This window comes from Sporacetigenium sp. TC11, assembly GCF_058146105.1.
In genome coordinates, this window is sequence record NZ_JBYVNY010000011.1 from 57,672 (window position 1) to 104,518 (window position 46,847).

Sequence of the window (46,847 nt, forward strand, 5' to 3'; positions counted from 1 at the left end):
TTTTCTTCTATCATACTTACCATATCTTCAAAATTAAAATTTCCACATATAGATATTACCGAGTTATTTGGAACATAATAAGTGTTGTAATAACCTAACATATCTTCCCTAGATAAGTTATTAATTGATTCTCTAGTGCCTAATATATTCATTCCTAGTCCGTCACCTTGATATATTTTTTCCATTAACATATCATAAACTAAATCATCTGGAGAATCTTCATACATCTTTAGTTCTTCTAATATAACACTTCTTTCTTTTTTTATATCAATATCTAAAAAAGATGGATTTAATATCATATCACTTAATATATCAACACCAATTCCTATATGCTCATCTAATAATTTTACATAGTAACAAGTACATTCTTTACTTGTAAATGCGTTTATTTGTCCCCCTAAGCCGTCTATTTGTCTTGCTATTTCTTTGGCTGTCCTATTTTTTGTTCCTTTAAATAGCATATGCTCTATAAAATGGGAAACACCATTTACCTTTGGATCTTCTATTCTTGATCCTGCATTTACCCATATCCCAAATGTAACTGAATTTATATGAGGTATTTCCTCGCCTACTATTGTAAGACCATTATCTAATTTATGTATCTTGTACATTTAGACCTCCTGTTAATTGTTATTATGTATAAATTATAATTGACAATGTAAAATTATTCAACATTAAAGACATCACTAAGTTTACCTGGGTTGTATCCTCTATCTTTTATTATACCTATGATATCATCTATACATTCAGTTGTAGCATGTGTTGGGTGCATAAGTATTATACTTCCATCTTTCATTTCTTTTGACTTTATTCTCTCAATTATTACTTCTGGTTGTTCTCTGTATTTCCAATCTATAGTATCTATATCCCACATTATAGGAATGTATCCTAAATCAACTGCTGCCTTTACTGTATCTTTCCCATATGATCCAGATGGAGGTTGAAAAAACTTAGTATCTTCTTTTATTATACCCTCTATTATACCTTTAGATGTTTTTATTTGCTCATAATTTCCATTATAGTCAAGGTTTGCATAATCTAAATGTTTATGTCCATGATTTCCTATTTCATGACCTGCTTGTTTAATTTTTAGTAGCATTTCCGGATTTTTCTCAGCCCATTTACCAGTTACATTAAAAGTTATTTTTATCTTTTCCTTTTCTAAAGTATTTAGTATGCTATCTACATATTCATCTCCCCAACCTAGGTCCACGTTGCAAATAATTGCAACGTGTTCACTATTAGCTTTATTGCCTGAATAATAAGGCATCTCTTCATTTCCAAAGAAGTTTAAAGCTGGTTTAGATGATGATGTCATAAAAAATACCAATCCGACAATTGCTAGTGCTAAGATCATTACTGTTGTTATTATACCTTTTAACTTTTTCTTACTTAGTACCATCATTATCATATGCTACTCCCCCTTATGTATAAATTTATCCTCTTGTTTTCATATCTATTAAAATAATCTCTATTTTATTCCAAAAAAACAAAAATTCGCTACGCTCATGTCGCCAACGACCTTGAAAAAGTGGTCCGTTGCTCAAGTATATCAGTAGGAAATTATAATTTCCTGGAAATAAAAAAAGAGCTTATATTATAAGCTCTTACATTAAATAAATTATTGTTCTTGTTTTGGAGTTTCTACAGTTACTTCTTTTTTCTCTGGCTTTGGTAAAAGTACCTTTCTAGATAAGTTTACTCTTCCTTGAGCATCTATTTCAGTAACCTTAACTTCTAATTCATCTCCAATTTTTAATACATCTTCAACTTTATTTACTCTTTCGTGTGCTATATGAGATATATGAAGCAATCCATCTTTTCCAGGAAGTATTTCAACGAAGGCTCCAAAGTTTGCTACTCTAGTTACCTTACCCATATAAGTTTTTCCTACTTCTGGTTCTGTAACTATTCCTAGTATTATTTCCCTAGCTCTTTCAGTCATAGCTTGATCAGTTCCAGCTATAAATACATCACCATTTTGTTCTATATCTATTTTAACTCCTGTTTCATCTATTATCTTAGTTATAATTTTTCCACCAGGCCCTATAACATCTCTTATTTTATCAGAGTTTATCTTCATAGTTATTATCTTAGGTGCATATTTAGATAACTCTTTCTTTGGAGAATCTATAGTCTTTTTCATCTCATTTAATATATGAAGTCTTCCTTCTTTAGCTTGTTGTAGCGCCGTTTGAAGTATCCCTTTATCTATTCCACCTATTTTAATATCCATTTGTATAGCAGTTATACCATTTGGAGTACCAGCAACTTTAAAGTCCATATCTCCTAAATGATCTTCCATACCTTGTATATCTGAAAGTACAGCAATCTTATCTTCTTCTTTTATAAGACCCATAGCTATACCTGCAACCATATCTTTTATAGGTACACCAGCATCAAGTAAAGATAATGTAGATCCACAAACACTAGCTTGGGATGTAGATCCATTAGAACTTAAAACCTCAGATACTAATCTTATAGCATATGGGAAACTATCTTTTGATGGTAAAACTGGTATTAATGCTCTTTCAGCAAGGGCACCATGACCTATTTCTCTTCTTCCTGGTCCTCTTGATGGTCTAGCTTCACCTACACTGTATGCAGGGAAATTGTAGTGATGCATATATCTTTTTTCTTCTTCAGTATCAAGACCGTCTAATATTTGAACATCTCCAAGAGCTCCTAATGTAGCTATAGTCATAACTTGAGTTTGTCCTCTTGTAAATATTGCAGAACCGTGAGTTCTTGGAAGAATTGAAACTTCACTCCAAATATTTCTTATTTCTTCAGGTTTTCTGTTGTCAGGTCTTATACTATCATTTACTATAAGACTTCTAACTTGTTCCTTGATTATACTGTGTAGTACTTCTTCTATATCAGATAATAATTCAGGGTATTCATCTTCGAAATGCTCAATAGTTTCCCCTTTAACTTTATCCATATTTTCCATTCTCTCTAGCTTTTCTACTGTTTGTATAGCTACTCTCATTTTATCTGTTGCAAATTCACGAACAAGCTTTTCTATTTCTTCATCAGGTTTATATAAAACAACATCTTGTTTTTCTTTTCCTACTTCAGATACTATATTTTCTATAAATTCAACGATTTTCTTTATTTCTTCATGCGCAAACATGATAGCATCTAGCATTTGTTCTTCTGAAATTTCATTTGATCCAGCTTCAACCATCATTATAGCATCTTTTGTACCAGATACAACTAAGTGCATGTCGCTTTTTTCTCTTTGATCAGATGTTGGGTTAACTACAAATTCTCCGTCTACTAATCCAACTATAACTGAACCTGTAGGCCCATCAAAAGGTATATCAGATATAGATAAAGCTACAGATGAACCTATCATAGCCATTACGTCTGTAGTTGAGTCTTGATCTACAGATAAAACTGTAGCGACTACCTGAACATCATTTCTAAATCCTTTTGGAAATAGTGGTCTTATAGGTCTATCTATAAGTCTTGATGTTAGTATTGCTTTTTCAGATGGTCTTCCTTCTCTTTTTATGAATCCACCTGGTATTTTACCTACAGAATATAATTTTTCTTCGTAATCAACACTTAAAGGAAAAAAGTCTATTCCAGCTCTTGGCTTGCTAGATGTTACAGCATTAACCATTACTACACTATCACCGTATCTAATTATACAGTTTCCGTTAGACAGCTCGCATATTTTCCCTATTTCAACAGAAAACTTTCTTCCTGCTAAGTCCATTTCGTAAATTTTATGTTCAAACATGTATATATGTACCTCCTCTTTTGCAAAACAAACTATTATTACAAAAATACTATAAAATGGAAATAAAGTAAATACGTTTAATAAATGTTGTAATTATTATTTCCTTATTATTTATAAATTAGTATTATGTAGTGTAAATATTTTTGTAATTTATAACTATATAAAAAAAGCAGGTATTACCCTGCTTTATTGTAAAAATATCTTTATAGATTATTTTCTTAAACCTAATTTTGCTATTAACTCTCTGTATCTTTCTATATCTTTGTTTTTTAAGTAAGCTAATAAGTTTCTTCTTCTACCAACCATCTTTAAAAGACCTCTTCTTGAGTGATGATCTTTTTTGTGAGTTTTTAAATGACCGTTTAAGTCATTTATTCTAGCTGTAAGTACAGCTACTTGTACTTCTGGAGAACCAGTATCCCCTTCAGTTCTTGCATATTGAGTTATTACTTCTGTTTTGTTTATCATTATTGTCTACCTCCAATTTTTTTTAAATCGCCATTTACTAAGCAGTCGTTGGAGACTCGAATGCTGAGTAAAGGCTAAACACATTACTTATTCTATCATAATAGCAATTTCTTGTAAACTTCTTTTTGAATATACATAATCTACATCTTTTCTAAGCTGATTTTTCAACTCATCTAGTGAATTAAATTTCTCTTCATCTCTTATTCTTTCAATGAAGTATATACACATAGTTTGATTATATATATTTTCGTCAAAATCTAATATAAATGTTTCAACTGAAAAACCCTTATTTTCTACAGTTGGATTGTGTCCAACATTTGTAGCACCATCAAAATACCTATTTCCAATCTTTATCTTCGTGCGATATATGCCTACCTTTGGAAGCATAATATCCTTTGATATATTAGTATTTGCAGTAGGGAATCCTATAGTCCTACCTAATTGTCTGCATGGAACAACTTCTCCACATACACTATAGGTTCTTCCTAGAAACTTTTCTATTTTGTATACTTCTCCATTTTGAATTAAATTTCTTATATAAGTGCTACTAACTCTTATATTGTCTACTTCTATTGGAGGAACAACAATTACATCGAAGTTATATTTTTTACTTAGATTCTTTAAAACTTGTACATTCCCCTGTTTATTTTTTGCAAAAGTAAAGTCATGTCCTATTACTATTTTTTTTACTTTTAACTTATCTACAAGAATATTTTTAATATAGTCTTCTGCAGATACCCCTAATATATCCATATTAAAGGTTATATTTAAAACTATATCAATCCCTAAACTTTCAATAAGTTTTACTTTATCTTCATTTGTTGTTATTTGCTTTATACTATTAGGATTAAAATAATTTACAGGGTGATTAGAAAATGTAAAAGCTATACTTCTTGTATTAATATTTTTAGCTTCTTCTACAGCTTTTTTTATAAGGTATTGATGTCCAAAATGAACTCCATCAAAATTCCCTATAGTTACTACACTATCATTTATATCTTTTAATTGGTCTAATGAATTCACCACAGTCATAGCAAACATCCCCATTTTGTCAATTAGAAATTATATAAACAGTTTATTACTTTTTAAGCATTTTTTATTATCTATATCAATAAGTTTACCTACTCCTAAAAATTCATTTTCGGAATAAACCCTTACTAATTCTTCATCTTTTATACAAGAATCTAAAAAACCTTTTGGATAAACTATTGCTCCGTTTATATATGATTTTACTGCCATAGGTTTTATATTTATATACCCAAAATTTTGGAGTACAAAATCTATATCATATAAATATTTATCTAGAGTTCCTTTATTAAAATATTCTTCTAGTTCCTCTAGTGTTATAGAATTTTCTAAGTCGAATTTGCCAGATGAGGTCCTCATTAAGAAAGACATATGGCCTCCACAACCTATAATTTCACCTATGTCGTAACACATACTTCTAATGTATGTTCCTTTAGAGCACTTTACATAAAATCTTATTTTATTATTGTTTATACTAAGTACTTTCAGTTCTTTTATATGAACCTCTCTAGACTTTATTTCTATCTCATCAGATTTACCTTCTCTTGCAATTTCATACATCTTTTTTCCGTTTACTTTAAGTGCTGAATATACAGGTGGCTTTTGCATTATAACCCCTAATTGTAACTCAAAAGCCTTATATATATCCTCTTTGGTTACACTTGAAGTATCTTTTTGAGAAATTACTACTCCAGATGAATCGTAAGTATCTGTAATTATACCTAGAGTAAGTTCTCCTATATAACTTTTATCTTTATTTAAAATAAAATCAGAAACCTTAGTTGCCTTACCAATACATATAGGTAATACACCTGCTGCATCTGGATCAAGGGTACCTGTATGACCTACCTTTTTTGTATTTAAAATTTTTCTTACTTTGCTTACTACATCATGAGAAGTCATTCCTGTAGGTTTTAGTATATTTACTATCTTATTCATATTTTCCATCCTTAAATATGATTTAACACTTCTTTTATTACCATATTTTTGGCATTTTCTAGATTATCTTTAATAGTACATCCAGCAGCCCTTATATGGCCTCCGCCGTTAAATTTCTGAGCTATTTTACTTACATTTACATAATTTTTTGATCTAAAACTTACCTTTACTTCATTGAAACCTTTTTGTTTGAATAATAATCCAACTTCTACATCTTCAATGTCTCTAGTATAAGTAGTTATTCCATCTACATCATTGAATTCTATATTATTACTATCTAACATATCTAGACTTAATGTTATGCAAGATACTTTTCCCTCTATTATTTGTAAAGTATTTAATGCTTCACCTAATAGTTTATAGTAGCTTACTGGATTATTTTGATATATATTTTGTATTACTTCATCTCTATTTGCTCCTAATTTAGATAAATTATAAGCCATTAAAAAACTACTTGGGTTTGTATTTGAATAAGAAAAGTTCCCTGTATCTGTGACAAGTCCTGTATAAAGGCAAGTAGCTATTTTTTCATCTAGGATGTCTGTATTACAGACTTTAGCCATTTCATTAAGTAAATTATAAACTAATTCACATGTAGATGATGCAACTATATCTATATAATTTAAATCACCATAAGCATCATTACTTGCATGGTGATCTATGCATATCAAATTTGTGCTATTTTTAACTATATGATCTTTACAACATAGCCTACTTCTATCTCCACAATCTAGAGCTATAAGAACATAGTCTTTGTTGAACATATCATCTGAGTTATATATTTTTATGCCATCAGTTAAGAATCTTAAATTTAAAGGTATAGTATCATCAAGTACATATACAACATTCTTCCCTAGCTTTTTTAAAGAATAGTACATTCCTAAAGATGACCCTATATTATCACCATCAGGACTACAATGGGAAGTAATGACAAAGTCATTGCTCCCCTTTATAGACTCTATTATCTGATCTATATTATTCATTACTATCATCCTCTGATTCTAATTCAAAATCATCTTCATATACTTCTTCATCTTCATTTGAATGCTTTTCATTTACTTTTCTTATTAAAGTAGACATATACACGCCTTTTTCTATAGAATCATCTATTTTGAAGATTATCTCTGGTGTATATCTTAAATTTACTGCTTTTCCTACTTCTCTTCTAACATATCCGCTAGCGCTTTTTAATCCTTCTAAAGTAGCTTCTCTATCTCCACCTAGAACGCTAACGTATATATATGCATACTTTAAATCTGTTGTTACATCTACATCAGTAACACTAACCATAGAATTTATTCTATAATCTTTTATTCCAGCTATAAGTATGCTACTTACTACTTTTCTTATTTCTTCGCCTATTCTCTTTGTTCTATTGTATGATGCCATAATATCGACCTCTTTTTGTTTAGATTTATAAAATCATTATTAATCTCTTGGTTTTTCTTTTACTATATATGCTTCTAGTATATCGCCTTCTTTTAAATCATTATAGTTAGCTAAAGTTAAACCACATTCATAGCCTTTAGCAACTTCCTTTGCATCATCTTTAAATCTCTTAAGTGATGATAATTCACCTTCATGGATTATAAGACCATCTCTAACAAGTCTAATTTTAGCATTTCTTTGCATTTTTCCAGTTGTAACATAGCATCCTGCTATAGTTCCAACACCAGATACTTTAAATGTTGCTCTAACTTCTGCTTTTCCTAAATCTTCATCAAAATACTCTGGATCTAACATACCTTTCATTGCAGCTTGTATATCTTCTATAACTTTGTATATTATTGTATATGTTCTTATATCAACTTTACCTTTTTCAGCAAGTGATTCAGCACCACCAACAGGTCTTACGTTAAATCCTATTATAATTGCGTTAGATGCATTTGCAAGCATTACATCTGACTCAGTTATGGCTCCAACACCACCGTGTATAACTCTTACAGCAACTTCATCACCAGATAATTTTTCTAATGATTGTTTTACAGCTTGTACTGAACCTTGAACGTCAGCTTTTACTATTATATTAAGCTCTTTTAGTTGTCCTTCGCCTATTTGGCTGAATAGATCTTCAAGAGAAACATTTGCAGTTCTTAACATATCTTCTCTTACCTTGATTTGTCTTTTTTCAGATATGCTTCTAGCAATTTTTTCAGATGCTACAGCTACGAACTTATCTCCTGCTGAAGGAACTTCTGATAATCCTAATATTTCAACTGCAGTTGATGGACCAGCTTCTTTAACTCTTCTACCTTTATCATTTATCATAGCTCTTACTTTACCAGATGCAAAACCTGCTACCATTGGATCTCCAATTCTTAATGTACCGTTTTGAACAAGTACAGTAGCAACAGGACCTCTTCCCTTATCAAGTTCAGCTTCTATAACTGTACCTACAGCTCTTTTGTTTGGATTCGCTCTTAGTTCTTCCATTTCTGCTACTATTAATATCATTTCAAGTAATGTATCTATATTAGTTCTTGCTTTAGCCGAAACAGGAACTGATATAACATCTCCGCCCCAGTCTTCTACAAGTAATCCTTGATCAGCAAGTTCTTGTTTTACTTTATCTTCATTTGCATTTGGTTTGTCTATTTTATTTATAGCAACTATCATTGGTACATTTGCTGCTTTTGCGTGATTTATAGCTTCTATTGTTTGAGGCATTATACCATCATCTGCTGCAACAACAAGTATAGCCATATCAGTAACTTGCGCCCCTCTAGCACGCATAGATGTAAAAGCCTCATGGCCTGGAGTATCTAAGAATACTATTTTATTCCCATTTACCTCTATTTCAGATGCACCTATATGTTGTGTTATTCCTCCAGCTTCTCCAGCTGTTACGTTACTTTCTCTTATAGCATCAAGTAAAGATGTTTTACCGTGGTCAACGTGACCCATAACAGTAACTATAGGAGCTCTTAACTTTAAGTCTTCTTCTTTGTCAGACTGTATATCCATTAAATCTTCAATTTCAGCTTCACTATCATCTTCTATTTCTTCAAGTTTTACACCATATCCAAACTCTGAAGCTATAATTTTTGCTGTATCAAAATCTACTTCTTGATTTATAGTGAACATTTTTCCCATTTTCATAAGCTTCATAATAAGCTCAGAAGCAGTTTTATCCATTTTTTCAGCTAAAGTTTGAACTGTTACACTAGATTCTATTGCTATCTTTGGAAGATTATCATCTTCTTCTGTTATAGATGCTTCATCACTTATTTCACCAGATTTTTTCTCATCGGCTAAAAGTTCTATTAAAAGATCTGCTTCTTCTTCTTCTAAAGTACTCATATGATTTGCAACTTCTATATCTAATTCCTTTAATTTCTCTATTAATTCTTTACTAGTCATTCCTATTTCTTCCGCTAATTGGTACACTCTTGTTTTTGACACAAGAATCACCCCCTATATTAATTTTTTAGTTACTTTCTATCATTTCTTTGATCTTATTTGCAAAATTTTTATCTTTTATTCCTATGACAGCACGTGGTGACTTTCCTATTGAATGTCCTAGTTCTACTTTAGTTGAAAATTCAATGTACTCTACGTCTCTATATGTTGATTTATCTATAAATGTTTTTTTAGTGTTGTTTGATGCATCGTTTGCTATTATAACAAGCATTACTTTATTTTTCTTTAATTCAAGTAATGTAGAATCATCACCTGAAACTATTTTTCCTGCTCTTTGTGCTAATCCTAAAAAAGTATATAACTTATCATTATTGTTGCTCATATTTTCTTAACTCCTCAAGTAAGTTCTCGTAAACTTCTTGTGATACATCAGTTTTAAATGCTCTATTTAAACCTTTACTTTTTATTGCCTTTTGTAGACATTCTATATCTTTACATATATATGCGCCTCTACCGTTGGCTTTTCCTGCTGGATCTAAGAATATTTTGCCTTCTTTGTCTTTAACTATTCTTATGAGTTGTTTTTTCGCATCTCTATCCTGGCAAGCTATACACTTACGTTGAGGTATTTTCTTTGGCTGTTTCAAAGACATCTCCCTCCTTATTATTTTGTAACTTGACTTTCACTTTTTATGTCTATTTTCCAGTTAGTTAACTTAGCTGCAAGTCTAGCATTTTGACCTTCTTTACCTATAGCAAGTGATAATTGGAAATCAGGTACAACAACTTTTGCACTTTTATTATCTTCATCTACGTCAACATTTATAACCTTAGATGGGCTAAGTGATGCAGATATATATTCAGCTGGATTATCGCTATATTTTATTATATCTATCTTTTCATCTCCAAGTTCATCTACTATATTCTTAACTCTTGAACCTTTTTGACCAACACATGCTCCTATTGGATCTACATTAGGGTCAACAGATTTAACTGCCATCTTAGTTCTAGATCCTGCTTCTCTTGCTATACTCTTCACTTGAACTATTCCATCGTATATTTCTGGAACTTCAAGTTCAAATAATCTTTTTACTAACCCTGGATGACTTCTAGAAACTCCTATTTGAGGTCCTTTATTAGTCTTTTTAACTTCTAATATATATACTTTTATCATTTGTCCGGCTTTATAGTGTTCCCCTGGAATTTGTTCAGCTTGAGTCATTATAGCTTCTATTCTTCCTAAGTTAACATATACTATACCTTTATTTACTCTAGCAACTTCTCCTGTAACTATTTCATTTTCTTTATCTATAAATTCATTATAAACTATTTCTCTTTCAGCTTCTCTTATTCTTTGAACAACTACTTGTTTAGCTGTTTGTGCTGCTATTCTTCCAAAGTCTCTTGGAGTAACTTCAGATTCTATAATATCTCCTAGTTCATAATTTGGACTTATTTGTCTAGCCTCATCTATTGATATCTCTAAGAAGTTATCGTACATTTCCGATTCATCCATAACTACTCTTTGAGAGAATACTTTAACGTTACCTTTTTCTCTATCTATTTCTACCCTAACATTTTGAGCAGAACCGAAATTCTTCTTATAAGCTGTAAGTAAAGCTTGTTCTATTGTATCTATTAATATGTCTTTATCTATTCCTCTGTCTTTTTCTAGTTCGTCTAAAGCTTCTATGAATTCATTCATCATCTTAAGCCCCTCCTATTTAGTTTTTAAATTGCTAAAATTTAATTGCAAGTCTTATTATAGCTACTTCTTTTTTATTAAAAGACATTTCACTGCCATTATATATTATCTTTATAATATCCTCGTCAAACAATCCAAGTAATTCTCCTTCAAATTGTTTTTGACCTTCTATAGGCTTATAAAGTTTAACTTCAACATCTCTTCCTATATATCTTTCAAAATCTTTTGCCTTTTTAAGCGGTCTATCAAGACCAGGTGATGAAACTTCTAAATAATAATTATCTTTTATTGGATCTTTTTCATCTAGTAGCGTACTTAAATCCGTGCTTACTGAGTGACAATCGTCTAAAGTTATTCCGCCCTCTTTATCTATATACACCCTTAAAAAGTAATCTCCTCCTTCTTTTACATACTCAACATCAACTAACTCAAAGTTGTGTTTTTCTATAATAGGTAGAGTTAATTCCTCAACAACTTGTTCTATTCCTTTTTTCATAAAAAACGCCTCCTATTCAGTTGTAATCCGAAGTAAAAAATACAAAAACAAAGAGTGAGAATGCATATTCCCACTCTTATTTTTTGCAAATTTTACTGCTTTCTATACCACTATACCATATTTTGTTTGAAAATACAACTTCATACAGTAAATATAGTTATTTTAACTATATTAAAGACAGTTGATTTGACTCAGACATATTCTCTAATGCACCGTGGTTTGATAATGTTTCCACAACAGTTTTTGATACCTTAGTTTTACTTCTTAAATCCTCTTTAGATAAAAATTCTCCTTTTTCTCTTTCTCTAACTATATTTATAGCTGCATTTTCTCCAACTCCTTGTAGTGCAATAAGAGGTGGAAGTAGCTTACCTTCTACAACCTTGAATTTTTTAGCATCAGAGTTATATAAATCAACAGGCATTACTTCTATTTTTCTTGCAAACATTTCAACTACAACTTCTAATACCGTAAGCATATTTTTATCTTTTGCAGTAGCGTCATTCCCTAGTTGTTCTATCTCATTTATCTTTTTCTTTATAGGTCCCATTCCCTTTACTACAAGGTCTGCATCAAAATCCTCAGCCTTTGTAGTAAAATATGTTGCATAAAATGCAGCTGGATAATGAACTTTAAAGTAAGCTATTCTAAAAGACATCATAACGTAGGCAACTGCATGGGCCTTAGGGAACATGTATTTTATCGTTTGGCAAGAGTTAATATACCAATCTGGAACATCATTTTTTTTCATCTCTTCAATATGTTCACCAGTTAATCCTTTACCCTTTCTTACATTTTCCATTATCTTGAAGGACATTTTTGGTGGAAGTCCTTTGAATATAAGGTAGTTCATTATATCATCACGTGTAGATATAACATCTTTAAGTCCAACGATACCTTCTCTAACTAAATCTTGAGCATTATTTAACCAAACATCTGTACCATGTGAAAGTCCCGATATACGGACTAATTCTGCAAATGTCGTAGGTTGTGTATCTATAAGCATCTGTCTAACAAACTTCGTACCAAATTCAGGTATTCCTAAACTTCCTATAGGAGAATTTATTTCATCTGATGTAACTCCTAAAGCTTTCGTTGATGTAAATATAGACATTGTTTCTTTATCATCTAATGCTATTTTAGTAGCATCTATTCCTGTTATATCCTCTAACATTCTTATTATTGAGGGAACGTCGTGGCCTAATATATCAAGTTTTAATATTCTACCACTTATAGAATGGTAGTCAAAGTGAGTAGTTATAACTCCAGAAGATGAATCATTAGCAGGATATTGTATAGGAGTAAAGTCATATATATCTTTGTAATGAGGACAAACCATAACCCCTCCTGGATGTTGTCCTGAAGTTCTTTTTATACCTGTGCATCCACTTGCTAACCTTAAAACTTCAGCAGAAGTAGTTACTATATTATTTTCTTCAACATACTTTTTAGCATAACCATATGCAGTTTTGTCAGCAATAGTACCTATAGTACCAGCTCTAAAAACATAGCCTTCACCAAATAGTTCTTCTGTATATTTATGAGCAACAGATTGATATTCTCCAGCAAAGTTTAAGTCTATATCAGGCTCTTTATCGCCTTCAAATCCTAAGAAAACTTCAAATGGTATATCGTGTCCATCTTTTATAAGTTCTGTTCCACACTGTGGACAATCCTTATCAGGTAAATCTGCTCCTGAGCCCCATTCTCCAACTTCATAAAAATACGAGTATTTACATTCTTCATTAGGACAAACATAGTGTGCAGGAAGAGGATTAACCTCTGTTATATCACTCATTGTAGCTGCAACAGAAGATCCAACAGATCCTCTAGACCCAACTAAGTATCCATCCCTTAAAGATTTTGTAACAAGTTTTTGGGCTATTATATACATTACGGCATATCCGTTACTTATAATAGAATTTAACTCTCTATCTAATCTTTTTTGAACAACATCAGGTAGTGGCTCTCCATATATTCTCTTTGCTTTTTCATAACACATATTTCTTAATTCTTCATCAGATCCTTCTATAATTGGTGCATAAGTTTCATCTGGTATAGGCTTCATGACTTCTACCATATCAGCTATTTTATTTGGATTAGTTATAACTACTTCTCTCGCTAATTCTTCACCTAAATAGCTAAATTCTTTTAACATCTCATCTGTAGTTCTAAAATAAAGTCTTCCTTCTTCGTCTTTAACGTTAAATCCCTGACCGTGTTTTAATATTTTTCTATATATATCATCATGTGGATCTAAATAATGCACATCTCCAGTTGCAACAACTAGCTTTCCATATTTTTTAGCAACTTCTACAAGTTTTTTATTTATATCTTTTAATTCTTCTTCGTCTTTTACTTCACCTTTTTCAATCATAAATCTATTGTTATCTATTGGCATTATTTCAATATAATCATAAAAATCAACTATTTTTTCTAGTTCATCTTGTGATACATTTCTTGTAACTGCCTCAAAAATTTCTCCTGCTTCACATGCAGAACCAACTATAAGTCCTTCTCTATGTTCTTTTAATACGCTTTTTAGTATCCTTGGATTTCTATAAAAATGTTTTATATGGGCATTTGATATTACTTTGTATAAATTTTTAAGTCCCGTATAGTTTTTAGCTATAATAGTTATGTGTTTTGTGTTTATTTTTGTATAATCTATGTCTTCATATATTGTATTTATATCGCTTAAGTTAATTGCGCCTTGCTTTTGAAGCATTTCTAAGAACTTAACAAATATTTTTGCAGTAGCTTCTGCATCATCTACTGCTCTATGATGATTTAATAGGGGTATTCCAAGTTCCTTAGCTATATTGTTTAATCTATGTCTCTTTAATTTTGGAAGCAGTATTCTTGCAAGAGATAAGGTATCCACTGCTTCATTTTTGTAATCAATGCCATTATGAGCACATTTTTCCCTTATAAAACCTGTATCAAAATCTGAATTATGAGCAACTAAAGTAGATTCTCCCACAAATTCCATAAACTTAGGTAAAACTTCTTCTATATTAGGTTTGTCTTTAACTAAATCATTTGTTATACCAGTTAATTCTTGGATTTTATATGGTATATCTATTTCTGGATTTATAAGCTCACTAAATCTATCTATAACCTTAAAATTTTCTATTTTAACTGCACCTATTTCAGTTATTTTATCATTTTTATTGGAAAATCCAGTAGTTTCTATATCAAATACTACAAATGTTTGAGACAACGGCAAGTTATTTGCATTTTTTACTATAGAAGCCTCATCATCTGCAAAATATCCTTCAACTCCATATAATATCTTAATTCCAAATTTTTTACCTGCATCCATTGCTTCTGGAAATGCTTGTACTGTTCCATGGTCTGTTATAGCTACAGCCTTATGTCCCCATTTCGCTGCTCTTTCCACAAGTTTTTTTGCAGAACATATAGCGTCCATCGATGACATTTGAGTATGTGCATGGAGTTCTACTCTCTTTTCATCACAATTATCTATCTTTTCTATTTTTATTTCTTTTTTAATACCACTAATTGTCATAGTAAGTTCTTTAGAATAATTATCGTGTAAGATATCACCTTTTATTTTAAGATAACTTCCCTTTGTAACTTGAGAAAGCACATGATCTCTGTTTCTATCGTTTAAAAACAACTTACAGTTTATAGAACTTGTGTAGTCTGTAACCGATGCAATTAGTAATACTTTACCATTTTTTAACTCTTTAGCTTCTACTTCAAATACTTCTCCGACTATACAAACAGTGCCTGAATCAGAATTTAATTTTTCTATTTTTTCAATAGGAAAGTTTAGATCTTTTCCGTATATAATATCATTATTTGAATCATCTTTATTGTCATCCATAATAACTCTTGGTAAAGATTCATCAACGATAATATTAGAATCAACATCAGCAAATTTTGATTCTAATATACTTTGTGTCATAGCATCGCTTTTATCCATTAAAACCTTAATATCAACTTTTTTGTTAACAGCAATTTCAAATGATATATTTAAATCAAGGCCTAGTTCTTCATTTATTATAGTTCTTAATGAATGAATAGCATTTTGGCCCATAAGTCTTTTATAAAACATTTCATCTGGAATTTTTATTTTAAGATTGTTTTCTATGCATAAAAATTCTATATCCTTTGCCACACAAGATATAGAAGGTGATAAATATCTTAATACGAATAAAATATTGCTCCAATATTGCTTGATTATATCCTTAGGTGCGTATTTATCTAAATTTGTATATCTCATTTTTATTTTTATATCTTCAAAATAATTTAATTTTTCCTTAAGTCCTTGTCTTAATTGGTTTAAAGTTTCATACTGAACTATAGTTTTAGAACATAAGTACATGTGCAGCAATCTATCTTCTTTAAAATAAACTATTTTTTGTATATTTATATCCTTAAATTGTTTTTGAAATGTAGTATTGAATAATTCAAGTTTTTCTAGATAATCTTTAATGTTTTCCAAACTTACACCACCTTCCTCGGCATAAGGTATTATATCATACATTGTATACATTATAGAACTTACTATTTTAGGCAAAAAATTTGACATCTAATTTTAACTTAAAGTACAAGTTTCATATACAACCCAATTTTCATATTATATATAAATTTTCTTTCAAAGGGGTGTATATAATGAGAGTGGCAATAAAACATATCGCTTCAATTCCTACATTTTCAGAAATTATATTTATAATATTAACTTATTTTTTATTATCAAATACCATAATTCCAAACTTGATGAAACACTTTATAGAATTTAATTCTCCAATTCAAAAAGTATTTTACATAAATGCAGTATCTGATATTATTTGTATATCAATTTTCTTTATAATATTAAAAAATCATATAAGAAGTTTATTAAAAGAGTTTATATTATTCACTGAGGTTTATAAATACGCATTAATTGGATTTTTGGGAACAATATTTTTGAGAATGGCTTCAGGATTAATAATTTTTTATATAGTAGGCCCAGATAGTATTCAAAGTTCTCTAAATCAGAAGACATTAGTTATGGTTATATCAGAATATCCTATTTTTATGTTTTTTTGTACAGTGATATTTGCTCCTATTGTAGAAGAGATTGTATTTAGATTTGCTATGTTTAAGCCATTGTCGCAAATAAATAAACCTATGGCATATATAGTATCTTCATTTATATTTGGATTTTTACATATATCAATTAGCTTTATATTTTTGCATAATTTTAATGAAATTTATAACTTACCTTCATATATGGTTTCAGGCCTTATGTTAGCTTATGTATATGATAAGACAAATAAACTAGCATCTTCAATTTTAGCTCATATGTTAACTAATTATATGGGATTTTTATTTATAGTATTTGCATCATATCTATAAAATTCGTTTCACTCATGTCGCCAACAACCTCAAAAACCAGGTCTGTTGCTCAAGTTTATCAGTAGGAAATTATAATTTTCATTAACAAAAAAAATTCGTGACATGAAAGTCGCGAATTCTTTTTATGCTAATAAATCTGGCTTTTCTAATAATTTAGATTGTCCATAATTTATACCTAAATTTTTAAAATTCCTGTTTTCACAGTACTTTATAAATGTGTCTTTATGCCACTTCGGAGCTCTAGGGTCTAATAAAACTTCACCTAAACTACTTAAGTCTATATCGTATTCAAGTGTATCGCTTTCTCCTTGTATATCTTTTATTAATTCATAAAGCTTTTTTATTTCATATAATAAAGCTTCGTCATTTTCTATTTCTTTATTTTCTCTTTGGTATTTTTTTATATGTTTATTAAGTTCTACTGGTATATAAAAAGAAAATCTATATTCTTTTTCATGTTCAAATGCCTTCCTCTTTTTCTTGCCTATATATTTTTCTCCATTTTTTATACTAGAGCTTTCTCTCTCATCATCTTCTTCAAATTCATTTGTATATTCAACATAATAATGGCTTAATAAATCTTCTTTATATCCATTAATCTTCAAAGTCTCCTTAATTCTTTTTTCTATATAAGATCTTTCCATTTTTATTCTAACGCCAAGACCGTCTTCACTATATTCCTTCCATAGTGCATCTGATTCTTGAGATTTGTAAGTCCATGATTGGGCATAAGTTGAATTTAACACTAAGTTTGCGATTTGTTTTATTGGATTTTTCATTGTGTCATTTAATATAGAACCTAATAACACTTCTAACCTTTTTACTCCGTCATATCCTTCATATGTATCTTCCCACAAAGATATTTTTGTTAAATATAGTTGCTCAAATTCTATCATAGAAATAAATTGAGGAAATGACATATATTTATATAAACTTAACTCTTCATCCCTTTTATCCATATATACTCACCTTCATTAAATAAAATAATTTATATTTTCTAATATATTGTTTCCAATTTTAATATATTTATTTTATTGTGACTTATGAATATTAGTACAACTTTCTAATTTACATTGTACGTCATAGTATATATAGACAGTATTTTAGCCAACAAGTAAGGCGGTGTATATATGAGCTATGACAAAGTTGTAATAAGAAAAATGCTCAGAGATTTAGAAGAATTAGGAGAAAAGAAATTTTTTAAAGAAATTATGAAAGAATTTAACATAAACAAAAAGATAAGATTATATTATTCAAAAAAAAGATATGTACCAGTAGCCACCCTTCCAAGATTTAATTTGATAGTAAGTTCTAAGAGGGGATTTATAACATTTTATTACAACTTTTATGCCTTTATGCATATGAGGGGAACAATATTGCCTTTAGTTAAAGATACAATGATTTTCGTTGCTAGATGTGTATTATCCCATGAAATAGGGCATATACTTGATGAAAGCCTCCCTCAAAATAGGAAAGAACATACTAGTTTACTAGCAAAACTTACAGACAAAATAATACATCACAATATAGATATACAAAATGAAACTGAGTTTAAGACTGAACTCCCTATTGAAGTCGATAATATAATTATTCAACTAAAAAGAAATTTAATAGAGCGAGAAACAAAAGCTTGGGATATAGGCAAACAAATAATAGAATTTAAAAATAATCATGAAGAAAAATTATTTTATAAAATGAAAGAGTATGCTCTTGCCACTTATAATTACGGTGACTTAGCTACAATTATTAACGATAATAATCTAGAAACTACTATAAAATTCAAAAAATTACTTCAAGGATTGTAGGGGATTTAGTTTTTACTAAATCCTTTTTAATGTATTTATTTATTTACTCTCATAGCTTTATAACCATCACTTAGGTGACCCCCTAATTTTCCAATCCAATTTGGATATGTTATAGGAATGATACTTATTAAAAATAAAAATACATTATAAATTGATGAGAAAATTAATAATTCACTACCCATTTTATTTAATATTAAGTTGCTTAAAATAAAAGATATAATTCCAATTAATAAAGATGTTATAGGCCCTCCTATACAAATTATCATAATTTGTGCATTTTTTATATTTTTAGCATTATAACAAACAAACCCTGTAAAAGGTTCAAAACTCCTTATATTTATTGATAACTTATTTATTTTTAAGCTTTTATTTGTTCTTTTATTACCTAATACCATTTTTACTTTATCATTACTAAATAAAACAGCAGGGATTGCATGGCCTAGTTCATGAAAAAAAGTTGCAAGTTGTATTATTAAAACTCCTAATGGAATAAATAAAATAAGATCCAATACAATTCCTCCTTACTATTTAGTACTATACTATTATTTATGTATTTATTGTTTAATTTATGATAAAAATCAAAAGCCACACTGGTCTTTTCAGCATGGCTTTTAGTTATTTATTAACTTTTCTATTTTATCTTTGTCAAAACCTATTATTATTTCATTGCCTACAATTATTAATGGTACTGACATATGTCCCATCTTTATCAACGTCTTCATGGCTTGAGGGTTTTTTGATATATTATGCTCGATATAATCTATATTATTTTTGTTTAAGAAGTCCTTTGCCATATTACAATATTTACAAGTATTACTTGTATATATCTCTACTTTATTCATATTTATACCCCTCCTACTCTGTCTTATTTTATCCTTGTTGATATGCTTAATATTAAATATATACCTATATTCTCCTATTCAAAACAAACTTAAAACAAAATCTTTTAATTATATCTATAGTTTAATTAACATATTTTCCCCTTTGACATAAAATTAAAATCTAAATAATATAGAGTTATACAATAAATCAAAGGAGATTGATATGCTATTTTTTGATACTTTCTTTTTAATTGTTTTAGGAGTAGTATTCTCATTCATTTTTACTTTAGGGGTAAGTGCAGTAGCTTTAAACTTAGTATTTAGTAATTTATTTCCTAGGATTAGAAAATCTACATATCTAGGTGATGTAAACTCTGTAAATAAATTAATAGAAGCTTTAAATGAATAAAGTTCTAGATTAATTTCTAGAACTTTATTTTATTGTGAAAATTTTTCAAGCTTTTGTATTACTGCTTCTATATTTCCAAATACACTATTTGCAATTTCTTTTAACATTTTCTTATCGTTATTTACATACCAATTTTTATCTTGTTCATCGTAAGTTAACATTATATCTACTACATTTTCATATTTCTTAATACTAGGATCATTTATCTTTGGTATTACTACATTTGCTATTTCACTTGCATTTTTATCTATTGATTCACCATTTAGCATTATACCCCCAATCTCTAATATTGATTGATTTAATACAGATTCCATATCAGGGGACTTTATTTTTGTGGTAACAGTAGCAATTTTATCTTCTACTTTACTAGATATTATTTCATACTCTAATTTCGATGTCTGCGCTTTTAGTATAGGCTCAAGCCCCTTTGGAATATTTCTTTCGTATTCTTTTATTACTTGTGTTGTATCTTCTTTTATATAGTCTTTTAATGCATCTTCATACTGTCCCGCTTTTATCTGTGATAAAAAAGATTTAACAGTTTGTTCTATTTTAGTATTATTTGCTTGATTGTCACTTTTTTGTTTATTTTCACATCCAACTATACTTAATATTGATATTAGTATTAACGCTAATATGAATCTTTTAAATTTCATATTACACCTCCTAAGTTGTTATATTATTATGTATTATATCCAAATTTCCTTGTAATTAAAAAAGTCCTAGGTTTTTAACCTAGAACTTTTCTATTTCTTCTATTAATCGCTCTACTAATTTGTCGCCTTTTATTTTTTTCACTATTTCACCTTTTTTAAATAAAAGACCTTCTCCCGTTCCACCTGCTATACCTATGTCTGCTTCTCTAGCTTCTCCAGGACCATTTACCGCACATCCCATTATAGCTACTGTAAGATTTTTATCCATTTTACCTATTTTTTGTTCTACTTCATTTACAATATTTATTAAATTTATATTGCATCTTCCACAAGTAGGGCAAGATACTATTTTTATTCTATCATTTAATAAATCTAAGCTTCTAAGTATTTCTTTGCCTACAAATATTTCTTCCCTAGGATCTCCAGTTAAAGATACCCTTATAGTGTCTCCTATTCCCTTCATAAGTAGAGCACCTATTCCTATAGAGGATTTTATTGTTCCTCTTTTTACACTTCCAGATTCAGTTATACCTACATGTAAAGGATAATCAACTTTTTTAGATATCAATTCATAGGCTTCTAGGGTTTTAAATACATCTGAAGATTTTAATGATATAACAGTATTTTCAAAATTTAAATCTTCAAGTATTTTTACATGATTTAGAGCACTTTCAACTATAGCCTGTGGCGTATTACCATACTTTTCAAGTAACTCTTTTTCTAGAGAGCCACCATTTACACCTATTCTTATTTTAAGGTTTCTTTCTCTACACTTTTCAACTACCATTTTAACTCTATCTATATCTCCTATATTACCTGGATTTATTCTTACTCCATCTACACCTTGTTTTATAGATTCAAGAGCCAATCTATAATCAAAATGTATGTCACATATAAGAGGTATTTTTATTTGTTTTTTTATATCTCCAAGTCTTTGTGCAGCTTCCATATCGGGAACAGCAACTCTTACTATATCGCATCCAACTTCTTCTAGCCCTTTTATTTGTGCTACTGTAGAATCTACATCTCTTGTATCAGTTGTAGTCATAGATTGAACCGTTATTGGATTGTCTCCACCTATTTTTATGTCTCCTACAGTAACAACTTTAGTTTTTTTTCTTTCGTACACTAAAATCACCTTCTATTTATTAAAAAGTTTTATTATATCTCTATAAGTAACAAATAACATTAATGCCATAAGAGCTGCAAATCCTAAGAAATTTATCATTCCTTCTCTTTCTTGATTTAGTTTTTTGCCACCTCTTATAGCTTCTACAGCTAAGAATAATAGTCTTCCACCATCTAAAGCAGGTATTGGAAGCAAGTTCATTAAAGCTAAGTTTAAACTTATTAAAGCCGTTAAAGATAATACATCCATGAAACCTGATCTTGTAGCATCTCCAACAACACTTATTATTCCAACTGGACCTGATATACTTTCTGCAGCACCACTTGGAAGATTTCCTGTAACTAATTGTACTAAAAGTGTAATCATTTGACCTAATATATTTATTGTTGTCTTAATTGAATTTACAAATGCTCCACCTATATTTTTTTCAAGTTTAGTGCCTATACCTAATTTAAAATCTCCTTTTTCATTTTTAGGAGTAACTTTAATATTTTCTACATTATCGTTTCTTTCAACTTTTATATCTAAGGTCTTTCCCTTGGATGCATCTATAGTACTTGTTATTTGATTCCAATTTTTGATTTCTTTCCCATTTATTTCTGTTATAGTATCTCCAACTAATATACCAGCTTGCTGAGCAGGACTTCCATTCTCAACTTTAGCTATTGTTGTACTTGGACTTCCTACATATATAAATATAGGGATAAATACTAAAATAGCTAATATTAAATTCATAAATGGACCAGCAAATATTATACTTGCCCTTTGTCCTATACTTTTTTTGTTAAAGCTTTTAGGGTCGCTAGATTCTTCATCTTCTCCTTCCATTCTTATAAATCCTCCAAATGGAAGTACTCTTATAGAGTATTCTGTTTCTCTTTTGATACTAAACAGTTTAGGCCCCATTCCTATAGCAAATTCATGCACTCTAACTCCATGATGTTTAGCAACTATAAAATGTCCAAACTCATGTACCAAAACTATAAAGCCAAATACTAATAATGCTACTATAATAGTCATACATTCACCTTCCTATTTAAGACAATCTTTTATAAATTCTCTACTCCAGTTATCTATATATAGTATCTCATCTAAATTTGGATTAGATATTATCGGATGTTTTTCTAAAGCCTTCTCTATATAATATGGTATGTCATAAAATCCTATTTTATCCTCTAAAAATTCATTTACCAAAACTTCATTTGTTGCATTTAAAACAGTAGTATAAGTACCCCCAGCATTTAATGAATCATAGGCAAGTCTTAAACAAGGGAAAGTATCTAGGTCTGGTTTTTCAAAAGTCAGTGATGATAAAGTTGAAAAATCAAGCCTTTCAAAGTTACTTTTTATTCTATCTTGATAAGACAGTGCATATTGAATTGGTAATCTCATATCAGGATTTCCTAATTGTGCTATTACTGAGCTATCAATAAACTGAACTGCAGAATGTATTATACTTTGTGGATGGACAACAACATCTATTTCATTGACTTTAACGTCAAATAACCACTTAGCTTCTATTACTTCAAGACCTTTATTCATTAAGGTAGATGAATCTATAGTTATTTTTCTACCCATAGTCCAGTTAGGGTGTTTTAGAGCCTGATTTTTAGTTATACCAATAAGCTCATTTTTTTTCTTTCCTCTAAACGGTCCTCCTGAAGCAGTAAGTATAAGCTTTTCTACTTGTTTTGTATTTTCTCCATTTAAACATTGAAATATAGCTGAATGTTCGCTATCTACTGGAAGTATTGACACATTATGTTTCTTGGCTTCACTCATAACTATTTGGCCTGCTGTAACTAAAGTTTCTTTATTTGCAAGGGCTATAGTTATCCCCTTTTTTATTGCTTCCATAGTTGGAATAAGTCCTATCATACCAACTATTGCAGTAAGTAGTACATCTATATCATCAAGTGATGATATAGTCTTAAGTCCATCCATTCCAGATAAAATCTCTATATTTATATCCTTCGGTATCATATTTTTTAATTCCATTGCTTTTTGTTCATTAAAAACAGCAACTACCCTAGGTCTAAATTCTTTTATTTGTTCAAATAATAGATTTGTATTGTTATTAGCACCTAATGCCACTACTTTAAATTTTTCAGGGTTTTCTCTTACAACATCTAGAGTTTGTGTTCCAATTGAACCAGTTGATCCTAATACCGATATTCTTTTCATAAATCTCATCCCTTCTAATAATTCTCACACTCAAATATATTGTATATAATTAAAGCTTCAGTTAAACTGAAGCTACTATTGTATAAATAATTTTAATGCATAATAAACAAAAGGCGCGGTAAATATAACGCTATCAAATCTATCTAATATACCTCCATGGCCAGGTATTAATTTTCCATAGTCTTTTATTCCTATATATCTTTTTATTGAAGAAGCAAATAAATCCCCAACTTGTGCAACTACACTTCCTATACTTCCAATTATTATCATATGTACTAAATTCAAGTCAAATAAATATCCAAATACAACACAAGATATAGTGCTTCCTAGTATTCCACCTATACTTCCTTCTATAGTCTTTTTTGGACTCACTTGAGGTATTAACTTATGTTTGCCAAAGAAATACCCTGAAAAATAGGCACAGGTATCTGTCATAAAAGCTAAAATAAATATAAGCCAAACATATATTTTACCCAATTCAAAATTGTCTACGGTAAGTATTATGTGGTCTAAAAATACAGCTACGTATATAATTCCAAAATAAGTTATAACAAATTCAATTATATTACATCTTTTATATATCATAAATATTGCCCCTATTAAAAATAAGGCAAATGAAAATAATAATGTATATTCTATAGAAAATCTGAATATATTTTTCAAAAAAAGATATATCGTAAAAATATACCCTATAGATTCAATACTTCTCATATCCTTTAGCTTAAAAGCTTTATAAAATTCATTTAATCCTATAATAACTATTATAAATTCTATTACATAAAGAGGCATTCCACCGTATATCAAAAATAATAATAATGGTACTAAAGCTAATGCGGCAAGTGTTCTTACAAGCATAAATAATCTCCTTACTTAAGTCCTCCAAATCTTCTATCTCTGTTTTGATATGTATATATAGCTTTTCTAAGTTCTTCTTTTGTGAAATCAGGCCAATATACATCTGTGAAATAAAATTCAGAATAAGCCATTTCCCATAATAAGAAGTTACTTATTCTTTGTTCTCCACTAGTTCTTATTATTAAATCTGGATCTGGTATGGACTTTGTACTTAAATAATTTGCAATTAATTCTTCCCCTATATCCTCTATACCTATTTTACCATTTTTACAATCTTTTGCTATATCTATTATAGCATTTTTTATATCATTTCTACTTCCATAGTTTAAAGCTAAGTTTAAAGTTAATCCGCTATTATTTTTTGTAAATTCTATAGATTCATTTAGTGCATTTATAGCTTTTTGTGGAAGTTGTGATATGTCTCCTATTGTGTTTATTCTTACATTATTTTGGTGAAGTTCTCTTACTTCTTTAGATAAATATGTAACTAACAAGCCCATAAGCGCTTCAACTTCAACTTTTGGTCTTTTCCAATTTTCAGTTGAAAATGCATATAGTGTTAAATGTTTAACCCCCAATGTAGAACATTCCTTCACTACATCTCTTATAGCTTCAACTCCTGCTTTATGTCCTATTGTTCTTGGTAAAAACCTTTGCTTTGCCCATCTTCCATTTCCATCCATTATTATAGCTATATGATTTGGTATATTACTAAAATCTATGTTATATTTACTGTTGTTATTCATACTTTGGTCCTCCGATAAAATATTTTTCTGACTCCTATTATAAGGAGTCAGAAAAATATGTAACAATAAGTTCTAATTTATCGTCACATTCTTTTACATTGATTACTTTAGGAATTACCAATTTGTCTTTGTCCTTAAAACCTATTGTTTCTTTGACTTCGTATCTTATATTTTTAAAATCAAGTATAGACTTAACTTCATCTATATTAAGACCCAAAAGCTCATAGTAATTCTTCATTATACAGTCAATATATCCTTTTCTTTATTAGCTAACAATTCTTCAATTGTTTTTTCGAACTTCTTGATTGTTTTATCAACTTCATCTTGAGCTTTCTTTAAATCATCTTCAGTTATTTCACCGTCTTTTTGCATTTTCTTTAATTTATCATTAGCATCTCTTCTTTCATTTCTTAAAGCAACTTTAGCTTGCTCTGCCATTTTAGCAGCTTGTTTAACTAAGCCTTTTCTTCTTTCTTCTGTTAATGCAGGTATAGCTATTCTTATTACCTTACCATCATTTGTTGGATTTAATCCTAAATCAGATTCACCTATAGCTCTTTCTATATCTTTAAGAACACCCATGTCCCAAGGTTGTACCATTATTGTTCTTGCATCAGGAGATGATACTGCACCTACTTGATTTAATGGAGTAGGAGTTCCGTAATAATCTATTCTTACTTTATCTAATATTGCAGGGTTTGCTCTCCCTGTTCTAAGCGTAGAAAATTCACCTTTTAAAACCCCTATAGTTTTTTCCATTTTTTGTTCTAAATTCTTATGAACCTCTAATTTCATTGTTTACCCTCCTTTTTAAATTTATCTTACAACTGTTCCTATGTTTTTACCCATAACTGCATCTATTATATTTTCGGTACTTAATTCAAATACTCTTATAGGTATACTATTATCCATACATAAAGATGTAGCAGTTGAATCCATAACCTTTAATTCTTTTTGTAATACTTCTATATAGCTTAACTCGTCAAACTTTTTGGCATCTGGATGAACCTTAGGGTCTTTGTCATATACCGCGTCAACATTTTTAGCAAGTAGTATAACTTCCGCTTCCATTTCTGCAGCTCTAAGTGCAGCAGCTGTGTCAGTTGAGAAATATGGGTTCCCAGTTCCAGCTGCAAATATAACTACTCTTGCTTTTTCTAGATGTCTTACTGCTCTTCTTCTTATATATGGTTCAGCTATTTGTCTCATCTCTATAGCCGTTTGAACTCTAGTTAAAACATCCATATTTTCTAAAGCATCTTGTAGTGCTAATGCATTCATAACTGTAGCTAACATACCCATATAATCTGCAGTAGTTCTATCCATTCCTTCTGATGTTCTTCCTCTCCAGAAGTTTCCTCCACCAACTACTACAGCAACTTCAACACCTATTCCTTGTACTTTTTTTATACCCTCTGCTATTTCGTTGACTACATCGTTGTTTATACCGAATCCCTTATTTCCCGCTAAAGCTTCACCGCTTAACTTTAACAGTACTCTTTTATATACAGGTTTATCCATGAAAAATCCTCCAATCAGACATTTTTAAAAAAGAGAACACAAAGTGTTCTCTTTTTGGTTATTACTTAAGTTGCTTAGCAACTTCTTCTGCAAAGTTTTCTTGTTTCTTTTCTATACCTTCGCCAACTTCAAATCTTTCAACAGATACAACTTTTATTGAAGATCCAACTTTTTTAGCAGTATCTTCAACTAATTGCTTAACTGTAAAATCTGGATTTTTAACAAAAGTTTGTTCTAATAAGCAAACTTCTTTTAATTGTTTTTCTAATCTACCTTTTATCATTTTTTCAACTATTTCAGCTGGTTTTCCTTCATTTAAAGCTTGTTGCTTTAATATTTCAGCTTCATGAGCTATGTATTCTTGATCAACTTCATCTCTTGATACATATTTTGGATTCATAGCAGCAACTTGCATAGCTATATCTTTTCCTAAAGCTAATACATCAGCGTTTCCTAAAGCTTCAGTTTCTAACTCAACTAATACTCCTATTTTTCCTCCGCCATGTATATATCCAGCAACTTGGCCTTTTGAAGTTTCCATTTTTCTAAATCTTCTTATGTCTAATTTTTCTCCTATAGTAGCTATTCTATTTTGTAATACGTCAGCTAATGGAGCATTGTCATCTATATGTATTTCAGTTAATAATCCTTCTATATTTTCATGCTTAGTGTTTAAAGCTAAGTTAGCAGTATCTTTAACAAGTTTTTTGAAATCTTCATTTTTAGCAACGAAGTCAGTTTCTGAATTTACTTCTACTATAGCAGCTAGAGTATTGTCTTCATTCATAACTATGTCAACTAAACCTTCAGCAGCTATTCTATCAGATTTTTTAGCAGCTTTAGATAATCCTTTTTCTCTTAATATATCTATAGCTCTTTCCATATCGCCTTCAGCATCTTGTAAAGATTTTTTACAATCCATCATACCTGCGCCTGTTTTTTCTCTTAAATCTTTTACCATTGCAGCAGTTATATTAGCCATTAATAATTACCTCCCTTATATTATTAATGGTAAGGGAAATTATCCCTTACCATAATTATTAGCTATTACTCTTGTACTAATTCTTGCTCTTCTGCCATTTCTGCAATTGCTTGTCTACCTTCTATTATTGCAGTAGCCATAGCGCCAGTTATTAGCTTAACAGCTCTTATAGCATCATCATTACCTGGTATTGCATAATCTAATTCATCTGGATCACAGTTAGTATCTACTATACCTATTACTGGGATACCTAATCTATGAGCTTCTTGTATAGCTATATTTTCTTTTCTTGGATCTACAACGAATAAAGCTCCTGGTATTTCAGGCATGTCCTTTATACCGTCTAAGTATTTTTCTAGTTTTTCTTTTTCAGCTCTTAACTTTATAACTTCTTTCTTTGGAAGAACGTTGAATGTTCCATCTTCTTCCATTTTTTGTAAGTCTCTTAATTTCTTTATTCTTGTTTTTATAGTTGTATGGTTAGTTAACATTCCACCTAACCATCTTTCATTTACATAGTACATTCCGCATCTTTCAGCTTCTTCTCTTATAGCATCTTGAGCTTGTTTTTTAGTTCCAACAAATAGTATTGGCTTTCCAGTTTCAGCTATTTCTTTAGTGAATCTATAAGCTTCTTCTACTTTTTTAACAGTTTTTTGTAAATCTATGATGTATATTCCATTTCTCTCAGTGAATATATACTGAGCCATTTTAGGATTCCATCTTCTTGTTTGATGTCCGAAATGAACACCAGCTTCTAGTAATTGTTTCATTGATATTACTGCCATTTACTTAACCTCCTGGTTTTTACCTCCGGCTTGTTCATCTCCCTAAAAAACCACTTCAGGGCACCTTTTTAAGGATCTCAATGCCGTGTGTATTTTTAATTTTTTTAACCTATGCTAGTATATCACAGAGATTTTGAAAATACAACATGTTTTTACCTATTTTATACAAATCATTTACATTTTTTATTCCCTAAATAATTATTTCCTTAATGTATAAATGGTATTCATTTTTAACAATATATTTATATAGAAAACAACATAACTATTCATCACATTGTGCTATAATCTTATTTGGTTTTATAATATAAAATTAATTGAAAGGATATAACTATGTCACAAAAACTTAATTACAAAAGCACAATATTTTTTATATTTTTTAACATGGCTATAATAGGTTTTATAGAATGCATGAGAGGAGTTTTCGTAGAACAATTTAAGTCTTCATTTAATGTTACAGATTCTTATATTGGATTTATGTTTGCAATAGCTACATTAGGATATATAATATCAACTTATGTAGGCGGTATCCTTTGTTCTAAATTTGGACAAAGAAAAGTCTTTTTATATTCTATGTTAATAATGTCTATATCTTATATATTAACAGCACTTTCACCTAACTTTATGCTTTTTACTCTAGCTATATTTGTAACTAATATAGGTTCTGGACTTCAAGCTATATCAGTAAACTCTATTTCTCCTATACTATTTGTAGCTTATCAAACTATACTTATAAATTTAACACATTTTTTCTTTGGCCTTGGTGTTACATTAGGCCAACAATTTTCAGGAAAAATGGCTGAAAATAATATAAATTTTAAATATGTTTACATAGGGGCTTTTGTATTATTTCTTATTTCTTATTTAATATCTTTAAAACTTAAGTTTCCTGATGTATGTTTTGAAAAGGCAAATTTAAATCCTTTTTATGCTTTTAAAGATAAGCTTGTAATACTTTTCATCCTTGCACAAGGGTTTTATGTGTTTTCAGAGGTAGGATTTAGTAACTGGTTTGTAAACTTTGCCACAAATTCTTATAATTTTAACATATCTACTGCTACTTCTTATTTATCATTATTTTTCTTTATGTTTACATTTGGAAGACTTATTGGAGGGTTTGTAGTCACTAAATACGGTATAAAGGAAACAATGAGTTTTTCCTTAATATGCGCTACAATATTATTTGCAAGTGGATATTTATTAAAATCTAACTTTACAGTACTTATATCTATATCTGGTTTGTTTTTTTCAATAATTTTTCCTACTACTATAACTATGATAACTAAGGTGTTTGACAAAAATACATCTTATACTATGGGTGTAATACTTACCTATGTGTCTGTAGTTAATATGAGCTTCAATTATATAGTTGGGATATTTAACGATAATGTAGGTGTATATACTTCTTTTGCTTTAATCCCAATTGCATTAGTGTTATCTACTGTGTTTTATATTTCTATTTTTAGAATTGCTAGTAAAAGAGAAGTATTTTAAAATTCGCTATGCTCATATCGCCAACGGCCTTGAGAAACAGGCCCGTTGCTCAAAGTTCGCTTTACTCAAAAAGCCTCGAAAGAGGCTTTTATATATTATTATTTTATAAAGGAGTTCATTTGTTCATAGTTCATCATTCCAAGTTGACTCCCCTTCACAATCCCTTCTTCATCTATAGCATAAGATATTGGTAGTGATATATGAGCATTATATTTTAATGCAGTCCTACCGTTAATATCCAATACAATAGGATAATCAACATTATTTTCTTCTAAAAACTTACTTACTGTATTTATATCTTCTCCTACATCTATTCCTATAACTACTAAATCTTCTTCATTTTCTTTATATACCTTATTTAAATCAGGCATTTCTTTAACACAATAAGGACACCATGTAGCCCAAAAGTTCAACAATACTTTTTTTCCTTTAAAATCTGATAACGTTACGTCTTTTCCATTTATATCTGTAAGTGTAAAATCTGGTGCAGATTTTCCTACTTCCACTACATCAACTTTTTTATCGTTACTACTTTCGTTTATCTCTTTATTTATATTATTTTCAGTATTACTAACTTCTTTATTGTTTTTGGCTAAATACACATACCCCAGAGTAATTACTATTAATATTAATAATATAGATATAATTTTTCTAACCATTTCATACCTCCTATATAAATAATCTACTTATTATAGACAACTTATTAAAAAACACTAATATTCCAAATAGTATAAGTACAATTGCTCCTATTTTATTTATGTATACTACAGATTTTTCATACTTTAGAATAAACTCGCTAAATCTACTTATTAAAATAGCAGTTATAATAAAAGGTATACCCATACCTATAGAGTATATAAACAATAAATATAATCCTTTGTACAAAGTAGCAGTTGTTGATACATATAAAAGTATTGATCCAAGTATAGCTCCTGCACAAGGAGTCCATCCTGCTCCAAATGCCATACCCATAAGAAAAGCTCCTGTAATTTTAGTTGGCTCTTTACTAATTTTAAAGTTTATACTTCTTATATTTAATTTAATAGCCCCTAGCATATTGAGTCCAAATAGTATTATAACAATACCTGATAATTTATAAAGTAGGTTTCTATATTTCACAAAAATACTTCCTATAGCGCTAAATGACAATCCCAGCATCATAAATACTATAGTAAATCCCAATACAAATACTAATGTTCTAATAATTGCTAATACTTTTTTATTTCTTAATTCTTCTTCTAAACTAACTCCAGTTATATATGTAATATAGGCAGGTATCATAGGTAGTATACAAGGTGAGAAGAAAGATAAAAATCCAGCTCCAAGAGCCAAAGCTATCGTAACATCCATTATGGTCATCTCCTTATAATCATTTATATCATTATATTACATTATGTTAAAGAAAAAAACTCATGAACTAAATAGTTCATGAGTTTTTGCTTAATTATCAGAGTTGTTCAATAACATTTTCAGGCGTACTTTTATTGGAACTTTGTCTACAGTGTTATCACTTATTATATCAGTTATTCCAAGTAATTCTTTATCTTTTCCATAGTATTTCATATATCCTAATACATCGCCCTCTTTAACCGGATAATTTATTTCATTTATTTTAATTTCAGAAGTTATTATTTCATCTTTACCTTTTATAGTCCATAATTCATCCCTAGTTTTTAATATAACTTCTAGTTCATCTAATCCTTTTATATATCTTTTTCCTATTAATTCATTTTTATCTTCTAGTTTATATGTTTCAAAATTATTTCTTCCATATTTCAACATAGCTGTAGACGCAGCCATTCTTGCTTCTTTTTTAGTAGCACCTAATGTAACACCTATCAATCTAAAGCTTTTTCCATCATTATTATCGTCAGGAACATTCATAGAAAAACATAAACAATATCCTGCATTTCCTGTGTAACCAGTTTTTATACCATCTACATCAGGATAAATTCTAAGTAATGCATTTGTATTGTTTCTTACAAATCCTCTTTCGGCATTTGAATAAGTGTTCATATCTGTTATTGATACAACTTCTTTTTCGTGGTGATCCATCATATATTTCCCAAGAATAGCTATATCTCTAACTGTAGATATATTTTCTTTTGGAGGTTTTGCTGGCTCACTTAAATCATAAATTGGAAGTCCATTAGTGTTTATAAAATGTGTATTTTTCATACCTATCTCTCTTGCTTTTTTGTTCATTAATTTTACAAATGAATCTACATCTCCTGATATATGTTGAGCTATTGCAACTGCAGCATCATTTCCTGACACTATCATAAGTCCTTTCATAAGATCTAGAAGTTTTACCTCTTCATTTACCTTTAGCTTATAACTTGAACCTCCAACTGAAGCTGCTTTTTTATCTATTTTTACAATATCATCAGGTTTTACCTTTCCAGATTTTATAGATTCTATTGCTACTAAAAAAGTCATCATCTTGCTCAAACTAGCTAATGGTCTTTTTTCATCTGGATTTTTTGAATGTAATATTCTACCAGTTTCTTGATCTATTAAGATAGATGCTTTACTATATTTATCTATTGTTTCCTCATCTTTTGCGTATGAGGAAAATGGTGTTACTAATGTAAAAATCAGAACTAAAGTTATTATACTTTTAAGCTTATTTTTCATGATTTTTCACCTTCTCTGTCGTTAATTTTTTTATATAATAATTTTTTCCTATTAATGGCCAATATACTCTAGTAATTATTTACTAAATATTATCTAGACATTTTTTTAATTAACACAGAAGCCCAAGAAGCAACCATTGTAACACCCAAAAATATTTCTAATATAACTAATACTCGACCAGCTATACTTATAGGAACGATATCTCCGTATCCTACAGTTGCAAATGTAACTACGCTAAAATACCATAACTTTATATAAATCGATATTATTTCATCAATGTTATATGTAAATAATTTATTTATGTCTAAATTTACTATTTCATTTAATGTTGACTCTACTCCAACAAACATATATAAAAGTGCAAATATACTAACTATAAAAAATGATATAATAAATACACTCAGTGGTTTTTCTCCATATCCTATTATATATCTAGATGTTAGATCAAATATCTTAACTCTTATATATTCTCCTCTGTCTTCGAAATCATTTGCCTTTATTATTTTTCCACCGTAATATCTTTCCTTATAATAATAAATTCCCATTCTATCATGATCTCCAAGTGTATTGGCTTGAAGTCTAGCTATTCTATACGCATTTCTACCATTTAGATACTGATTTTTATCGTATTTTACATACTGAATAATAAATTTGGTAACGGTTGAAAATTCTATACCATCTAATTTTGGCATATTTTCTATATTTTTTATTACTAAGTTTTGCCCTTTGAAACTTGTTTTTTGAAAAGGCATATAATTTAAATTTATCTTATTAAATTTTGTTTTATAATAAACACAATTTCCATCAAATAATACTCCTTTAAATGAAACAATATCATTAAATACAGTGTTGTCAAAATATACATCTCCAATAAACTTATAGTTATCAAAATAAGCTTTTTCATTAAATACAGCTTCTGAAAAATCGTATATTATATCTTCATTATTAATTTCATCACTACTATCTAAATCCATTATAAAATCTTCTTCAAATATAAATCCTCTAAAATCAAAAACATATTTATCATTTTCTAATCTTGTTATATTCATATCATTTTCTAAAAAATTCTTTATTTCTCTAACCATTATTTTATTTTCGTTTTCAGTTTTATTAGTTTTGTGAAATAAACAGTATCCTGAATTATCATAAGACTTTCTATTACATTTTATATTATCATCTGTTGATGAAATCCATGTACAAGTCATTTATAAACCTCCAAATATAAAACTTCATATGATTTAGTATTATCAGTTAGTATATTTGTAATTCATTTAAATATATAAAGAAAAACACTTGAAAGATTCAAGTGTTTTGTTAAAATATATTTAATTTATATAAAGCGTAATAACCAATAGATATTAATACTAAAAACCCTATACTTGAAATTTTATAAAGTCTTTTTCTTTGTAATTTTCTTATTTTTCTTCTTTTTTTCATTCTGCTTAAACTCACTTTAACAACCTCTTCATCTATAACGATGTTTTCACTTTCTTTATCTTCTTCATACATACATTTAGCTATATCTACTATCAGATGTTGAATATCATTATATCTTTCTTTCCTTGACCTTTTTGTAAGTTTTTTTATTATATTTATAACTTCATCAGGGATATCATTTAATTCTAATTCATTCCATATTATCCCTTTATTAATAAACATCAATAAATTCTCCATATTATTTTCGCTATAATAAGGTCGCTTCTTAAATATAAGTTCGTAAAACAATACTCCTAGGGAATATATATCACTTGATTTTTCTGTATGACCTATACTAATTTGTTCAGGAGAAAGATAATCTATTTGCCCCACAGTTTTTTGTATATTATTTTTAAATACATTACTATTTGAAGTCATAATTCCAAAATTATTTATTTTTATAACACCTTTTTCATCTAATAGTATATTATGAGGTTGTAAATCTCCATGTATTATATTATACCTATGAGCTATATCTATACCATGGCATATTTGTTTCATTATACTTAGTGTTAAATTCATATCTACTTCTTTTAATTGTAAGATTTTATCTAAACTTTCACCTTCTATATACTCCATAGCTATATAATAATGTTTGTTATCTTCAACATAACAAGTTCCTACATCATATATCTTCGTTATATATGTGCAATCAATATCGTTTAATACTGTTGCTTCATCTATTAAATTTGCTATGAAATTTTCGTTGTCTATTATCCCATCTTTAATAATTTTAAGTGCAACTACATTTGATTTTTCAATATCTTTTGCTTTATATACTGTAGATCTTCTTCCTTCACTTATTAATTCCAATACTTTGTATCTATCTGCTAAGTATGACAATTTATGCTACCTCCAACGTGTTCATGTGATACAAAGTTCTACATTTTTATCTAAAATCCTTTATTTATATAAAAAAACTTTCCTATTTGGAAAGCTTTTTTATAATCTCTAGTGAAGGTTGATTTAATATACCTACAACCATTTTAGCTATTTTCATATTTTCATGTAATATTTGTTTGTTTTTATAATCTAAATCTTTATAATAAAGTGGAATAGGTTTTTTCCCTATTATATTTCTTAGATAATTTTTTATTTTTATATTTATAGATTTATTTCTTTCTTCTTTTGCTATATTTAAGGCTTGTTCTAAGTCTTGTAGTAACTTTTCGAATTTTTCATGTGTCTTTTTTGTATCTTCATAATATCTATAATATTTTTCCTTCATATTTCGTGAAGTTTTAATCTCAGATTTTAGTTCAGAACATATATTTTTTAAGATTTTTTCATCAGTATTATCATCTATTTTATACTTATCAATTTTATTTTCAAAATTTAAATATTCTTCTTCCTCGCATGTTATTGCAAATTCTAAATTAGGTTTGGTTATTGTACTTTTCATTTTGCCAAGGTCTTTTGTCCTTATTACTATTTCTTCTCTTTGAACAGTTGGAAGTTCTATATTTACCTTTTGTATTGTTGAGTATAAATCTATGAATCTAGATAATTCCAAATAAAATCCTTTTTCCTTTAGCTCTATAACTTTTAAATGTATATCATTTATACACTGGATTACATCTTTATATTCTTCAATACTGCTATTATATTCCTTTTTATAATCTTTAGTTGGAAAAACCATTTTTCTTAACGCTTCTTCTAACCATATCAATATTTGTTTTTTTATTTCTTCTCCATATTTGCCTGCATGATTAGCTAAACCATCAATATACTTTGCCATTTCAGCCCTTACTACATCTTTATCTCCAAATTTAATTGATAATGCATCTAGTCTCTTTGTTAATAATTTCTTAGATGTATCTACCAAAGAGTCTATCACATTGTTTTTTATATTAAATCCCAAATATATCCCCTACCTTAATGAATAATTATTAATACCTAACAATTCTATCATAAAAGAATTTATATTTATATAAATAAAATACACCAATTATAATTTTCTTTTTAATATAAAAAACTCGTTGAAGATTCAACGAGTTTATATATTAAAATTCTGCATTTTTTGGAGTTCTTGGGAATGGTATAACGTCTCTTATATTAGACATACCAGTCATATACATTAATATTCTTTCAAAGCCTAAACCAAATCCTGAATGTGTAGCAGTACCATATTTTCTTAATTCTAAGTACCACCAATAATCTTCTCTTTTAAGACCCATTTCTTCTATTCTTGCCTCTAAGTTTTCTAATCTTTCTTCTCTTTGGCTACCACCTACTATTTCTCCTACTCCTGGAACTAATAAATCCATAGCTCTAACAGTTTTTCCATCTTCGTTAAGTCTCATATAGAATGATTTTATATCCTTTGGATAATCAGTAACGAAAACTGGTCTTTTATATATTTCTTCTGCTAAATATCTTTCATGTTCAGTTTGTAAGTCACATCCCCATTCAACTGGATAATCAAATTCCTTACCTGAGTTCTTTAATAACTCTATAGCTTCAGTATAAGTTACTCTGCCGAAATCTGCGTTTACTATGTTGTCTAATCTTTCTAATAAACCTTTATCTATTAATTCGTTAAAGAATGCCATCTCTTCTGGTGCATTTTCTAAAACATAATTTATTATATATTTTATCATATCTTCTGCTAATTCCATGTTGTCTTCTAAGTCTGCAAATGCAATTTCAGGTTCTATCATCCAGAATTCAGATGCATGTCTTGCAGTGTTAGAGTTTTCTGCTCTAAATGTTGGTCCAAATGTATATATATTTCTAAATGCCAATGCCATTATTTCGCCTTCTAGCTGACCACTAACTGTTAGATTAGCTTCTTTACCAAAGAAATCATCTTTATAATCTATAGCTCCACCTTCAGTTTTAGGTATATCATGTAAGTCTAGTGTAGTTACTTTAAACATTTCTCCTGCACCTTCGCAGTCACTTCCAGTTATTATTGGACTATGAGCATATACAAATCCTCTGTCTTGGAAGAATCTATGTATAGCATAAGCTGCCAATGATCTTACTCTAAATACAGCTGAGAACGTATTACTTCTTGGTCTTAAGTGAGCTATAGTTCTTAAATATTCAAGACTATGTCTTTTCTTTTGAAGAGGATATGTACTATCAGATAATCCTTCTACCACTACATTTTTAGCATGTATTTCTACAGGATGTTTAGCTGTTGGTGTTTCAACAACTTCACCTTCAATATGTATAGACGAACTTATAGGTAATTTTTCTATTTCCTTGAAATTTTCTAATTTTTCATCAAATACGATTTGAATGTTTTTGAAAAAACTTCCATCATTTAATTCTATGAAGCCAAAGTTTTTAGAACTTCTAGAAGTTCTTATCCACCCAGCTATTTTTACTGTTTGTCCTACATGATCTTGAGAATTTCTGTATAATTCTCTTATTGTTAAAAATTCTTTTTGCATATTAAATCCTCCTTAGTATTTTTGTACAATATCCTTATAATTAAAAAAAGCCCTTCATCCCTATAAAAGGGACGAAAGGCTATATTCTCTCGCGGTACCACCCAAATTGTCGTATACACGACCAACTCATTAAGCACATATATGCTCTTTGTCTATAACGGGACAATGCCGTCTAAGTCTACTCTCCAAAGTGGATTTCGGTTAGAAGCTCCAAGATGTTCTTCAATATAGACCTCGTACTAGGATTTCACCATCCCCAGCTCTCTAAAACTACATTCTATATCTACTCTTCTTTTCATCGCTTATAATTATTATTATCATTATGTTATTATTTCTTATTTTAAGAAAATTATAACAGTATAAAATTACCAAGTCAACATATTTTCTAAACTTTGTGTGAATTTCTTACATATAAAAGACTTTTACATTATTATCCTAAGTTTTTATGTGCAATACTCATCATAAGCCTTATTCTATTAAGTTGATTTACTTTTGTTTCACTAGGATCATAATCTATAGAGGATATATTTATGTATGGGTAATCTTCTTTAAGTTTCTTAAAAATTCCTTTTGATACAACATGACCTGGTAAACATCCAAAAGGTTGCATACTTAATATATTTTTTATGTCATTTTTTACATAGTCAACTATTTCGCCAGTCACTATCCATCCATCTCCAATTTGATTTCCTAGAGATATGTAGTTTTGTGCAGATTTTGCTAACTCATATCCCATTGGGGCCTTAAAAAATCTTTTACTTTGTTTTAATGACTTTTGCATATCTTTTCTTAAAAATTCTAGAAGACCCACAGCTATATTAGATGTGTTCAATCCTATAAGACTAGGACATATATTTTCATGTTCTAATTTTCCTCCATACCCACAATATAATAAAAAGCTCATAAAATCTGGTGCTATAACCTCTGCTCCTTCTTGTTCTAAAAGAGCTATTATATTGTTATTAGAAAAATCATTAAACTTTATATATATATCTCCTGTAAGCCCAACCTTTGGTTTTATTACATCTTCATATATAGGTAATTTATCAAAATCATTTACTATATTGTATATATTTTTTTTATATTCACCTACATTATTGCTTTTCAAAGATTTTTTACACTTTTCTACCCAATTTTCATATAGTTTATTTGCTGAATTTTTTTCTTTTTCATAAGGTCTAGTTTTAAGTAATACCTTGGTTAATAAATCTCCATATACTATTGACTGGCCTATTTTATATAAAAGATTTGGACTTAACCTAAGTTTTGGACTATTCTTATCTTTTTCAATTGACAATGGTATAACAGGTATATTTTCTAATCCTTGTTCCTTAAATATACCTCTTAGTATATCTGTCATATTACTTGCAATACATGGTCCGTTGGTTTTTACCATAAGAATTGCAATTTTATTAAGGTCATATTTATTTGACTTTATAGCTTTCATTACCTGACCTATAACTATTATAAATGGATAACACAAATCATTATTTGCATACTTTAATCCTTCTTTTATAGCATCTTCATCACCATTTTTTAAAAGTTCTGCCTTGTATCCAGAGTTTTCAAATGCAGATTCCATAAAATTTAAGTGTATATCACTTACTTGTGGTATTAATAGTGTGTAAGAATCTTTTATATTTACATTATTATTTATAACATATTCATTTTGATTTACAGATATATAATCTTCTTTATTACTATAAGTATTTCTTAATTCTCTTTCTTTTATTGAAGACACTAATGAACGTATCCTTATTTTAGCTGACCCTAAATTATTTATTTGGTCAATTTTTATTAAAGAATGTATTTTATTTTTTGATTTTAATATCTTCTCTATTATATCAGTTGATACTGCATCTGTTGTACATCCAAAGGAAGTAAGTTGTATAATATCTAAATTTGGATTTTCACAAACTACATTTGCTGCATTGTAAAGCCTTGAATGATAGATCCATTGATTTGATATATCTATATTTCCCTTTGACAAATGAGCTATACTATCTTCAGTTAGAACAGCAAATCCCAGAGAATTTATAAGATTTGGTATTCCATGATTAATTTCAGGGTCTAGATGATATGGTTTTCCAGCTAAAACTATCCCCCTTATATTCTTATCTTTAAGGTATGCAATTGTCTTTTTACCCTCATTTTCTATGTCAAATTTGTATCTATATAATTCTTCATAGGCTTTATCTACAGCTATTTTCGTTTCCTTTAATGATATATTCTCATCTTTTAAAACCTCTAACAGTCTATAAGCTAATTTACTTTTATGTTCCAATGATAAATAAGGATTATAAAACTTTATATTTTTATCTTTTATCTTATCAATATTTAAGTTTATATTTTCCGTATAAGATATAACTATTGGGCAATTGTATACATGGTTTTTAGATTTGTTTTCTTTAACATTATAATATATAGCAGGATAAAAAATCTTACCTACACCTTTGTTTATTAAATCTATTACATGACCATGAGTTAATTTTGCAGGATAACAAATAGATTCTGATGGTATAGTATCTATTCCCATTTCATAAATTTCTTTAGAAGATGGAGAAGATAATACAACCTTATATTTAAGAGTTGTAAATAATGTATGCCAAAATGGATAGTCATCGTAAATATTAAGTACTCTCGGTATACCTATAACACCTCTTATAGCTTCATCATCGCTTAAGGCTTTGTATGAAAACAATCTTTCTAATTTATATTCATATAAATTAGGCAATTCTATTTTATTATCTACCTTAGTAGTTTTTTCGCATCTATTTCCACTTACAAAGTTTTTGCCATTTTCAAATTTGCTTATTGTCAACAAACAATTATTTGTACACATACTACATCGTTTATTTATAGTACTATATTTAAAATTATCAGCAGCATATTCATTTATAAGGGTAGTATTTATATTTCTACTTTCATACTTTAAGTTGTATTTTTCCTTTGCTATAATTGCACATCCAAATGCTCCCATTATTCCTGATATATCAGGTTTTATAACTTCTTTATTTAACTCTAATTCCAAAGATCTTAAAACAGCATCATTATAGAAAGTTCCACCTTGAACTACTATATTTTCACCTAAATTAGATGCATCCCTTAGTTTTATCACTTTATACAGTGCATTTTTTACTACTGATAGACATATACCTGCTGCTATATCACCTATATCAAACCCTTGTTTTTGAGCTTGCTTTACACTTGAATTCATAAATACTGTACATCTAGTTCCTAAATTAACAGGAGACTTTGATTTTACTGCATAAGATATAAATTCTGATAAATCAATGTTTAATGAATTAGCAAATGTCTCTATAAATGACCCACATCCAGATGAACAAGCTTCATTTAACATAATAGAATTTATAACTCCATTATCTATTTTTAAACATTTCATGTCTTGTCCACCTATATCCAAAATACAATCCACATTTGGTAGAAAGAATTTTGATGCTTTATAGTGTGCTACTGTTTCTACTTCTCCAACATCTACACCTAATGCATTTTTTATAAGGCCTTCTCCATAACCAGTTACACATGAATGGGCTATTTTTATATCTTTATTTATATTTGAGTACATATTTTTTAATCCATTTACAACTGACTCTAGTGGAGTTCCATTATTATTACAATAATAAGAATAAATTAGTTCACCCTGTTCACTTATAAGAGCTAGTTTTGTAGTTGTAGATCCAGCATCTATGCCTAAATAAGCTTCTCCTTTATATGAATTTATATCTATTCTTTTTACTTTGTTTAAGCTATGTCTTTTTTTAAATCTCATATAATCATTTTCATCTAAAAACAATGGTTTTGATGAAGTTTCATTAAAATATACCTTGAGATACAATTTTTTTATATTGTCATAAAGTATATCACTTTTAAATGGTTTATTATCTATAGAACTTAAAGCTGCTCCTAATGCAACAAAATATTGAGAATTTGGTGGTACAATTATTTCATTTTCTTTAAGATTTAAAGTTTCTACAAACCTAGTTCTAAGTTCTTCTATAAAATAAAGAGGCCCACCTAAAAATGCAACTTTTCCCTTTATAGGTTTCCCCTGTGCAAGTGCTGTAATAGTTTGATTTACTACTCCTTGAAGTATAGATGCAGCTATATCTTCTTTTGATATTCCCTCATTTAAAAGTGATTGAACGTCAGTCTTTGCAAATACTCCACAACGAGATGCTATTGGATGTATAGTTTTATGTTTTTTTGCAAGGTTCCCTATTCCTTCCCCATCAGTTCTAAGTAATGACGCCATTTGATCTATATATGACCCAGTTCCTCCAGCACAAGCTCCGTTCATTCTTTGATCTATTGTAGATCCAAAGTATGTTATCTTTCCATCTTCCCCACCTAATTCTATAGCAACATCCGTTTGCGGTATGTACTCTTGTACTGAATTTGTACAAGCTATAACTTCTTGAATAAAAGGAACTTTTAGGTCATCTGCTATGTCTATTGCTCCTGATCCAGTCATACTTATAGTTATTTCTCTTCCCTTAATTATATCTTTTACTTCATCTAAGATATTAATTAAAGTACTCTTTATATCAGACAAATGTCTCTTATAAACCTTATATACTATATCTTTATTTTTATCTAATATAACTATCTTGACTGTTGTGGACCCTATATCTAAACCTATGTTTAATAATCTATTCATAGGTACCACCTCCGTAAATTTTATTATAATTACCTATTATTAACAATTTTGAGGTTATTTAACTCTGATATGTAAAATTTTTACTATTATAGTTTAAAAAACATTAAAGTAGTAATACTAAAATTGTAGGAGGTTTTGTATGAGTAGATTAATTTTTATTTTTATAATAGCATTTTCTATATTTATAGGAGCGTTTAGAGAAGATGAACACCACGGTCACTTTACAAATGAAATAGATAAATCGGAAAATATAAAAATCTCAGGTGATATTTTAAGAGAAAGTATATTCAATTATATAAGTTGTTTAGATGCAGGACTTGATATAATAGATAATTCTATGCCTGTAATGGGAGGGCTGAAGAATTTTACTTATGAAAAAACTTATAATAAGGTAATGAAAAATCGAGAATTTATAAGTCACATTGTTGAAGATGGAGAAAATTTAGACGACATCATAAAAAAATATAATACTGACATAGATGATATAGATGATTTTAGAAAAGTTATAAAAGAAAAAAACAAAACTAAAGTATCAGATACTTACAATATACAATCTGGAGAAGAATTATTAATACCATCAGAAAAATAAGCCTTGTATGAATAAAGGCTTATTTTTTATATATACATACTATTCCATCATGTTCTTTTATATTTAAAACACTGTCTTTATACTCAACCTCAAAATTTGCATATGCAGAATGAAGGTCTATATTTGCAAGTAAATGAACTGTCATATAATGACTTTGTTTACTTAATCTAAGGATAACACCTCTTACCCAATTAAATTGGATTCTAGATGTAATTCCAAAATCATTATTCCCTAGATCTATATCTAAGGGTCTATTTTTTATATCTACAAATATATCAGCATCTAATTCATCTTCTCTTATTATCCTAGTTTCAAAATCACAATTTAAAGTTAAATTTCCTATATTAAGCATATCTTCCTCCAATATTATCCTATGATTAATTAGTATAAGCCAATTATACACTTTCTATTTAATTCTAAATACTATAGATTTGTAAATTAATTTTTTTGGAAATAATATACATAGTGTTATAATATAGGTGAAATCTTTATATATGGAGGAAAATTTATGAATAGTACACTTTTAAATATAGAACCTAAATCTGTTTTTAATTATTTTGAGGAAATTTCTTCAATTCCAAGATGTTCTAAAAGTGAAAAAGCTATAAGCGATTATTTATATAACTTTGGTAAAAACTTAGGCCTTGAAACAATACAAGATGAAGCTTTAAATATAATAATAAAAAAACCAGCAACTAACGGTTATGAAAATGCACCTACAGTTATACTCCAAGGGCATATGGATATGGTATGTGAAAAAAACAGAGAAACAATACATGATTTTGAAAAAGATAATCTAAAACTTAGAATACAAGATGATATGATTTATGCAACAGGAACTACACTCGGAGCTGACAACGGTATAGCGGTTGCTTACTCTATGGCTATACTTGGGTCAAATAATATAGAACATCCACCACTTGAAGTATTAATTACTGTAGATGAAGAAGCAGGTATGAATGGAGCCAAGGCATTAGATGGGAATTTGTTATCTGGCAAATATATGTTAAACTTAGATTCCGATGAAGAAGATGTATTACTAGTAAGCTGTGCTGGTGGTATTAGGGCAAATTTAAGTTTACCAATAAATTACATAACTGCTGATAAATCTTTAAATGCATACTCTGTAAATATAAAAGGTTTACAAGGTGGACATTCTGGTTCTGATATAGATAAAGGAAGAGGAAATTCAAACAAATTACTTGGAAGGGTTTTACATGTATTAAATGATGATATAGATTTTGATTTAGTTTGTATAAGCGGTGGCTCTAAGGACAATGCAATACCAAGAGAAGCTGAAGCTATCATTCTAACTAATGACAACTGTAATTTACAAGAAGTTGTAAAAAAAATGCATTTGGCTATATCTAATGAATTAAAATCTTCAGATCCTAACTTTGAATTATCAATAGATAAAATAGAAAATAATTTTCAAAATGTATTTGATGATATTACTAAGCAAAAAGTTATTATGCTAATTGATTTAATTCCTAATGGTGTTCAAACAATGAGTACGGATATAAAAGACTTAGTTGAAAGCTCAACTAACCTAGGGGTTATACAAACTGATCAGAATAATATAATATTTAGAAATGCTGTAAGAAGTTCAGTAGAAAGCCTGAAGGTCGAAATAACTAATAGAATTAGTTCTTTAGCATATGCACTTCATGCTAACCTTGTTCTTGAAGGAGATTATCCTGGATGGGCTTATAATAAGGATTCTAAATTGAGAGACATATGTGTAGATGTTTATAAAAATATTTATAAAAAAAATCCTATAGTTACTGCTATACATGCAGGTCTTGAATGTGGTTTATTAAAAGAAAAATTGGAATATGTAGATATAATATCTTTTGGCCCTAATATGTATGATTGCCATACTCCAAATGAACATTTAAGTATCTCATCTACTCAAAAAACATGGAATTATATCATTGAAATATTAAAGTCTATTAAATAAGAAATATATATAATACCTCAAAATATATTAAAGTAATTATGTGTTTTAAACTTTATTTATTTCTAAAATATGATTATAAACTTTAGATTATTAATTTTAGAGTTTATTAGTATGTTATAAATGCAAAAAAGTGTATATCTATTCTTTAAAATAGTATATAATAATCCTATAAATATAAACAAATACAAAGAGGTGATTATAATGTGCATGCATGAGAGCGTTACTCTGTGTCCAACTGTTACTACTTTTTTAGGATTAGATAATAGATATACATTAGCTTGTTCATGTTGTAAAAAAGATATTCTTTTAGAAGGTACAATTAAAGAAATATCTACTATTTTATCATCTAATCAATATAAATTAATTCAAGGTAACTACCTAATATCTAGAATGAACGAATTATATATTTAATATATATAAAGGCTTTGGTTAATCCAAAGCCTTTTTGTTTTAAGTATTTAATTTAAATTAATTTTATTCATATAACATCTTTATTCTATACATATAATATTTTTCTTCACGTATCATATGATTTGGAATTAAAGATTTTAATGTTCCCGATCCAAGAACATTACAGCCTTCTCTTAAAACTTCTACACTTTCAAGGTAGGAAATGAATTTATCTATCTCTTTTTCAACTTCTTTATTTAGATATAATAAAGATCCATTTTCTACACCTGTTCTTTCAAATATCTTGTACATTTCATAAGATTTTATAAACAATTCACGGAATCTCTTTGAAAATTTATCCCCTATATAGATAAATTCAGTCTCAACTGCATCTAAATCAGAAGCCATAGCTGAAGCATGGCCAGACGCATCTGGTAACCATGTCTTATGTAGTCTAATATTTTCTAATGCCTTATTATAAGGTGTAGTTCCTTGAATTATACACAAAACTCTATAATACTCCATAGCTTCATTTATCATATGATTTAAAAATGTAGGTGTTAGAGATAATCCTATATTACATTTTATCAACATTGTCAGCATCTCTCTTTTAAAATCAACAAATTGTTGAAGTGCAATAATATTCTTTGGAATTAAACTAAGAGCCTCTTTATTTGACATGTCATCTGGTAAATTTCTCGCTTCTTCATGTAAGTTTGCAAATAAATCCATAAAATATTTAGCCTTTTGAATATATTTATATTCATTTGGTGCTAAGCTAGTATATTGAAATTCGCCGTGATCTCTCATTATTCTAGTCCAAAATTCTATTTCTTTTTTTATATTAAACATATAATACCTCCTACATTTTTCAATATCAGTGTATTATATGTTTAATATAAAATATTGTGCTCAAAAATTCGCTATGCTCATATCGCCAACGACCTTGAGAAGATGGTCCGTTGCTCAAAAAAGACTACCGAAAACGGTAGCCTCTTTTTGTATTAAATTCTATTGAATAATTGGGGTCAATTATGCGTTAGCCTTAACTTCACCTAACATTTTTGGAAGATCTGCTTTAGCATCCCCACTTATTAATTGTAGGTTAAATACATCTTGTAATACTTTTAATACTCCTGGTGATATGAATTTTGGAGCTGATGGTCCAACATACATGTTCTTAACACCTAAGCTGAATAATCCTAATAGTATTG

The 46,847-nt window shown here is 28.8% G+C and carries 45 protein-coding genes, 1 pseudogene and 1 other annotated feature (1 of these 47 only partly in view); of the genes and pseudogenes, 7 read left to right on the forward strand and 39 right to left on the reverse strand.

The genetic code is table 11. The features are described 5' to 3' along the window. The 14 genes from ACUSRV_RS14055 to ACUSRV_RS14120 form a co-directional block, all read right to left on the reverse strand. Positions 1 to 611, reverse strand: the 5' portion of a protein-coding gene (locus ACUSRV_RS14055) for a M16 family metallopeptidase (RefSeq protein WP_490142594.1). The gene continues 631 nt to the left of window position 1, outside the view; only the first 611 of its 1,242 coding nucleotides appear in the window; its start codon is at positions 609 to 611; its stop codon lies off the left edge, out of view. Between the two features lie 53 nt (positions 612 to 664). Next, positions 665 to 1,411, reverse strand: a complete 747-nt coding sequence (locus ACUSRV_RS14060; protein ID WP_490142595.1) for a polysaccharide deacetylase family protein — start codon at positions 1,409 to 1,411, stop codon at positions 665 to 667. Between the two features lie 210 nt (positions 1,412 to 1,621). Beyond that, the gene (pnp, locus tag ACUSRV_RS14065; RefSeq protein ID WP_490142596.1) at positions 1,622 to 3,751 is read right to left on the reverse strand and encodes a polyribonucleotide nucleotidyltransferase; all 2,130 of its coding nucleotides are present in this window, start codon (positions 3,749 to 3,751) and stop codon (positions 1,622 to 1,624) included. Positions 3,752 to 3,961: 210 nt separating this feature from the next. Next, positions 3,962 to 4,219: a 30S ribosomal protein S15 gene (gene rpsO, locus ACUSRV_RS14070; protein WP_490142597.1), complete on the reverse strand. Its 258-nt coding sequence runs from the start codon at positions 4,217 to 4,219 to the stop codon at positions 3,962 to 3,964. An 87-nt stretch (positions 4,220 to 4,306) separates the two neighbouring features. After that, positions 4,307 to 5,251: a bifunctional riboflavin kinase/FAD synthetase gene (locus ACUSRV_RS14075; RefSeq protein ID WP_490142598.1), complete on the reverse strand. Its 945-nt coding sequence runs from the start codon at positions 5,249 to 5,251 to the stop codon at positions 4,307 to 4,309. Positions 5,252 to 5,281: 30 nt separating this feature from the next. Continuing rightward, entirely contained in the window at positions 5,282 to 6,184 is a 903-nt protein-coding gene (gene truB, locus ACUSRV_RS14080; protein WP_490142599.1) for a tRNA pseudouridine(55) synthase TruB, read from the reverse strand. A gap of 11 nt (positions 6,185 to 6,195) precedes the next feature. Next, the gene (locus ACUSRV_RS14085; protein WP_490142600.1) at positions 6,196 to 7,167 is read right to left on the reverse strand and encodes a DHH family phosphoesterase; all 972 of its coding nucleotides are present in this window, start codon (positions 7,165 to 7,167) and stop codon (positions 6,196 to 6,198) included. Further along, entirely contained in the window at positions 7,160 to 7,573 is a 414-nt protein-coding gene (rbfA, locus tag ACUSRV_RS14090; protein ID WP_490142601.1) for a 30S ribosome-binding factor RbfA, read from the reverse strand. The genes ACUSRV_RS14085 and rbfA overlap by 8 nt, the downstream gene beginning before the upstream one ends. 39 nt (positions 7,574 to 7,612) lie before the next feature. Continuing rightward, positions 7,613 to 9,586 (reverse strand): translation initiation factor IF-2, encoded by a 1,974-nt coding sequence (gene infB, locus ACUSRV_RS14095; RefSeq protein ID WP_490142602.1) that lies wholly within the window; start codon positions 9,584 to 9,586, stop codon positions 7,613 to 7,615. A gap of 25 nt (positions 9,587 to 9,611) precedes the next feature. Further along, positions 9,612 to 9,926, reverse strand: a complete 315-nt coding sequence (locus ACUSRV_RS14100; protein ID WP_490142603.1) for a L7Ae/L30e/S12e/Gadd45 family ribosomal protein — start codon at positions 9,924 to 9,926, stop codon at positions 9,612 to 9,614. Next, positions 9,913 to 10,197, reverse strand: a complete 285-nt coding sequence (gene rnpM, locus ACUSRV_RS14105) for an RNase P modulator RnpM (RefSeq protein ID WP_490142604.1) — start codon at positions 10,195 to 10,197, stop codon at positions 9,913 to 9,915. Before rnpM ends, ACUSRV_RS14100 begins: the two co-directional genes overlap by 14 nt. Positions 10,198 to 10,208: 11 nt before the next feature. Then, entirely contained in the window at positions 10,209 to 11,252 is a 1,044-nt protein-coding gene (nusA, locus tag ACUSRV_RS14110) for a transcription termination factor NusA (protein WP_490142605.1), read from the reverse strand. 31 nt (positions 11,253 to 11,283) lie between these two features. Further along, the gene (gene rimP, locus ACUSRV_RS14115) at positions 11,284 to 11,745 is read right to left on the reverse strand and encodes a ribosome maturation factor RimP (protein WP_490142606.1); all 462 of its coding nucleotides are present in this window, start codon (positions 11,743 to 11,745) and stop codon (positions 11,284 to 11,286) included. 166 nt (positions 11,746 to 11,911) lie between these two features. Continuing rightward, positions 11,912 to 16,219 carry a PolC-type DNA polymerase III gene (locus ACUSRV_RS14120; protein ID WP_490142607.1) on the reverse strand — a complete coding sequence of 1,436 codons (4,308 nt, stop codon included), beginning with the start codon at positions 16,217 to 16,219 and terminating at the stop codon, positions 11,912 to 11,914. A 170-nt stretch (positions 16,220 to 16,389) separates the two neighbouring features. Between ACUSRV_RS14120 and ACUSRV_RS14125 the strand changes: the two genes are divergently transcribed. Continuing rightward, positions 16,390 to 17,115, forward strand: coding sequence for a CPBP family intramembrane glutamic endopeptidase (locus tag ACUSRV_RS14125; protein WP_490142608.1), 726 nt, complete (start codon positions 16,390 to 16,392; stop codon positions 17,113 to 17,115). A 122-nt stretch (positions 17,116 to 17,237) separates the two neighbouring features. On the opposite strand, the gene ACUSRV_RS14130 is transcribed toward ACUSRV_RS14125, so the two are convergent. Continuing rightward, positions 17,238 to 18,074, reverse strand: a complete 837-nt coding sequence (locus ACUSRV_RS14130) for a DUF2971 domain-containing protein (RefSeq protein WP_490142609.1) — start codon at positions 18,072 to 18,074, stop codon at positions 17,238 to 17,240. A gap of 171 nt (positions 18,075 to 18,245) precedes the next feature. On the opposite strand from ACUSRV_RS14130, the gene ACUSRV_RS14135 reads away from it, so the two are divergent. Then, entirely contained in the window at positions 18,246 to 18,920 is a 675-nt protein-coding gene (locus tag ACUSRV_RS14135; protein ID WP_490142610.1) for a hypothetical protein, read from the forward strand. Positions 18,921 to 18,955: 35 nt separating this feature from the next. On the opposite strand, the gene ACUSRV_RS14140 is transcribed toward ACUSRV_RS14135, so the two are convergent. Then, positions 18,956 to 19,429, reverse strand: a complete 474-nt coding sequence (locus ACUSRV_RS14140; protein ID WP_490142611.1) for a M50 family metallopeptidase — start codon at positions 19,427 to 19,429, stop codon at positions 18,956 to 18,958. A 102-nt stretch (positions 19,430 to 19,531) separates the two neighbouring features. Further along, the gene (locus ACUSRV_RS14145; protein ID WP_490142612.1) at positions 19,532 to 19,762 is read right to left on the reverse strand and encodes a glutaredoxin domain-containing protein; all 231 of its coding nucleotides are present in this window, start codon (positions 19,760 to 19,762) and stop codon (positions 19,532 to 19,534) included. 202 nt (positions 19,763 to 19,964) lie between these two features. Here ACUSRV_RS14145 and ACUSRV_RS14150 point away from each other — a divergent pair, with 202 nt between their 5' ends. After that, complete coding sequence (locus ACUSRV_RS14150; protein WP_490142613.1) at positions 19,965 to 20,150, forward strand: hypothetical protein; 186 nt, start codon at positions 19,965 to 19,967, stop codon at positions 20,148 to 20,150. A 29-nt stretch (positions 20,151 to 20,179) separates the two neighbouring features. Here ACUSRV_RS14150 and ACUSRV_RS14155 read toward each other — a convergent pair whose 3' ends face one another. The 11 genes from ACUSRV_RS14155 to rpsB all read right to left on the reverse strand — a co-directional run bounded on the left by ACUSRV_RS14155 (position 20,180) and on the right by rpsB (position 29,011). Then, positions 20,180 to 20,806 carry a hypothetical protein gene (locus tag ACUSRV_RS14155; RefSeq protein WP_490142614.1) on the reverse strand — a complete coding sequence of 209 codons (627 nt, stop codon included), beginning with the start codon at positions 20,804 to 20,806 and terminating at the stop codon, positions 20,180 to 20,182. 79 nt (positions 20,807 to 20,885) lie between these two features. Next, positions 20,886 to 21,935, reverse strand: coding sequence for a flavodoxin-dependent (E)-4-hydroxy-3-methylbut-2-enyl-diphosphate synthase (ispG, locus tag ACUSRV_RS14160; protein WP_490142615.1), 1,050 nt, complete (start codon positions 21,933 to 21,935; stop codon positions 20,886 to 20,888). Between the two features lie 12 nt (positions 21,936 to 21,947). Beyond that, positions 21,948 to 22,955 (reverse strand): RIP metalloprotease RseP, encoded by a 1,008-nt coding sequence (gene rseP, locus ACUSRV_RS14165; RefSeq protein ID WP_490142616.1) that lies wholly within the window; start codon positions 22,953 to 22,955, stop codon positions 21,948 to 21,950. 12 nt (positions 22,956 to 22,967) lie between these two features. Further along, positions 22,968 to 24,119: a 1-deoxy-D-xylulose-5-phosphate reductoisomerase gene (locus ACUSRV_RS14170; RefSeq protein ID WP_490142617.1), complete on the reverse strand. Its 1,152-nt coding sequence runs from the start codon at positions 24,117 to 24,119 to the stop codon at positions 22,968 to 22,970. Between the two features lie 75 nt (positions 24,120 to 24,194). Next, entirely contained in the window at positions 24,195 to 24,974 is a 780-nt protein-coding gene (locus tag ACUSRV_RS14175; RefSeq protein WP_490142618.1) for a phosphatidate cytidylyltransferase, read from the reverse strand. An 11-nt stretch (positions 24,975 to 24,985) separates the two neighbouring features. Then, on the reverse strand, positions 24,986 to 25,720 hold the full coding sequence (uppS, locus tag ACUSRV_RS14180) for an undecaprenyl pyrophosphate synthase (protein WP_490142619.1): 735 nt from the start codon (positions 25,718 to 25,720) through the stop codon (positions 24,986 to 24,988). A 37-nt stretch (positions 25,721 to 25,757) separates the two neighbouring features. Next, positions 25,758 to 25,958: a hypothetical protein gene (locus ACUSRV_RS14185; RefSeq protein ID WP_490142620.1), complete on the reverse strand. Its 201-nt coding sequence runs from the start codon at positions 25,956 to 25,958 to the stop codon at positions 25,758 to 25,760. After that, entirely contained in the window at positions 25,958 to 26,515 is a 558-nt protein-coding gene (gene frr / locus ACUSRV_RS14190; RefSeq protein ID WP_490142621.1) for a ribosome recycling factor, read from the reverse strand. The genes ACUSRV_RS14185 and frr overlap by 1 nt, the downstream gene beginning before the upstream one ends. A 21-nt stretch (positions 26,516 to 26,536) precedes the next feature. Beyond that, entirely contained in the window at positions 26,537 to 27,241 is a 705-nt protein-coding gene (gene pyrH / locus ACUSRV_RS14195; protein ID WP_490142622.1) for a UMP kinase, read from the reverse strand. Positions 27,242 to 27,302: 61 nt separating this feature from the next. After that, entirely contained in the window at positions 27,303 to 28,223 is a 921-nt protein-coding gene (tsf, locus tag ACUSRV_RS14200; protein WP_490142623.1) for a translation elongation factor Ts, read from the reverse strand. Positions 28,224 to 28,288: 65 nt separating this feature from the next. After that, positions 28,289 to 29,011, reverse strand: a complete 723-nt coding sequence (gene rpsB / locus ACUSRV_RS14205) for a 30S ribosomal protein S2 (RefSeq protein ID WP_490142624.1) — start codon at positions 29,009 to 29,011, stop codon at positions 28,289 to 28,291. A 330-nt stretch (positions 29,012 to 29,341) separates the two neighbouring features. On the opposite strand from rpsB, the gene ACUSRV_RS14210 reads away from it, so the two are divergent. Then, positions 29,342 to 30,502, forward strand: a complete 1,161-nt coding sequence (locus ACUSRV_RS14210; protein WP_490142625.1) for an MFS transporter — start codon at positions 29,342 to 29,344, stop codon at positions 30,500 to 30,502. 98 nt (positions 30,503 to 30,600) lie between these two features. On the opposite strand, the gene ACUSRV_RS14215 is transcribed toward ACUSRV_RS14210, so the two are convergent. The 8 genes from ACUSRV_RS14215 to ACUSRV_RS14250 all read right to left on the reverse strand — a co-directional run bounded on the left by ACUSRV_RS14215 (position 30,601) and on the right by ACUSRV_RS14250 (position 42,694). Next, a complete protein-coding gene (locus tag ACUSRV_RS14215; RefSeq protein ID WP_490142626.1) occupies positions 30,601 to 31,161 on the reverse strand; it encodes a TlpA family protein disulfide reductase in 561 nt (186 codons plus the stop codon). A 10-nt stretch (positions 31,162 to 31,171) separates the two neighbouring features. Continuing rightward, positions 31,172 to 31,852 (reverse strand): cytochrome c biogenesis CcdA family protein, encoded by a 681-nt coding sequence (locus ACUSRV_RS14220; protein WP_490142627.1) that lies wholly within the window; start codon positions 31,850 to 31,852, stop codon positions 31,172 to 31,174. A gap of 90 nt (positions 31,853 to 31,942) precedes the next feature. Then, positions 31,943 to 33,139: a D-alanyl-D-alanine carboxypeptidase family protein gene (locus ACUSRV_RS14225; RefSeq protein WP_490142628.1), complete on the reverse strand. Its 1,197-nt coding sequence runs from the start codon at positions 33,137 to 33,139 to the stop codon at positions 31,943 to 31,945. An 89-nt stretch (positions 33,140 to 33,228) separates the two neighbouring features. Beyond that, positions 33,229 to 34,344, reverse strand: coding sequence for a potassium channel family protein (locus ACUSRV_RS14230; protein ID WP_490142629.1), 1,116 nt, complete (start codon positions 34,342 to 34,344; stop codon positions 33,229 to 33,231). Between the two features lie 109 nt (positions 34,345 to 34,453). Continuing rightward, positions 34,454 to 35,458, reverse strand: coding sequence for a serine/threonine-protein kinase (locus ACUSRV_RS14235; protein WP_490142630.1), 1,005 nt, complete (start codon positions 35,456 to 35,458; stop codon positions 34,454 to 34,456). A gap of 82 nt (positions 35,459 to 35,540) precedes the next feature. Beyond that, the gene (locus tag ACUSRV_RS14240) at positions 35,541 to 36,476 is read right to left on the reverse strand and encodes a hypothetical protein (protein ID WP_490142631.1); all 936 of its coding nucleotides are present in this window, start codon (positions 36,474 to 36,476) and stop codon (positions 35,541 to 35,543) included. Positions 36,477 to 36,618: 142 nt separating this feature from the next. Beyond that, on the reverse strand, positions 36,619 to 38,016 hold the full coding sequence (asnS, locus tag ACUSRV_RS14245) for an asparagine--tRNA ligase (RefSeq protein WP_490142632.1): 1,398 nt from the start codon (positions 38,014 to 38,016) through the stop codon (positions 36,619 to 36,621). 64 nt (positions 38,017 to 38,080) lie between these two features. Beyond that, positions 38,081 to 38,324 (reverse strand) — a binding site (T-box leader). Between the two features lie 122 nt (positions 38,325 to 38,446). Then, positions 38,447 to 42,694: an acyl-CoA dehydratase activase-related protein gene (locus ACUSRV_RS14250; RefSeq protein ID WP_490142633.1), complete on the reverse strand. Its 4,248-nt coding sequence runs from the start codon at positions 42,692 to 42,694 to the stop codon at positions 38,447 to 38,449. 139 nt (positions 42,695 to 42,833) lie between these two features. Between ACUSRV_RS14250 and ACUSRV_RS14255 the strand changes: the two genes are divergently transcribed. Then, positions 42,834 to 43,283, forward strand: coding sequence for a hypothetical protein (locus tag ACUSRV_RS14255; RefSeq protein WP_490142634.1), 450 nt, complete (start codon positions 42,834 to 42,836; stop codon positions 43,281 to 43,283). A 19-nt stretch (positions 43,284 to 43,302) separates the two neighbouring features. Here the strand turns inward: ACUSRV_RS14255 and ACUSRV_RS14260 are convergent, their stop codons facing one another. Beyond that, a complete protein-coding gene (locus tag ACUSRV_RS14260) occupies positions 43,303 to 43,635 on the reverse strand; it encodes a hypothetical protein (RefSeq protein WP_490142635.1) in 333 nt (110 codons plus the stop codon). A gap of 156 nt (positions 43,636 to 43,791) precedes the next feature. Here ACUSRV_RS14260 and ACUSRV_RS14265 point away from each other — a divergent pair, with 156 nt between their 5' ends. Both ACUSRV_RS14265 and ACUSRV_RS14270 read left to right on the forward strand, forming a co-directional pair. After that, positions 43,792 to 45,243: an aminoacyl-histidine dipeptidase gene (locus tag ACUSRV_RS14265; protein WP_490142636.1), complete on the forward strand. Its 1,452-nt coding sequence runs from the start codon at positions 43,792 to 43,794 to the stop codon at positions 45,241 to 45,243. Positions 45,244 to 45,444: 201 nt separating this feature from the next. Next, on the forward strand, positions 45,445 to 45,654 hold the full coding sequence (locus ACUSRV_RS14270; RefSeq protein ID WP_490142637.1) for a hypothetical protein: 210 nt from the start codon (positions 45,445 to 45,447) through the stop codon (positions 45,652 to 45,654). A 63-nt stretch (positions 45,655 to 45,717) separates the two neighbouring features. On the opposite strand, the gene ACUSRV_RS14275 is transcribed toward ACUSRV_RS14270, so the two are convergent. Both ACUSRV_RS14275 and ACUSRV_RS14280 read right to left on the reverse strand, forming a co-directional pair. Continuing rightward, on the reverse strand, positions 45,718 to 46,485 hold the full coding sequence (locus ACUSRV_RS14275; RefSeq protein WP_490142638.1) for a DUF2935 domain-containing protein: 768 nt from the start codon (positions 46,483 to 46,485) through the stop codon (positions 45,718 to 45,720). A gap of 180 nt (positions 46,486 to 46,665) precedes the next feature. Continuing rightward, positions 46,666 to 46,847: pseudogene (locus tag ACUSRV_RS14280) on the reverse strand (hydroxylamine reductase); the annotation flags it as partial.

What these genes read in the sequence shown, in the direction of transcription:
- ACUSRV_RS14060 (WP_490142595.1), bottom strand. Translation starts at nt 1,411, where the DNA reads ATGATAATGATGGTACTAAGTAAGAAAAAGTTAAAAGGTATAATAACA.
- pnp (WP_490142596.1), bottom strand. Translation starts at nt 3,751, where the DNA reads ATGTTTGAACATAAAATTTACGAAATGGACTTAGCAGGAAGAAAGTTT.
- rpsO (WP_490142597.1), bottom strand. Translation starts at nt 4,219, where the DNA reads ATGATAAACAAAACAGAAGTAATAACTCAATATGCAAGAACTGAAGGG.
- ACUSRV_RS14075 (WP_490142598.1), bottom strand. Translation starts at nt 5,251, where the DNA reads ATGACTGTGGTGAATTCATTAGACCAATTAAAAGATATAAATGATAGT.
- truB (WP_490142599.1), bottom strand. Translation starts at nt 6,184, where the DNA reads ATGAATAAGATAGTAAATATACTAAAACCTACAGGAATGACTTCTCAT.
- ACUSRV_RS14085 (WP_490142600.1), bottom strand. Translation starts at nt 7,167, where the DNA reads ATGAATAATATAGATCAGATAATAGAGTCTATAAAGGGGAGCAATGAC.
- rbfA (WP_490142601.1), bottom strand. Translation starts at nt 7,573, where the DNA reads ATGGCATCATACAATAGAACAAAGAGAATAGGCGAAGAAATAAGAAAA.
- ACUSRV_RS14100 (WP_490142603.1), bottom strand. Translation starts at nt 9,926, where the DNA reads ATGAGCAACAATAATGATAAGTTATATACTTTTTTAGGATTAGCACAA.
- rnpM (WP_490142604.1), bottom strand. Translation starts at nt 10,197, where the DNA reads ATGTCTTTGAAACAGCCAAAGAAAATACCTCAACGTAAGTGTATAGCT.
- nusA (WP_490142605.1), bottom strand. Translation starts at nt 11,252, where the DNA reads ATGATGAATGAATTCATAGAAGCTTTAGACGAACTAGAAAAAGACAGA.
- rimP (WP_490142606.1), bottom strand. Translation starts at nt 11,745, where the DNA reads ATGAAAAAAGGAATAGAACAAGTTGTTGAGGAATTAACTCTACCTATT.
- ACUSRV_RS14125 (WP_490142608.1), top strand. Translation starts at nt 16,390, where the DNA reads ATGAGAGTGGCAATAAAACATATCGCTTCAATTCCTACATTTTCAGAA.
- ACUSRV_RS14130 (WP_490142609.1), bottom strand. Translation starts at nt 18,074, where the DNA reads ATGGATAAAAGGGATGAAGAGTTAAGTTTATATAAATATATGTCATTT.
- ACUSRV_RS14135 (WP_490142610.1), top strand. Translation starts at nt 18,246, where the DNA reads ATGAGCTATGACAAAGTTGTAATAAGAAAAATGCTCAGAGATTTAGAA.
- ACUSRV_RS14145 (WP_490142612.1), bottom strand. Translation starts at nt 19,762, where the DNA reads ATGAATAAAGTAGAGATATATACAAGTAATACTTGTAAATATTGTAAT.
- ACUSRV_RS14150 (WP_490142613.1), top strand. Translation starts at nt 19,965, where the DNA reads ATGCTATTTTTTGATACTTTCTTTTTAATTGTTTTAGGAGTAGTATTC.
- ACUSRV_RS14155 (WP_490142614.1), bottom strand. Translation starts at nt 20,806, where the DNA reads ATGAAATTTAAAAGATTCATATTAGCGTTAATACTAATATCAATATTA.
- rseP (WP_490142616.1), bottom strand. Translation starts at nt 22,955, where the DNA reads ATGACTATTATAGTAGCATTATTAGTATTTGGCTTTATAGTTTTGGTA.
- ACUSRV_RS14170 (WP_490142617.1), bottom strand. Translation starts at nt 24,119, where the DNA reads ATGAAAAGAATATCGGTATTAGGATCAACTGGTTCAATTGGAACACAA.
- ACUSRV_RS14175 (WP_490142618.1), bottom strand. Translation starts at nt 24,974, where the DNA reads ATGCTTGTAAGAACACTTGCCGCATTAGCTTTAGTACCATTATTATTA.
- uppS (WP_490142619.1), bottom strand. Translation starts at nt 25,720, where the DNA reads ATGAATAACAACAGTAAATATAACATAGATTTTAGTAATATACCAAAT.
- ACUSRV_RS14185 (WP_490142620.1), bottom strand. Translation starts at nt 25,958, where the DNA reads ATGAAGAATTACTATGAGCTTTTGGGTCTTAATATAGATGAAGTTAAG.
- frr (WP_490142621.1), bottom strand. Translation starts at nt 26,515, where the DNA reads ATGAAATTAGAGGTTCATAAGAATTTAGAACAAAAAATGGAAAAAACT.
- pyrH (WP_490142622.1), bottom strand. Translation starts at nt 27,241, where the DNA reads ATGGATAAACCTGTATATAAAAGAGTACTGTTAAAGTTAAGCGGTGAA.
- tsf (WP_490142623.1), bottom strand. Translation starts at nt 28,223, where the DNA reads ATGGCTAATATAACTGCTGCAATGGTAAAAGATTTAAGAGAAAAAACA.
- rpsB (WP_490142624.1), bottom strand. Translation starts at nt 29,011, where the DNA reads ATGGCAGTAATATCAATGAAACAATTACTAGAAGCTGGTGTTCATTTC.
- ACUSRV_RS14210 (WP_490142625.1), top strand. Translation starts at nt 29,342, where the DNA reads ATGTCACAAAAACTTAATTACAAAAGCACAATATTTTTTATATTTTTT.
- ACUSRV_RS14215 (WP_490142626.1), bottom strand. Translation starts at nt 31,161, where the DNA reads ATGGTTAGAAAAATTATATCTATATTATTAATATTAATAGTAATTACT.
- ACUSRV_RS14220 (WP_490142627.1), bottom strand. Translation starts at nt 31,852, where the DNA reads ATGGATGTTACGATAGCTTTGGCTCTTGGAGCTGGATTTTTATCTTTC.
- ACUSRV_RS14225 (WP_490142628.1), bottom strand. Translation starts at nt 33,139, where the DNA reads ATGAAAAATAAGCTTAAAAGTATAATAACTTTAGTTCTGATTTTTACA.
- ACUSRV_RS14230 (WP_490142629.1), bottom strand. Translation starts at nt 34,344, where the DNA reads ATGACTTGTACATGGATTTCATCAACAGATGATAATATAAAATGTAAT.
- asnS (WP_490142632.1), bottom strand. Translation starts at nt 38,016, where the DNA reads ATGCAAAAAGAATTTTTAACAATAAGAGAATTATACAGAAATTCTCAA.
- ACUSRV_RS14250 (WP_490142633.1), bottom strand. Translation starts at nt 42,694, where the DNA reads ATGAATAGATTATTAAACATAGGTTTAGATATAGGGTCCACAACAGTC.
- ACUSRV_RS14255 (WP_490142634.1), top strand. Translation starts at nt 42,834, where the DNA reads ATGAGTAGATTAATTTTTATTTTTATAATAGCATTTTCTATATTTATA.
- ACUSRV_RS14260 (WP_490142635.1), bottom strand. Translation starts at nt 43,635, where the DNA reads ATGCTTAATATAGGAAATTTAACTTTAAATTGTGATTTTGAAACTAGG.
- ACUSRV_RS14265 (WP_490142636.1), top strand. Translation starts at nt 43,792, where the DNA reads ATGAATAGTACACTTTTAAATATAGAACCTAAATCTGTTTTTAATTAT.
- ACUSRV_RS14270 (WP_490142637.1), top strand. Translation starts at nt 45,445, where the DNA reads ATGTGCATGCATGAGAGCGTTACTCTGTGTCCAACTGTTACTACTTTT.
- ACUSRV_RS14275 (WP_490142638.1), bottom strand. Translation starts at nt 46,485, where the DNA reads ATGTTTAATATAAAAAAAGAAATAGAATTTTGGACTAGAATAATGAGA.